Raw genomic sequence first — 57,671 nt, 5'->3', positions numbered from 1 at the left:
CACATTGCGGCGATGACGCAACCGCAAACCGCATTTGCGGTGTTGCTGGAAAACATTCGCCGGTTTGAGCGCGGGGAGCCAATGGCGGGCCGGATCGACCGCCGGCAGGGTTACTGAAAACATCAATAACCCAAGTGTGCGAGCCTGCCCGCGAATGCGCATCGTCAGTTGATCGTCTCCGGGCTGACACCGCTTTCGCGAGCAAGCTCGCCCCCCAAGCTGAATTGATATGGACTTAAAGAATGTCGGCGATAGCTTTACCGACGTCTTGCGTCGCGCCTTTTCCGCCGAGATCCGGGGTAATCGGCCCGTCGGCAATCACCTGCTCGATTGCCCGCAATATCCCGTCATGCGCGGCCCGATAACGCTCATCACCGTTGCCGAGAAAATCGAGCATCAACGCACCGGACCAGATCATCGCAATCGGATTGGCGATGTTCTGCCCGTAGATATCCGGCGCCGAACCATGCACCGGTTCGAACAACGAGGGAAAACGCCGCTCAGGATCAAGGTTGGCCGAAGGCGCAATGCCAATGGTTCCGGCACACGCCGGCCCCAGGTCGGACAGAATATCGCCAAACAGATTCGAGGCCACGACCACATCAAATCGATCCGGTTGCAAGACGAACCGTGCGCAGAGGATATCGATGTGTTGCTTGTCCCAGGTAACTTGCGGGTAGTTCGCCGCCATCAACGCGGTGCGCTCGTCCCAGTAGGGCATGCTGATGGAAATACCATTGGACTTGGTCGCCGCCGTCAGACGCTGGCGCGGGCGGGTCTGGGCCAGATCGAAGGCGAATTTCAGAATTCGGTCGACACCGCGACGGGTGAACACTGACTCTTGCAACACGAACTCATGCTCGGTGCCTTCGAACATTTTTCCGCCTACCGAGGAATACTCGCCCTCCGTGTTCTCGCGGATCACCACGAAGTCGATGTCGCCCGGTTCGCGCCCGGCCAGCGGGCACGGGACACCGGGAAACAGACGCACCGGACGGATATTCACGTATTGGTCGAAATCGCGGCGAAACTTCAGCAGTGATCCCCACAACGAAATGTGATCGGGCACCTTGTCTGGCCAGCCGACGGCGCCGAAATAAATCGCGTCGAAGCCCTTGAGCTGCTCAAACCAGTCATCGGGCATCATTTGCCCATGCTCCAGGTAATAATCGCAGTTGGCCCATTCAAGAACTTCAATGTTCAAGTCCAACTGCCATTTTTTCGCAGCCTTCTCCAGCACACGCAAACCTTCGGGCAACACTTCCTTGCCAATGCCGTCGCCGGCAATCGCGGCGATCTTGAATGCCTTGCTCATTGAACCTGCCTCCCCATGCACGTGAATTACAGCCCGCCGATGTGGAAGGCTTTGATTTCAAGGTATTCATCCAGGCCGTACTTGCTGCCCTCGCGGCCCAGCCCCGACTGCTTGATACCGCCGAACGGCGCGACATCCATGGAGATGATTCCGGTATTAAGGCCGACCATGCCGAACTCCAGCGCTTCGCCGAACCGCCAGGAGCGGCGCAGATCCTGGGTGAAATAGTAGGCACCCAAGCCATACGGCGTGGCATTGGCCAGGGCGAGGGCTTGAGCCTCATTGTCAAACCGCATCAACGGTGCCACCGGGCCGAAGGTTTCTTCGTTGGCCAGCAGCATGCCGGCATGGGCATCGCCCAGAACGGTGGGTTGCACGAACTGACTGCTGGCATCCGGCATGCCGCCACAGAGCAAGCGCGCGCCCTGGGTCAGCGCATCGTCGATGTGCCGCGCGACTTTGTTTACCGCGGCCGGGTTGATCAGCGGGCCAATCGTGACGTCAGCCTCCAGGCCATTACCGACCTTGAGCTTGCCGACCTCTTCCACCAGTCGCTGAGCGAAGCGTTCATAGATGCCGTTTTGCACAAGGATGCGGTTGGCACAGACGCAAGTCTGGCCGGCATTGCGAAATTTGCTGAGCATGACCCCGGCCACGGCCTGCTCCAGATCGGCGTCATCGAAGACAATGAAGGGCGCGTTACCGCCCAACTCCAGACTCAAGCGCTTGATGTGCTCGGCGCTCTGGCGCATCAGCAAACGGCCTACAGGGGTCGAGCCGGTAAAGGAAATCTTGCGAACTGTCGGGTTGCCGGTCAGCTCTTCGCCAATGCCGGCGGGCATTCCGGTCACCACATTGAACACACCAGCCGGAATACCGACACGCCCTGCCAATACCGCCAGCGCCAGCGCCGACAGCGGTGTCAGATCCGACGGTTTGACAATGATCGGGCAACCCGCCGCCAGCGCCGGCGCGCATTTTCGGGTGATCATCGCATTGGGGAAGTTCCAAGGGGTGATCGCCGCGCAGACGCCGACCGGTTGTTTCAAGGTCAGCAGCCGACGGTCGCCGCCAGGTGCCGGCATGGTTTCGCCGTAGACCCGGCGGGCCTCTTCAGCGAACCACTTGACGAACCCGGCACCGTAGCGGATTTCGCCTTTGGCCTCGTTCAGCGGCTTGCCCTGTTCGCAGGTCATGATCAGTGCCAGATCATCGAGGTTGTCGACCATGGCCTGATACCAACGCTCAAGCAAAGTGGCGCGTTCGGCGGCCGGGCGCGCACGCCAGGCTGGCCAGGCCTTGTCGGCGGCCTCGATGGCGCGGCGGGTCTCCGCGCCTTGCATGGCCGGCACCCGGGCAAGCAACTGACCGCTGGCCGGATCAATAACGTCAATGGTCGCGGCGTCATCGGCGCCGATCCACTGCCCGTCTACATAAGCGAGTTCTGCCAAAAGGCTGGAGTCTTTCAAACGATTCTTGAGCATGGTCGAGTCCTGATTCGAGACATGCTCCAGTCTAGGGAGGTACTACGGGGGAGGATGCTGAAAGCGCGTTGAAGACGGCGTCGGATGCTGAAATTTTCGCCGCAACAGCAGATCAACACAAAACCCTGTAGGCGCGAGCCGGCTCGCACCTACAGGCACCGTCATTGTTTCAGCGACCCCAGCAAACCCTGAAGAAAGCGTTCCCCGGCCTCCATCTGACTGACCTCGATAAACTCATCGGGCTTGTGCGCCTGCTCGATCGAACCCGGCCCGCACACCACCACCGGCACATCCAGACGCTGCTTGAACAAACCGCCTTCCGTGCCGAAAGACACCTTGGACACACCGGTATCCGGCGCGGCGAAGTTTTTCAGAAAGCGCACGGCTTCGACGCTCGGATGCGTGTCGAGCCCGGGATAGACGTTCAGCGTTTCGATCTCGATGGCGGCGACGCTCGACAGTAAACGCGCCTCGCGCACGATCAGCTCGGCGCGCTCCTGCATCTGCGCGAGAAACTGGTCCAGATCATCGGCCGGCAAGTTGCGCACCTCGAAGTCCAGAGTGCACAGATTGGGCACGATGTTCAGGGCGCGCCCGCCACCAATCTGACCGACATGCACCGTGGTGTAAGGCACGTCGTAATCCGTATCCTGGGCGCCCTGCTCCTGCAATTGGCGCTGACTGTCGCGCAGTGCGGCGATAAAGTCGCAAGCCACGTGAATCGCATTGACCGAGCGAGGCGCCAGTGAGGAATGCGCTTCCAGGCCACGACAGTAGGTGCGATAGGAGCCCTTGCCCTTGTGCCCGAGTACGAACTGCATGTTGGTCGGCTCACCAATCAGGCACAGAAACGGGCGCACCGGGGCCAGATGCAAAACATCAAGCAAGCGCCGCACACCGACGCAGCCGGTTTCTTCGTCGTGGGACAATGCCAGTTGCAAAGGCCGGTTCAGCGAATGGTCGGCAGCGTCGAGCATTGCGTCGATGGCCAAGGCAATGAACCCTTTCATATCGCAACTGCCGCGCCCGTAAATTCGCCCGTCCTGCAGCGTCGCCTGAAACGGCTCAAGCGTCCACGCCTGCCCTGCCGCCGGCACGACGTCGGTGTGCCCGGACAGCAGGATACCCGGCAAGGTTTGCGGACCGGTGCTGGCGAACAGGTTGGCTTTCTTGCCGGTTTCGTCTTTGACGATCAGCGAATCGATGCCCTTGCTCAGCAGCAATTCGCGGACGTAATCAATCAGGGCCATGTTCGACTCCGAAGAGACTGTGTCGAACGCCAACAAACGCTTGAGAATCTCCAGTACGCGCGGCTTCATGAGGCTTTGCTCCGTTGCTCGGTCAGAGTGGCGAACCGGCGGATGGAGAACGGTTCAATCGAAGTGCTGGTACTGCCGGTGCTGATCAGTTCGGCCATGACGTCACCCACGCCAGGGCCGAGCTGGAAGCCGTGGCCGCAGAACCCGAAGGCATAGAACAATCCGTCAACCGTGCCGCTCGGTCCCATGATAGGCAAGGAGTCCGGCAGATAACCTTCAATGCCACTCCAGACGCGGATGATGTTCAGATTGCCGACACCTGGCAGCAGGCGCCGCATCTGTGCCATCTGATTGAGCAGACTGCGCGGCTCGAAATAGGCGCGGCGATTGAGCATGTCCGGCTTGCTGCGGTAGCCGCCACCGATGACGATGTTGCCGCGCGGAATCTGCCGAAAATAGATCACTTCTTCGGCGATTTTGGTGTAAACGCCAATCACCGTCGGCAACGCGTACGGCACCGGCTCGGTCACGGCCATTTGCGGGCCGTGGGTGTCCAACGGCACCGGTTCGCCGAACTGTTGAGACAGCTTCTGCCCCCACGCACCGGCAGTAATCAACAACTGCGCCGCGCTGAACTGGCGGCCATCGGTGGTGCTGACGCGAAAATCACCAGCAACCTTTTGCACCTCGGCCACTTCAGTCTGTTCTTCGATCCGCGCCCCCAGACGCCGTGCTGCCCGGGCAAATGCCGGTGCCGCCAGGCGTGGATTGGCGTGACCATCGTGCGGAGCGTAAGAGCCCCCCTTGACGTCCGGGCCGAGGAAGGGAAAGCGCTCATGCAACGCTTGGCCACGATAGATTTGCAGATCCAGTTGCGCCGCTTCCGGCGCGCCAGCATACGCCTCGAGTTCGGCAATTTCGTCGTCGCGATAACACACGCGCATGTGCCCGCTGGCGATGAACTCCAGGTCGTCATCGATCAGTTCCGGCAAACGCTTCCACAATGCCCATGAACGGTTGGCCAGTTCCAGTTGCCCCAGATAGCGGCCCTGACGACGGACGTTGCCGAAGTTGACACCGCTGGCGTACTGGCCGATCTGGTCACGCTCAAGCAGGATCACCGAGTGCCCGCGACGACGCAGGAAAAACGCTGCCGCCGAGCCCATCAAGCCACCGCCGACAATCACCACATCAGCTTTTTCAACAGTCATGGCGACACCTCCTCGGTGAACATCGAAAGCGGTTTGACCGGCGCCTGGCCGCGTTGTCGACCAACCTGCTGCACGCTCACACCCGCCGCTGCCGCGATCACTTCGGCCCCGGCCTGGGAACAATAACGACCCTGACAGCGGCCCATGCCGACCCGGCTGAACGCTTTGGCACGGTTGACCTCACAGGCGCCCTTCTCGCTGACAGTGCGGCGCAGCTCACCGGCGCTGATCATTTCGCACCGACAGACAATGGCAGCGTCCGGCAACGCCGCGGCTTGCTGCGCAGGCCAGGGAAAGGCTTGCGCCAGGCCAAGACGAAACTGATCCATCACCATCAGCGCCTGCCGTTGTTGCTCACGCAGACCGGCGTTTACCGGTTGGTTCAAATCTTCCAGCAAGGCCATGGCCACCAGTCGCCCGGCGTGCTCAGCCGCATCGGCACCGCGAATTTTCGCGCCGTCGCCGGCAGCGTAGACACCGCTGACCGACGTGCGCCCTGCTTCGTCGACCGCCAGCCACCACTGGCCGGACGCCTGGTCAAACGCCATCCGGCATCCCGCCAGATCCGCCAGCTGAGTTTCCGGACGCAAGTGATAACCCAACGCCACGGCGTCGCAATCCAGACTCAGCGTTTCACCTTTACCGGTGCGTATCCGCACGCCGCTGACACCGCTGGCTGCATCACCCAGGACCTGCAACGGCTCGACGCCGAGATGCACCGGTATCTTTGCCCGATACAACTGCGCCAACAATTTCATCCCGGTCAACAGCACGCCGGGGCGCGCGAGCAATTTCGGCAGTGCGCCGATACGCTTGTGCAGCGGCGAGGTGTCCAGCACCGCGGCCACCGTCGCCCCGGCTTTCACATACTGACTGGCCACCAGATACAGCAACGGCCCGCTGCCCATGAACACAACGCTGTGACCAATCGACACCGCTTGCGACTTGAGCGCAATCTGCGCCCCACCAAGGCTGTAAGTGCCCGCCAGTTGCCAGCCTTCGATCGGCATCAGCCGGTCAGTGGCCCCCGTGCAGAGCAGCAACGCGTCGTAATCCAGCGTCGAGTGCCGGCTCTGACTGACGCAGCACAATTGTCCCGGCGTGAGATTCCACACCAGGGTGTCCGGGCGATAGTCGATCCGCTCGCGCAAGCGATCAAAGCTCTCATGCAGGTCTTGCGCCTTATGCGCTTCGCTGCCGTACAGCGTGGCGTAGTCGCGGGTGAAACCCTCGGGCTGGCGACGATAGATTTGTCCGCCGTCGCGGCGATTTTCATCGATCAGCGTCGGTTTGAAACCGGCCGCCACCAGCGTTTCGGCGCAACGAATGCCCGCCGGCCCGGCGCCGACAATGACTATGCGTGCAATGGCCATTTTGCCTCCGGTTGTGTGGTGACAATGTCCAGGCCTTCACGCACTTCATTGGAACAGGCGCGCAAACGCTCGCCGCTGCGCGTCCAGACCCAGCAATCCTGGCAGGCGCCCATCAGGCAAAACCCGGCGCGTCGACCTGAATCAAACTCCGATTGACGCAAGGCATTGCCGTGAGTCAGTAAGGCAACCATCAACGTGTCACCCTGCAACGCTTGCACCTGTGCACCATCCACCGTCAGGTTGACACTAGGTCGCCCCTGTTCGGCCAGCCTTACAAAACGCCCGCTCATGCATAGGCTCCCTGACTCAGATTGATGACATCGCGCTGGGTTTTCAGCAGTTCGACGCTGTCGTGGTGACAGAGAATTTCACTGCCGCCGTCAATGCTGTGACGCGGCGGCGCGCTGCGATTGCACAGGCCATCGACCCGCACCGGACAGCGGTTCAAGAACGTACACAGTTCCGGTTCGTCGGATCGGGCCCCCACCGGCGGCAGTTCGCCACACGTCGTGCCGCAGTTCTCCAGCCAGCCCTGGCGCAGTTCCGGGACAGAATGAATCAACAAGTCGGTGTAGGGGTGAAACGGCGGCTGGGCAAACGCCTGACGCGTTCCGGCCTGAACTTTGTGACCGCTGTACATCACCACAATGTCATCGCACAGCGCGCGCACGGTGGAGATGTCGTGACTGATAAACAGGTACGAAACGCCCAGTTCCTGACGCAGATCGCGCAACAGTTCGAGAATCGCCGCACCCACCACCGTGTCCAGTGCCGAGGTCACTTCATCGCACAGGATCAAGTCCGGTTTTGCCGCCAGCGCACGCGCCAGGTTGACCCGTTGTTTTTGCCCGCCGGACAGTTCATTCGGCCGACGTTCGGCCAGGGTTCGGGGCAAACGCACCAGATCGAGCAGTTCGCCGATTCGTTCGTGCAACGCCGCGCCCTTGAGGCCGAAATACATTTTCAGCGGCCGACCGAGGATGGTGCTGACACTGTGCATCGGGTTAAGCGCGGTATCGGCATTTTGAAAGACCATCTGTATCCGTCGGAACTGCTCATCGGTACGCTCGGACAGGCAGCCGCCGAGTGGCTGACCATCGAAGGTCAACCCGCCCAGCGCCGGACACAGCAACCCCGCCACCACCCGCGCCAGCGTCGACTTGCCGGAACCGGACTCACCGATCACGCCGATGGCCTGCCCGCGACGCACGGTCAGATCGATGTCTTCCAGTACGCGGATCGCCGGCATGCCGTGCGTGTTCTTGTTGCCGTAGCCTGCGGTCAGGCCTTTGATGGTCAGCAGCGGTTGTTCTTCAGCAATGCCGCAGGGTGGCCGGATCGAAGTGTCCGGGCGCGCGGCGGCCAACAGGCTGCGGGTGTATTCATGGGACGGCCCCTTCAACAACGGCGCGGTAGCGCTCTGTTCGAATATCTGGCCGCCATTGAGCACCACAATCTGATCAGCCATTTGCGCCACCACCGCCAGATCGTGGGACACGTAGACAGCGGTCGCACCACGTTCGCGAACCACCCGTTTAAAGGCACGCAACACGTCGATCTGGGTGGTCACATCGAGGGCGGTAGTCGGTTCATCGAGGACCACCAGCAGCGGATCGCTGATCAGCGCCATCGCCGCCATCACCCGTTGCAATTGCCCGCCCGACACCTGATGCGGATAACGTTGGCCGATGCGCTCAGGGTTCGGTAATGCGAGGTCGCGAAACAACGCGATGGCTTTGGCCTCGAGCACCGCACGGGTGCCCAAACCGTGAATCAGCGCGCCCTCCACCACTTGATCGAGCAACCTTTTTGCCGGATTGAACGCCGCCGCCGCGCTTTGCGCGATGTACGACACACGATTGCCGCGCAGTTTCTGCAGTTCTTTTTCGCTGAGGGCCCGCATGTCGTGCTCACCGACCTGCACCACCCCGCCGGACAACCGGCAGCCACGCCGGGCGTACCCGAGCAAGGCCAGGGCGATGGTGGTTTTGCCAGAGCCGGACTCACCGATCAGCGCCAATACTTCGCCTTTTTCCAGGGCGAAACTCACACCTTTGACGATTTCGCTTTCACCGCGCTCGCCACACGCGACCACCCGCAGGTCTTCGACTCGAATCAATTGGCTCATTTCAATGACCTCCCGAACGGCGACTGCGGCGAGACGACAGCCTGTCGATAAACAGATTCACGCCAATGGTCAGGGTGCCGATCGCCAGTGCCGGAATGACGATGGCCGGCGCGCCCTGATTGAGTCCGCCGATATTTTCGCGCACCAGCGAGCCAAGGTCGGCGTCGGGCGGCTGCACGCCCAGGCCCAGAAAGCTCATGCCACTGAGCAGCAACACAATAAAGCCGAAGCGCAGGCCCAGATCGGTCAGCACCGGGTTGAGCATGTTCGGCAGGATTTCCACACAGGCAATGTACAGGCGCCGCTCGCCACGGGTACGCGCTACTTGTACGTACTCCAAAGCCTCGATGTTCACTGCCATGCTGCGGGCAATGCGAAAGGCCCCAGGAGCGAAGCTCAGCACGGCGGTGCATACCAGCAACATCACCGACGAACCAAACGCCGAGACCATGATCAGCGCGAGCATCTTGCTCGGGATCGAGATGAACGCGTCCATCAGGCGACTGATCACTTCGTCCAGCCATTTTGGCGACACCACCGACAGCAGCGCGCAACTGGTGCCCAGGCCACTCGCCAATATCGCAGCAATCAACGCCAGGCCCACCGTGAAGCGGGCGCCGACGAGCACGCGGCTGAGCATGTCACGGCCCAGATAATCCGTGCCGAACGGGTACAGGGCACTGATGCTGTCAAAGACATTGTCCGACACCACTTCGCCCACCGGATGGGGTGCCAACCACGGGCCGAACATTGCCACCAGCAACCACAGAAGGCACATCGCAGCACCGATCAGACCCAGCCAGGCCGGGCCATGGGACACCTTGCCCACCGACAGGTCGGGCGCTGAAGGCGTCGATTTCACAATGAGATTGTTCATTGGTTTCTCAGCCTCGGGTTGGACAGAATGGCGCACAGGTCGGCGAGCAGCACCAGCCCCAGGTACGCGGTACAGAACAACATGGTGCAGGCCTGAACCAGTGCCATGTCACGGTTGGTCACGGCATCGACCATCAGGCTGGCGATACCGGGATAGTTGAAGATGGTCTCGACGATGACCACCCCGCCCAGCAGGTAGGAAAGGCTCAGGGCGATGGCGTTGGCAATCGGCCCGATCGCGTTGGGCAAGGCGTGCCGCAGTACGATACGGATCGGGCTGACCCCTTTGAGCCGAGCCATTTCCACGTAAGGACTGTCGAGTTGATCGATCACCGCTGCGCGGGTCATGCGGGCCATTTGCGCGACGATCACGCAACACAGGGTCATCACCGGCAACGCGTAAGTGCGCATGAATTGCCACGGTGAAGTGATGTCGCTGGCATAGGACAGCGCCGATAACCAACCCAGATTTACCGCGAAGATCAGCACCGCCAGGGTCGCCACCAGAAACTCCGGAACGGCGACCATGGCCAGGGTGAAAAAGCTCAGCAGGCTGTCGAGCCGCCCGCCCCTTCCCATCGCCGAACCGATGCCCAGAATCAGCGCCACCGGTACCGAAATTAATGCGGTAGCGCCGGCCAGCATCAAGGTGTTAGGGACGCGCCCGGCCATCAACTCACCCACCGGCATGGCGTTGGAAACCGACAGGCCCATGTCGCCGCTGAGCAAGTTCATCAGCCAGTGCAAGTAGCGCAACACGCCGGGCTGATCGAGTCCCAGTTTCAGGCGCAACGCCGCGACCTGCTCCGGCGTGGCGAACTGCCCGAGCGATTGTTGCGCGGCGTCGCCCGGCAATACCGCCGTGATCGCGAACACGACCATGGACACAATCAACAACGTCACGATCGCGGCGCCCATGCGCCTGCCGATCAACCACAAGGTGTTGCTGTTCATCGCCTGTCCTCCTGCACTGTTACTGCCGCTCAAACCGACGGCTTATCAAGCGTCCAGCCAGACCTGCTCGGCGAACATGTAACCCATGAAGCCGCCCAGCGGATTGCTGCTGTAGCCTTTGATGCGCTGGTCAACGCCATCGATGTTGCTGATGAACACCGGCACGCCGATGCCGCTGTGGTCGTGCACCAGCGTTTGCATATCGGCATACATCTTGCTGCGCTTGGCGTCGTCGGTTTCGGCGCGGGCGAGCATCAGCAATTGGTCGAACTGATCGTTCTGCCAACCGGACTCGTTCCACGGCGCTTTCGACTGGAAGAACTGCGAGAACATCACGTCGGCGTTCGGCCGCGGGTTGATGTTGCCGAAGCTCAGCGGGTGCTTCATCCAGTGGTTGGACCAATAGCCGTCGCTCGGCAGACGGTTGACGTCGAGTTTCAGCCCGGCCTGTTTCGCCGATTGCTGCAACAGCACCGCGATATCCACTGAACCGGTGGCGGCCGGCGATGCGACCAGCGGCATGCTGATGTTTTCCATCCCGGCTTTCTTCAGCAGGAACCGCGCTTTTTCCGGGTCATAGACGGTTTGTGGCAGGTCGGCGTTGTAATAGCGCGAACCCGGCGCAATCGGATGGTCGTTGCCGACCACGGCAAAGCCACGGAACACCGCCGATTTGACCTGCTCGCGGTCGAGCAGATACTTCATCGCCTGGGTGAATTCGGCGCTTTTGCCGGGCATCTGATCCTGACGAATGATCAAATCAGTGTAGTTGCCCGACGGCGCATCAACGACCCGATGCTTGGCACTGGCCTTGATCCGGGTAGTAGAACGCGGATTGACCTCATTGATCATGTGTACGTCGCCGGAAAGCAGCGCGTTGACCCGCGACGGTTCGTCACCAATGGCGATGAACTCGATTTCGTCGAGGTACGGCAGGCCTGGTTTCCAGTAACCGGTGTTGCGCGCAGCCACCGAACGCACGCCCGGTTTGAATTCCTTGACCTTGAACGGCCCGGTGCCGATGCCCTGATTGAAGTCGGTGGTGCCTTCGGGAACGATCAGCAAGTGCGACACCGCGAGAATCGACGGCAGCTCCGCGTTGGGTGCGCTCAGGCGGATCTGTACTTCGTTAGTGCCGGTAGCCTTGATCTCGACGAACTGCTCCATCAGCGGCATGACTTTCGAACCGGTGAGCGGGTCCTTGTGTCGCGACAACGAAAACACCACGTCGGCGGCGCTCAGGGTCTTGCCGTTGTGGAAGGTCACGTCTTTGCGCAGGGTGATGGTCCACACGGTGGCGTCGGTGTTGTCGATGCGCTCGGCCAGTTCCAGTTGCGGCACCAGATGCGAGTCGAATCGGGTCAGGCCGTTGTAGAACATGTAGTGGCGCACATAGTCGGTGGACAACGCGCCTTTGGCCGGGTCGAGGGTGTCCGCCGTGGAACTGGACATCCCGGCGACACGAATGCGCCCGCCCGGCTTGCCTGTGCCCGGTGTTGCCGCCTCATCGGCGAACAGCTTGCCGGCGGCGCCAAACAGGCTGCCGGCGCCCGCCGCGGCAACCCCCGCGACACCGAGCATTTGCAGGGCATGACGGCGTGACATGCCACGATTGAGGCCCTCGAAAACCCGCAGGCTTTCTTCGCCGGAGATCAGGGGTGAGTCGTTCTTGTTGTCAGTCATATCAGTGCTACCTGTCGAAGATGAGAAGGCTCGAGTGTTCCGGTTGACCGGAACGTCCTGAAACGCAAACGACGGTGACGCCACAACAGCAACTCAATGCAGATAATCCTGAAAGCGGTAATACGCGCCCACGAACGGCAAAAACCATGGCTTGCCGAAATGCCCGGGAATGGCTGGCCATTCAAGTTCGCGCCACGGATTGGCCTCGGCGTTACCCGCCATCACCTCGGCCATGACCTGGCCCATGTGTACCGACATCTGTACACCGTGGCCGCTGTAACCCATGGAGTGAAAAACCCCGCCATGCTGACCGGCCCGAGGTAGCCGATCGGAGGTCATGTCGACCAGTCCGCCCCAGCAGTAGTCGATCTTGACCTTGGCCAATTGCGGGAACATCTGCACCATGGCGGCTTGCAGAACCTTGCCGCTCTTGGCGTCGTTGACGCTGTCGGACATGGCGAACCGCGCGCGGCCGCCAAACAGCAGACGGTTGTCCGGGGTCAGGCGAAAGTAGTTACCGATCATGCGGCTGGTGACATAGGCACGACGACACGGCAGCAATTGGTCGATCAACGCGTCTGGCAATACCTCGGTAGCGATGACGAAACTGCCGACCGGAACGATGCGCCGCCGATACCAGCTCAAGCCGCCGTGTTGACAAGCGCCAGTGGCGAGCAGCACCTGCCCGGCGTGCAGCGAACCCTTGCTGGTATTGACCTGATAGCCGCCGGCCTTGGCCTTCCAGTCCAGCACCGAAGTGCCTTGATGGATCAGCGCACCGTGCCGCGCCGCCGCTTCGGCCAGACCGACGCCGAAGCGGCCGACGTGCATTTGCACGCCGTTGCGTTGCAGCAGAGCGCCGTGAAACTGTGCCGAATTCACTTCAGCGCGGGTCTGCTCGGCGGACAACAACTCGACATCGGCATCGACCTCACGACGAATCAGCTCACAAGTGCGTGCCAGGCCTTCGTAGTGCATGGGTTTGGCGGCCAGTTTCAGCTTGCCGTTGCGGATCAGGTCGCAGGCGATCTGCTCCTGCTCTACCAGCGAAACAACACTTTGCACTGCTCGCTCATACGCCTGGTAATAGGCGCGCGCCTTGTCCGCACCGAGGCTGGCACTGAGGCCGGCGTAATCCTGAGCCACTCCGGTGTTGCATTGCCCACCGTTACGCCCCGAGGCTTCGCCGATCACTCGCCCGGCTTCGAGCACCACCACACTGGCACCCTTTAGCGCCAAGGCGCGGGCCGCCGCCAACCCGGTGAAACCACCCCCCACGACGGCCACATCGACCTGCGCGGGCAATGCGCCGAGTTGCCCACCGGTGAAGGCCGGCGCGGTGTCGAGCCAGTAGGATTCACTGCCCATGTCTGATTCGCCTATGCCAGAAAAAATGCCGATGCCGATGCAACTCAGAGACCGACCAGCGCCGGCAGCCCGCCGATGTCAGTGATCTGCTGATAGCCGTAAAACGCATTGCCCGGGACTTCGTGACCACGGGCGACGAAGGCCTTGTTCTTGATCTTCATATCGTGTGCCGGCATCAAGTCGTAACGGAAGCTGGAGGACACATGCAAGATGTCTTCCGGACCGCAGCCAAGGTTGTCGAGCATGAACTCGAACGCCGCCAGGCGTGGCTTGTAGGCTTGTGCCTGTTCAGCGGTGAAGACCTTGTGAAACGGCGCGCCGAGTTTGTCGACGTTGGACATGATCTGACTGTCGCTGGCGTTGGAAAAAATCACCAGCGGGATCTTGTCGGCAATTTTCGACAGGCCGGCCGGCACATCCGCGTGTGGGCCCCAGGTTGGCACGGCGTCGTAGTACAGCTGACCTTCGTCGCGGTACTCGACGCCCCAACGCTTGCAGGTACGCGCCAGTGCTGTCTTGAGAATCTCGTCGTAAGGCATCCAGTCGCCCATGACCTGATCCAGGCGATAAGCCGAGAAATCCTTGACGAACTGGTCCATCTGCTCCGCTGGCACGCGATCGGCGAAGAGTTCGCGCGTCATGGTGCCCATGTGGAAATTGGTCAGCGTACCGTAGCAGTCGAACGTAATGAATTTGGGACGAAGAAAGCTCATTGGGTGCGATCCTGAAGTTCGTTGAGGTCATGGCGCGGCCAGCATTCGCTTGATTGGCAAGCGGTGATGCAACGCTGCAGCACACCGTCATTACAACACTGTGAATTCAGCAGATGGCGTTAAAAGCGACCTCTGCTCGATACAAACCACCGTTTTGGCCACCTGCCTCAGCAGACTTTGCGGCTCGCTCCAGCCTTGGGCAAACCCTGTATTTGTGCGCCCTTATGGACCTCTTTCGGCTGTTTGCGCGCTGATTTTCCGGCATACACCGCAGAAACTGCGCCGAGCAAAACGAAAACGGGCGCGTCCCTAAGGAAGCGCCCGTTTGGCGGTTGATTCAAGCGTTACTGATGCCACTGGCATGACCCGATCTCTGCGAGAGCGGACCTGCTCGCAAAGCGCTGTGTCAGGCAATATCAATGTCGCCTGAGACGCCCGCTTCGCGAGCAAACTCGCGCCCACCGTTTGATCGGCATTACTGAACAATATCGATCAGCACACTCTTGAAGCGCAGATTGGCCTCGAACGCCTCGCGCCCCAGGTCCTTGCCGATACCGGAACGTTTATAGCCACCGGTGGGCAGGATGTAGTCGTTACTGCGCCCGTAACGGTTGACCCACACCGTCCCCGCCTCGAGTTTGCGCACCAGGCGCAAGGCGCGATTGATATCAGCGGTGTGTACGCCCGCAGCCAGACCGTAAGTGGCGTGCGCAGCCAGACTGAGTGCTTGCTCCTCGTCATCGAACGCTTGCACCGTCAGCACTGGCCCGAAGATCTCTTCGCAGACCGCCGGATTCTGATTGTCGACCCCGGTCAGCAGCGTCGGTTGATAGTAAGCACCGCCCATTTCTTCAAACAGTCCGCCGCCGGTCAACACCTCGGCCCCGGCCTGGCGCGAACGTTGAACGATGCCATCGATGCGACTGGCCTGCAGGCGCGAAATGATCGGTGAGAGCGTGCTCTGCGACGACCAGGTAGGGCCGGGACGCAGGGTCTCGAAGTAAGCCTGCAAGTGCGCCAGGAAGGGTTCCATGATCGAGCGTTCAATCAACAGCCGTGAGCCGGAGACGCACACCTGGCCAGCGTTACCGGTAATTGCCAAGGCCACCGTGCGCGCGGTTTTGGCAATGTCGGGGATATCGGCGAAGACCAATTGTGGACTTTTGCCACCGAGCTCCAGTGTGACCGGTTTGGGCCCGACCAGTGCGCACGTCGACATGATGCTCGAACCGGTTGCCGTGGATCCGGTGAACGTCACTTTACCCACACGCGGATGCCGGCACAGTGCGTCGCCCGTCACACGGCCATCCCCCTGCACGACGTTGAAGATGCCCGCCGGCAGCCCCGCGAGCAACGCCAGTTCAGCAAAGCGCAGACTGGAGAACGGCGTCAGCTCTGAAGGTTTGAGCACTACGGCATTGCCCGCGGCCAAGGCTGGCGCGACCTTCCAGGACGCCATGCTCAGCGGAAAATTCCATGGTGCGATGGCGGCGATCACTCCGTAGGGTTCAGCAATCTGCATGCCCAGGCGATCGGTCTGGGTGGCGGCAACCTGACCGCCATGCTTGTCCGCCAGCTCGGCAAAAAAACGAATGCCTTCGGCCACATAGGGAATGTCCCAGGCGATCACATCTTTGTGCGGGCGGGTTGAGCCGACGGCTTCCAGAGGCGCAAGAATCTCCGCGTCCGCCTCAATCAGATCGGCCCAGCGCCGCATCACCCGCGCCCGCTCGCGCGGTGGACGGCTGGCCCAGTCGCTGCGATTGAAGGCCTGCCAGGCATTATTGACGGCTTCGTCCACCAGGTCGGCATCCGCCACCGGCAGTTCGGCATAGACCTGGCCGTCAGAGGGGCGAACCACTTCCAGCCCTGAATGCGCATCGCGGTATTGACCGTCAATGAAGTGGGCGCTGCGAACAGCGATAAGGCGGGGATCGAAGCTATTCATGGAGCACTCCAGAAGAGGGACCGGCGAGTCATTACTCAGGCCTCCATCGTAGAAAAAAAGCCCAAGCATTTGCTGCCGACCTTGCCGTGCAAATAAGTAGTAAGTGTGGTCTTGCGGGCATCGTCTCGCCGAATCTGCCGAATGCGCGTTCGCCCCTTGTCAGCGCTTCACCCAGATGGGATACAGGCACCATCGCGCCGCAAAACCGGGCGCTCGCGCACATTGTTCAACGGAGACTCGCCATGTCCGCCTCACACCCGTCCGCTTATGTTTATCGCCCGATGACCGCCGCCGATCTCCCCGCCGCCCATGCCTTGTCCGTGCAGCTGAAATGGCCGCATCGACTGGACGACTGGGCGATGCTGCAACGGGTCAGTGCCGGTTTCGTGGTGCTTGATGGCGAACGCTTGATCGGTACGGCATTCGCCTGCCCGCAAGGTGATTTCGCCACCATCGGGTTGGTCATCGTTAGCGACGACTACCAAGGCAAAGGCATCGGACGCCAGTTGATGGAGCAAGCCCTCGATGCCTGCCAGGCGCGAACGCCCATGTTGAATGCGACCCTCGCCGGTGCGCCACTGTATGCCAGTCAGGGTTTTGTCGAGTTTGGCAGGATCCAGCAACATCAGGGCCAGGCGCACGCACCGGCGCTGACCGCATTGGCCGAGGGCGAAGCATGTCGCGCGCTGACGGCTGCGGATCAGCAACAACTGTTGACCCTGGCGAACGTTGCCAGCGGTCTGGATCGGCGCGCGGTGCTGGACGACCTGGCGCCGGTGGTGGAACAGTCCGTCGGCATTCAACGCGACGGCCAGCTGCGCGCCTTCGCGCTGATGCGCCCGTTCGGACGCGGCCGCTGCATAGGCCCGGTGGTTGCTGAAAACCTCGAACAAGCAGAGTACTTGATCGGCACATTGTTGATCCAAGTGCCGGACGCCTTTGTGCGCATCGACATTCCGGCCGATTGTGGCCTCGCCGAATGGCTGGAAACCGCCGGACTCAAGCAGATCGACACCGTCGCGCAAATGGCCCGAGGCACGCCTCCTGCGGCCGCCAATGGGATGCGCCAGTTTGCTCTGGTTACCCAAGCCATCGGTTGATTGCGCTGTTGCAGTGCCTCAACGTTTTCTAATGGAGTGTTCTTCGTATGTCGCAACCTACTGTTCTGCTGTTGGCTCGCGCCGACGGTGGCCGCATCGCTACGTCTTTCGAACAGATGGCACTGAGCGCCAGAGATCCTTTTGCCGCCGGCCGACGCGTCGCCTGGCACGGTGCTGACGGCATCAGTGCAGGCATCGTTGAGGTTGGCGAGTCGATGGACATCGAGGATTTTCCGCACACCGAAACTGTTGTCGTGCATGCCGGGCACGTGCGGCTGAAAGCCGGCGAACAGACATTGGAATTGGCTGTCGGCGGCAGCGCTGTGATCGGCCGTGGCACCTCGCTGCGAATAGAGGCTCAGGTCGGAACGCAATGGGCTTTCTGTGCAATGACCACTGACACCCCGACACCCGGCCTCACCGGCCTCGATCCGTTGGCGATGCTATCGCCGTCGGCGGCACCGCAAGAGCAGATTCTGATTGGCGCGACACCACAATGCCGTTCCCGCAATGCCTTCGAAGATCCGGTAACTGATCTGCGTGTCGGTGTGTGGGATTCGACGCCCTACGAACGCCACGGCCGAGCACACACACTCAATGAGTTGATGCACCTGATCGAAGGCAGCGTCGCATTACTCGCGCCGGACGGATCGAGCGTTACAGTCGATACCGGCGACAGCGTGTTCGTACCGCGCGGCGCATTCTGCGCGTGGAAGAGCACGCGCTATGTGCGCAAGGTTTACGCGGTTCGCTAGTCGCCTGTTTTTTCAGAGCGATGAGGATCCACCATGACTGTGGCGAGGGAGCAAGCGCCCTCGCTACAGGTTTTTTTTGCTTGTGCTATCGCTTGGTTACGTCGGCTTGGAATTCAGAGGTTCAGCTACCCGCTTGATCAACCCGCGCCGTGCTGTCGCGCTTGGTCAATGCGAACGGCAATACCACATGCCGTTGCGGCAACGGCTGTTTCTCGATCAGCGCAATCAGCATTTCCACAGCTTTCTCGCCGAACATTTCGGCGGGTTGGGCAATGGTCGTCAGCGGTGGATCGCAGTACGCGGCCATTGGAATATCGTCGAATCCGGCGAGAGAAATATCCTCCGGCACGCGCAGCCCCTGCTCTTTGATGCGCTTGAGCGCGCCGATGGCCATTTCGTCATTTTCACAAAACAGCGCGCTCGGTCGGTTGTCGAGCGCGAGCAGTTTCCCGGCACCCGAATAGCCCGCGTCGAGCGTGAAATCGCCGTGACAGATAAGCGTGTGATCGAGCGCTAGACCTGCATCGCGCAGGGCCGCTTCATACCCCGCCAGACGATCACGCGTGAGCGGGCTGCCTTTGGGTCCTTTGATCAGTCCGATACGCTGATGCCCCATCGCGATCAGGTACTCGGTCATGGCTTTGGCCGCCGCAACGTTATCCAGACTGATCGTTGGATGCCGTCCGTGCCGGATGACTTCGCAGGCATTGACGATCGGGGTCAGTGCTGGCTCGGCGGCAGATTCTTCGAAGGGATCATAGGCGCGCAACTGAATGACGCCATCGGCTTGATGGGCGTGCACCAGATCAGCGAAATGGCGCTCAAGCGATGCCTGGCCCTGGGTGTCGCACAACAGCAACCGGTACCCGGCGGCCTGCGCGGCTTTCTGTGCGCCGCTGATCACCCTGGCGAAAAAGGTGTTGGCAATGGTCGGGACCAGAATCACCAGGTTTCCCGTTCTGCGCGAGCGAAACTGCACCGCCATCAAATTCGGTCGATAGCCGGTTTGCTGGACGGCGGCCATGACCCGCTCGCGGGTATCGGGCAGCACCCGCTCGGGGGACTTCAATGTTCTCGACACCGTTGCCACCGAGACACCCGCCAGCCGTGCCACTTCGCGGATATTGGACAAGACTGCCTCGCTCTTTCAATCAAATCGGCCGTCGAGCTTACCGCACAGCGTCACGCGCCGAAACGTTCGCATTCGTCAGACACGGTTTGACACCCGGTAAATTCAGGCCTAGATTTCGCCCACGATGTAACCGGTTACATCATCGATATTCCGCACGACTCCACTGAGACAATTGCCATGATTGCTGCAGGTCGAAAAATAAGAATGGGCTTCGTCGGCGGTGGTGAAGGTGCCTTCATCGCCCAGGCACACCGGCAAGCCGCCGGCCTCGATGGACGCTTCGAACTGGTCTGCGGTGCGTTCAGCCGCGACGCCCACAACAATCAACGCAGTGGTGCGGCGCTTGGGCTGCCTGCGCAACGCTGCTATGACACCTGGCAGAACATGCTGGCCGCCGAACACGCATTGCCGGCCGATCAGCGCATGGAACTGCTGGTGATCGTCACGCCCAATCATCTGCACGCCCCTATCGCCAGTGCAGCACTGAGTGCGGGTTTCCATGTGTTCAGTGAAAAGCCTGCTGCGCTCAATCTGGCGCAAGTGCAGGACTTGGCCCGTGAGGTCAACAACAGCCAGCGAATTTACGCCCTGGCGCACACCTACCTGGGGTATGCGATGGTCTGGCAGGCACGCGAGATGGTCGCCAGCGGTGAAATCGGGCGTCTGCGCAAAGTCTTCGTCGAATACCCGCAAGGCTGGCTCAGCAGCGATGTGGCTGGCCAAGGCAACAAACAGGCGGGCTGGCGCGACAATCCTGAACAATCCGGCATCGGTGGCTGCATCGGTGACATCGGCACGCACGCGTTTTCCCTCGCGGAGTTTGTCGCCGGTCAACCCATCCAGTTCATCAGCGCGATGCTCGGGTCGCATTTGAGCAGTCGCCAACTGGATGACGACGCCTCGATGCTGTTCAAAATGGCCGACGGCGCCAGCGGCGTATTGATCGCCAGCCAAGTGTGCGCCGGCGAAGAGAACCCGCTGAAGATTCGTCTGTATGGCGACAAGGGCGGGCTGGAATGGCGTCAGGAAGAGCCCGCCAGTCTGATCCATCGCCCCTTGAATGAACCGATGCGCGTGCTGCGCTCGGGCCTTGGTCAACCTTGGCTGTGCGCAAACGCCACGCGGCGCATGCGCTTGCCCGCCGGACACCCGGAAGGCTACCTCGAGGCCATGGCCAATCTCTACGGCGACCTCGCGCAGGCCATTTTCAACGGTGCGGGCGGTCCTGACGCACCGGGCGTTCCCGGCATAGCTACCGGGCTGCGCGGCATGGCATTCATTGAGACCGCCATCGCCAATCATTGTGGCGAAGCCAAATGGACTGCAATACCTGACCTTGCCAATGGAGCAACCGCCAATGAACGTTAATCAACAACGCCCGAGCGGGATGCGCGGCCCCGGCGTCTTTCTCGCCCAATTCATCACCGACGAAGCGCCTTTCGATACCTTGGCCAACATCGCGCAATGGGCCGCTTCCCAAGGCTACAAAGCCATTCAGTTGCCAACCCTCGGCACGCGCTTCATCGACCTTGAACGCGCCGCCGACAGTCAGGATTACTGTGACGAACTCATCGCCATATGCGCCAAGGCCGGTGTGGTGATCAGCGAGCTGTCGACACACCTGCAAGGCCAACTGGTCGCGGTGCATCCGGCGTTCGACGCACTTTTCGACGACTTTGCCCCAGCAGCGCTGCGTGGCAATCCGCAAGCACGCACCGAATGGGCGATCAATCAGTTGAAACTGGCGGCGCGCGCCAGTCAGCGCTTGGGGCTGACGGCCCACGCGACCTTTTCCGGCGCCCTGCTCTGGCCGTACGTCTACCCGTGGCCGCAACGTCCTGCCGGCCTTGTGGAACAGGGCTTTGCCGAATTGGCGAAACGCTGGTTGCCGATCCTCGAGTGCTTCGATGAGGCCGGTGTCGACCTCTGCTACGAGATCCACCCCGGCGAGGACCTGCACGATGGCGCCTCTTTCGAGCAATTCCTCGAAGCGGTGAATCATCATCCGCGCGCGGCGATTCTGTATGACCCAAGCCATCTGTTGCTGCAGCAAATGGACTACCTGGGTTTCATCGATCGCTACCACGCGCGCATCCGCATGTTCCACGTCAAGGACGCGGAGTTTCACGCCAGCGCGCGATCCGGCGTCTACGGCGGCTATCAGGGTTGGGTTGATCGCCCGGGCCGGTTTCGTTCACTGGGCGATGGCCAGATCGACTTCAAGGCGATCTTCAGCAAACTGACTCAATACGACTTCAACGGCTGGGCCGTGCTGGAGTGGGAATGCTGCCTGAAAGACGCGGCACAAGGCGCTGCCGAAGGGGCGGCCTTCATCGAACGACACATGATCACCCGAACCCTGAAGGCATTCGACGATTTCGCCGGTGTGAGCGCTGACGAGCTATCCAACCGGCGTCTGCTGGGCCTTGGCGAGCGCTGATGACAACGCTGTTACCGACATAAAAATAATACGGTGATTGAAATGAACGCAATGAATGCGCGACTCAGCGTCATGATGTTTCTGCAGTTTTTTATCTGGGGCGGCTGGTTCGTCACCCTCGGCACCTTTCTCACCACGACACTGGCAGCAAGCGGCGGCCAGGTGGGAATGGCGTTCTCCACGCAGTCGTGGGGGGCGATCATTGCGCCGTTTGTCGTTGGGCTTATTGCAGATCGATTTTTCAATGCCGAACGCATTCTGGCGGTGTTGCACCTGCTGGGCGCGGTGCTGCTCTTTCAGCTCTATCGGGCAACTGATTTCAGTGCGTTTTATCCCTATGTGCTCGCGTACATGCTGGTCTACATGCCAACGCTGGCCCTGGTAAACGCGGTAGCCTTCCGACAGATCAAAGACCCGGCCCGGGAGTTTTCCCGCATCCGCGTATGGGGCACCGTTGGCTGGATCGTCGCCGGCATCGTGATCAGCTTCGGCTTTGCCTGGGACGCTCAACAGGCGATCGCCGCCGGCGGTTTGCGCAACACGTTCCTGATGTCTGCCGTGGCCTCGCTGGTGTTGGGGCTCTACAGCTTCAGCCTGCCGAAAACCGCACCGTTGAAATCCACCGCCGATGCGCCTGGCATCAAACAGATGCTGGGGGCGGACGCGTTGAGCCTGCTCAAGGATCGCAGCTATCTGGTGTTCTTTCTTGCATCCATCCTGATCTGCATTCCTCTGGCGTTCTATTACCAGAATGCCAATCCGTTCCTGGCCGAAATCGGTGTCACCAACCCCACCGCGAAGATGGCCCTCGGTCAGGTCTCCGAAGTGCTGTTCATGCTTCTGCTCCCCCTGTTCATCCAGCGTTTCGGAATCAAGATTGCCTTGCTGGTCGGCATGCTGGCCTGGGCCTTGCGCTATGTGTTGTTCGCCTACGGCAACAATGGTGACCAAGCGTTCATGCTGCTGATCGGTATTGCGCTGCATGGCGTGTGTTATGACTTTTTCTTCGTCTGTGGGCAGATCTACACCGATGCCAAAGCGCCCGAGCGCTTCCGCAGCTCGGCTCAGGGCCTGATCACCTTGGCCACTTACGGTGTGGGCATGCTGATCGGATTCTGGGTGGCGGGTCAGATCACTGACCACTTCACCGCGCAAAATGGCCACGACTGGAGAAGTATATGGCTGTTCCCGGCAGGATTTTCGGTGGGGGTTCTGCTGTGTTTCGCACTGGCGTTCAAAAGCCGTGGCGGCGAAAAGGAGGGGATGCCGTCGACCGTCTAGAAACGCCGTTCTGATAGGCGCAGCGGCAGAAAACAGAAAAAGCCTGCTTTTCAGGGCAGGCTTTTCGTTTGCAGCGCGCAGGCCTACTTCTGCTGCGCGGTCAGCGCCGAGTAGCTGTTCATCAGGTTGCGGTAGTTCGGGATGCGCTGCGACAGCAAGTTACCCAGCCCTTCAATGTCGTTGCGCCAGTCGCGGTGCAGCTCACACGCCACCGAGAACCAGTTCATCATCTGCGCACCAGCCTGAGTCATGCGGCTCCACGCGGCTTGTTGCACGGTGGTGTTGAAAGTGCCGGACGCATCGGTCACCACAAACACCTCAAACCCTTCCGCCAGCGCCGACAAGGTCGGGAACGCTACGCACACATCCGTTACTACACCGGCAATGATGATCTGTTTACGGCCGGTAGCCTTGATCGCTTTCACAAAATCTTCGTTGTCCCACGCGTTGATCTGGCCTGGGCGAGCAATGTACGGCGCGTCCGGGAACATCTCCTTGAGCTCTGGCACCAGCGGGCCGTTCGGGCCTTGTTCGAAACTGGTGGTGAGGATGGTCGGCAGTTCGAAGAACTTCGCCAGATCAGCCAGGGCCAGCACGTTGTTCTTGAATTCGTTTGGCGAGAAGTCCTGCACCAGCGAAATCAGGCCGGTCTGGTGGTCGACCAGCAGCACGATGGCGTCATCTTTGTTCAGGCGGTTGTAGGTTGGAGTAGTCATGGTGTGCGTCCCTTTTGAGTTTTTGAAGTTGTTGTTGCGTTCAAGTTGGGTACAGATTACTGACGCAAAGGGACGGGATAAATCGGCTGAAAAGCGTTTCACCGTCAACTCAAAAAGGACAATACCGATCAGCCAGGCACTTCTGCACTGTCGGCGGACATCAGCAACGACGCGGTCATTTCAGCGTGGCATACCGCAAGGATTTCATCGGCCAGCGCGGAATCAGCCGGGCAGGCCCGCGACAGGATGATCGCGCCAACCGCACGCGCCAGCATGTCGATCATTTTCACTCGCCCCTCACCAGATGCCGCGTCGGGCCCTGTCGGGTACTTGTCGCCAAGCGTCTGCAGCGTGCGCTCGATGCCGTCGGCAAACGCGGTTTTCACATCGTCAGACTGACGCGCTGCGTCGCCGCACAAAGCGGCCATGGTGCAACCGCTGCCCCGCCCGTCGCGATGTTCTTTCGACACATAGGCGTCGATGAAGCCTTGAACATCGACCATTTCGGCACCGGCCAACGAGCGCGCAAGGCTGTTGGCCGAGGCTTCGGACATCAGGTCGGCCTTCGAGCCGAAGTGCTTGTAGAAACCGCCATGGGTGAATCCGGCCGCCGCCATCAGGTCCGCGACGCCAACACCGTCGAAACCGCGCTCACGAAACAACACCGAAGCGGTCTCGACGATGTGCTCGCGGTTTGCCTGCGCCTGGGCTTTGGTGACTCTCACGTGCAATACCTCCGCTGAAATTCATGCGCCGATGATACATAGATGTCAGCCATAATCAAAACCATTGACAGTTTAGATTTCGATCATCATCCTAATTGCAGAATTATCGCTGCTCACTCACAGGCACGGATCCAACCCCATGACCGATCAAAATCTGTTCACGCCGTACACGCTTGGCTCCCTGACGCTGGCGAATCGAATCGTTCTCGCGCCGCTGACCCGCAATCGGGCAGGTGAAGGCTTCGTGCCCAGTGAATTCGCAACCACCTATTACAGCCAGCGCGCGTCCGCCGGCCTGCTGATCTCCGAGGCCACACAGATCTCCCGACAGGGCCAGGGCTATCAGGACACCCCGGGGATTTACACGCAGGCGCAGATCGATGGCTGGCGCAAGGTGACCGCTGCCGTGCACGAAAAAGGCGCGAAGATCTTTCTGCAACTGTGGCATGTCGGCCGCGTTTCACACGTTGATCTTCAAGAAAACGGCGCCGCACCCGTAGCACCCTCGGCGCTGCGCCCGGCGACCAAAGTGTTCGTCAACAACCGCTTTGAAGACGTTTCTGCGCCGCGCGCGCTGGAGATCAGCGAACTTCCGGGGATCGTCAACGATTTCCGTCAGGCAGCGGTCAACGCTATCGCTGCCGGGTTTGATGGCGTGGAAATCCACGGTGCCAACGGCTATTTGCTCGATCAATTCATCAAGGACGGCGCCAACGTGCGCACCGATGCCTACGGCGGCTCGATTGAAAATCGTGCGCGCTTGTTGCTGGAAGTGACGGCCGCGGTCGTCGCCGAGATTGGCGCAGATCGCACCGGCATTCGCCTCTCGCCGGTGTCGCCGGCCAACGGGGTTTCGAGCAGCGACCCGCAAGGGCAATTCGATTACATCGTCGAGCAACTCGATGCGCTGGGCATCGTTTATCTGCACATGGTCGAAGGCGCAACGGGCGGGCCGCGCGATGTCGCACCGTTCGATTTCGCAGCTCTGCGCCAGCGTTTCAAAAACACCTACATCGCCAACAACGGCTACGACCTCGACCTGGCGAACACACGGATTGCCGAAGACCAGACCGATCTGATCGCCTTCGGTCGCCCGTTCATTGGCAATCCCGATCTGGTCGAGCGCCTGGCGGCCGGTGCGCCGTTGGCCGGATTCAACCCCGCTACCCTGTATGGCGGTGGCGCAGAAGGCTACATCGACTACCCGACCCTGGCTGAATGGAGCGCTGCTGCTCAGTAAGCCGCGCTTCAGCGCATTTACTGCCTCTCCTTAATCGATTTTTTTGAAAAGAGATGACCCTATGAACGCCCACCCTACTGTTCTGATCACCGGAGCCTCTACCGGCATCGGCGCGGTTTACGCCGAACGTTTCGCCCAACGCGGGCATGATCTGGTGCTGGTCGCACGCGATCTGGAGCGCCTGGAAACACTCGCCGCGAAACTGCGTAGCGAACACAGCGTTGCCGTCGATGTGCTTCAGGCCGACCTCACCCAACTCAGCGATCTGCACACCGTCGAAACGCGCCTGCGCGACGATGCGCGCATTGGCATCCTCGTCAATAACGCGGGCGCCGCGCAGTCCGGCAACTTCATCGAGCAGAGCACCGACAAAGTGGCCAATCTGGTCGCCCTCAACACCACGGCACTGGTGCGGCTCGCCAGTGCCATCGCTCCCCGTCTGGCGAAGGCCGGTGACGGCGCGATTATCAACATCGGCTCGGTGGTCGGTCTCGCTCCGGAGTTCGGCATGTCGGTGTACGGGGCCACCAAGGCGTTTGTCCTGTTCCTGTCTCAAGGCCTGAGCCTGGAACTGTCGCCGTTGGGCGTTTACGTGCAAGCCGTGCTGCCGGCCGCGACGCGTACCGAGATCTGGGATCGCGCGGGCATCGACATCAACACCTTGAGCGAGATCATGGAAGTCACCGATCTGGTCGATGCGGCGCTGGTCGGTTTCGATCGGCGCGAACCGGTGACCATTCCGCCGCTGCATGAAGGTGAGCGCTGGGATGCCTTGCAGACCGCGCGGCAGGGCCTGCTGGCACAGATCCGCCAGTCGGCAGTCGCGCAGCGCTATCTGGCGTGAGTGCAATGAAGCAGATGCCTTTCGTCAAAGCCGCCAACCAATCGATTTTGGTTGGCGGCACGGCGTTCGCCTATCGAGACCTCGGCCCGAAAAAGGCTGTGCCGCTGATCCTGCTCAATCATTGGGGCGCGGTACTGGACGACTTCGATCCGCGAATCGTCGATGGTCTGGCGCGGAACCGGCGCGTGCTCGCCATTGACTATCGCGGTGTCGGTAGCTCAGGCGGCACCGCGCCCCTCACCGTCGCGCAGATGGCCGACGACGTCATCAGCCTGATCGCAGCGCTGGAATTCAGCAGCGTCGATCTGCTGGGTTTCTCCCTCGGCGGATTCGTTGCTCAGGACATCGCGCTCAAAGATCCCGCCTTGGTTCGGCGGCTGATTCTGACCGGCACCGGACCTGCTGGTGGAGTCGGTATCGCCAAGGTCGGTGCGGTTTCCTGGCCACTGATGTTCAAGGGTTTGCTGACCCTGCGCGATCCCAAGTTCCACCTGTTTTTCACTACAACCGCCAACGGACGGCAGGCCGCGACAGACTTTCTGCAACGTTTGAAAGAACGCCGCAAAGATCGCGACAAGCGCCCGACACCCAGCGCTTTTCTGCGGCAGTTGAAAGCCATCAAGGCATGGGGAAAACAGCTGCCGCAGAACCTTGGCGGCCTGCAAATCCCGACGCTGGTGGTCAACGGTGACAGCGACATCATGGTGCCCACGGTCAACTCGATTGATCTGGCGAACCGTATTCCCCACGCGCAACTGATCATTTATGAGGACGCCGGACACGGCGCGATTTTCCAGAACTACGCTGACTTTGTCAGCAAGGCGCAGGCGTTTCTCGACAGCTGAGCCAATCTGCTCAGGCAACCCTGCCCTCCCCCAGAACCGTGAGAGCCGTCCCCAACATGAAAGCTTATTTTATCGATCGCTACGGCAAGCAGAACGGGCGTATGGGCGACGTGCCCGAGCCGCTGTCAGGCGCCCATGACGTGCTGATTGAAGTCCATGCGGCCAGCGTCAACGTACTCGACTCAAAGATTCGCAGCGGCGAATTCAAACTGATTCTGCCGTACTCATTCCCCTTGGTGCTGGGCAACGATTGTGCCGGTGTGGTGATTGCGGTTGGCGTAGCGGTCAAGGGTTTCAAGCCCGGCGACGCGGTGTATGCGCGCGTGCCCGAACAGCGAATCGGCACATTCGCCGAGCGAATCGCCGTCGAGCAAAACGCCGTGGCATTGAAACCCGCCAACCTCAGCATGGAGCAAGCCGCCGGCATTCCCTTGGTTGCCCTGACAGCCTGGCAAGCGCTGGTCGACATCGCCCGTTTGCAAAAGGGCCAGAAGGTCTTGATTCACGCCGGTTCCGGCGGTGTCGGAACCATCGCCATTCAACTGGCCAAGCACCTCGGCGCTGTTGTCGCGACCACCACCAGCACCGCGAATGTCGAGTGGGTTAAAGCGTTGGGCGCAGACGTGGTGATTGATTACAAGCAGCAGCACTTCGAGCAGGAACTGCGCGACTACGACGTGGTGCTGAACAGCCTCGGCACCGACGTGCTGGAAAACTCGCTGAAGGTACTCAAACCGGGTGGTCAGCTGATTTCCATTTCAGGCCCGCCAACTGCCGAGTTCGCCAAGGCGCAGGGCCTGACCTGGCCGCTGCGGCAAGCCATGCGCTTGTTGAGCCTGAGCATTCGGTGCAAGGCGCGCAAGCAGGATGTCCGTTACAGCTTCCTGTTCATGCGGGCCAACGGTGCACAACTGCAAGAAATCACCACGCTGATTGAAGCCGGCGAAATAAGTCCTGTGCTTGACCGCACCTTCGCCTTCGAGTCGACCGGCGAAGCACTGAACTACGTTGAGCAAGGTCGCGCAAAAGGCAAAGTGATCGTTCGGATCAAATAATCCTTATGTGTTCAACGGCGATTGCGGCGTATCCGGATTGAGTTGCCGGCGGCGAAACTGTCCCGGCGGCTGACCGTGAATCTGCCGAAAGCGTCGCGAGAAATACGCCTCGTCAGCAAAGCCGCACAACCGTGCGACCTCGCCCACCGAGCGCGTGCTGTTGAGCAGGAAATTGCGTGCCGCGTGCATCCTGCGTTCAAGCACCAGTTCGGTGAAGGTCTTGCCGATCTCCTTGCGTAGCCAGTGCGTCAGATAGGTCGGCGACAGGTACGTCGCCGCAGCCACCTTGATCAGATTGAGATCGGGATCGGCAATGTTCTTGCGCAAGTATTCGAACATGCGGCCCAGCGCATCCCGGCGGCTGACCTCCGCCGCATTCTCCTCGGCCAGACGCTTGAGTGGCTCGGCATAAAGGAAACACACGCTGCCAATCAGTTGCAGCAACAAGCCCTTGAGCATCTCGCGCGTCCCAAACTGACGGTTCTCGTCCAGCGTGCGCATCTGCTCGATCAAGGCACAGACCTTGGCGAAGTCCTCATCCCCAAGAATGAAATCCAGATGCTCCTGAAAGCGGAATGGCGATAACTCCGGCGCCAGCAGGATCGACACTTCTTCCAGATCCATCGGGTCGCACTGCAAATGCGGCAAGAGGAAGGTCTGGGAAAAATTGATCACCATGAAATTGCTGTCCGCTGGATGCGGGATTACGTGCACTCGGTGCGGCAGGATGAATGCCAGGGTATTGCGCGGAAACGGACGCTCGACGTTACCGATGTGCTGCACGGTGTCGCCACCGAGGTTGATCTGGATCTGGAAATACTCGTGCCGATGGGGACTGGTCTCGGCGCGCCGGCCCTTTTTGTCGCGAATGTAGAAGTCGGTCAATTCGCTGCGCTGCTGCATGACATAGGTGGGAATACGGCTGGGTAAAGACATCTGCGCAGAATCCTCGACAGGTATTTGCAGTGAACTGACGACCGTCATCTTGCAGACATGTACGCAGTGCACGCAAGCAGTCATACGACGACCTGTCTCTCCAAGGATTTTTCATCTTCGATATGGCGTTTAGCCTGTCCAAAACCATAGAAAACGAATTGCATATTTTTATTCATTAAAATCAATTAGATAGGGCATATATCTCAAATTTCTAATAAGAAATTAACGATTTTATTTCTTGGACAGGTTTAGTAGCGCCACATCCATAGAAAAAAAACGTTCTAACCCCTCCATTGCTTTACCAACGTTGTACGACCACTGTGAGCCGACGCAGCCAACCTCTTCCAAAAACAATCACAGGTGTGCACGTCATGATTCTGCTATTCCCCCTCGCCACCCCTCCCGACATTGTCCCGATCACGCCGACTGGAAGACGTTTCTGAACGTCTGACGCTGGCTGTTCGCACCGTTCGTTCAAGTATCGATTGGCATGCCCCGACCATCGCGGGCAACGCCTTCGGCTGGGCGAAAACATCTCGACTCTTCTAACAATAACGAGGTTTCTTCATGTCGAATTCACATGCATCCCAAGCCACCGTGCCGCCGGTGATAGACGGCAGCCGCGACGCCGTAATTCCGCAACGCCTGCCCTCGCGGCGACGCTGGTTCATGCTCTCGTTGCTGCTGATTGCGACGATCATCAACTACATCGACCGGGTCAATATCTCGATTGCCGCACCGTTCATGGCCAAGGATCTTGGCTTGGACAAGATCGAGATGGGCCTGATTTTTTCGGCATTTGCCTGGACTTACGCCTTGGCCCTGGTGCCGGCCGGGTTCATCGCCGATCGCTTCGGTTCGCGCTTCACTTACGGGGTTTCCCTGATCAGTTGGTCGACGGTAACCGTGTGCCAGGGCTTTGCCACAGGCTTCGCGTCATTGTTCGGTTTGCGTCTGGCGGTCGGTGCGATGGAAGCACCGGCGTTTCCGGCCAACAGCCGTGCGGTGACGGTGTGGTTCCCGGCGCGGGAACGCGGTCTGGCCAGCAGCATCTACGTCTGCGGGCAATACCTGGGGACGGCGTTGTTTACCGGTGCCCTGCTCTGGCTGGCGACCACCTTCGACTGGCGTCACGTGTTCTACAGCACCGGCGTACTCGGCATCGTCTTCGGGGTGTTGTGGCTGTACCTGTATCGCGACCCGCTGAACTGCAAGAAAGTCAGCAAAGAAGAACTGAAGTACATCGAAGCCGGCGGCGGCCTGGTCAAAAGCAGTCAGGAACGTACGCGTTTCAACTGGCGGCAAATCGCCGAGTTGTTCAGCTACCGGCAAATCTGGGCGATTTGCATCGGCAAGTTCGCCAGCACCTCGGCGCTGTACTTCTTCCTGACCTGGTTCCCCACCTACCTGATCGAAGAACGCAAGCTGACCATGATCAAGGCCGGGATCTTCGCAGTTCTGCCATTTGTAGGCGCGACGGTCGGCATCCTTCTCGCGGGCATCGTGTCGGACTTGTTGATCCGCCGTGGCTACTCGATGTCGTTCGCCCGCAAGTTGCCGCTGGTGATCGGCTCGATGCTGGGAATGTCCATCGTGCTGGTGAATTTCACCGACTCGAACACGATCTGCATCGCCGTGCTGACCATTGCCTTCTTCGCCCAAGGCATCGCGTCGTCTTCGTGGGCGGCGGTATCGGAAGTTGCGCCCAAGGAGCTGATCGGCTTGACCGGCGGGATCACCAGCCTCGCCGCCAACATTGGCGGCATCGTCACGCCGATCGTGATTGGCGCGATTGTGCATGCCACCGGTTCATTCGCCTGGGCCTTCTGGTTCATTGGCGGCGTGGCGCTGATTGGCACCCTCTCCTACTCGCTGCTGCTCGGCCGCTTGTACCGCATCGAATTGAAGGTGCGCTAAAGCCAACAGCACCGTTTTCTCCAACTGGAGGCGGCTTTCGTCCAACTTCACCAACGACTGCCGCCGTACGCTGAAGCTACCAACAGGACTATTACCAGGATGAACATGACTGAATACGTCTTCACGCCGGATCTGCCCGTGACCTTGCCCGTAGTCGGCAGTAAGCAGCGCTTTCCCGTTGGCCGGGTATTTTGTGTCGGGCGCAACTACCCGTGGCCAGATGCTGTCGGCCAGTCGCGCCAGCCACCGGTGTTTTTCATGAAACCGGCCAGCAATGTCGTCGACGCCATTGGTGAGGTGGCATTCCCTTCGCTGACCGATGATTTCGCCCACGAAATCGAACTGGTGGTGGCCATCGGTGAAGGTGGCGCGAATATCCCCGAAAGCGAGGCGCTGGCTTATGTCTGGGGTTACGCCGCCGGCCTCGACCTGACCCGCCGTGATGTTCAGCGCGCCGCCAAGAGCAATGGTTTGCCGTGGGAAGGCGCCAAGGTGTTTGACGGCGCCGCGCCGATGACCGCCATCGTGCCAGTGACCCGCGCTGGCCATCCCGAAGGCGAATTATGGTTGAACGTCAACGGCGAGGAGCGTCAGCGCGACAGCCTCGACAGCCAGATCTGGTCGGTGGCTGAAGTGATCAGCCGGATCTCCCGGTCAGTCGCGCTCAGGGCCGGCGACCTGATCATGACCGGCAGCCCGGCCGGCGTCGACGGCCTGCAACCGGGCGATGTGATCAACGCCGGAATCGACGGTATCGGCCAACTGGAAATGCGCGTCGGCCCGCGAGCCTGAACGCCGCAGTGATTTGAAGACAGGAGAACAACAAGATGTCCATCACTCAACCTTTGAAAGTCGCGCTGGTCACCGGCGCCGGTAGCGGCATTGGCCGCTCTGTGGCGCTTGGCCTGATGGCCGACGGTTACACCGTAGTGCTTGCCGGGCGCCGGCCGGAACCGTTGCAAGCGCTGGTCGAACTGGCGGCGAGCGAGGGCCACGCAGCCTTGGCCGTGCCGACCGATGTGCGCGACCCGGCGAGTGTCGATGCGCTGTTCGCAACCATTGCCGAGGTCTACGGACGGCTGGATGTGGTCTTCAACAATGCCGGAGTCAATGCCCCGGCCGTGCCGCTTGATGAGCTGACGTTCGAACAGTGGCGCAACGTGATCGACACCAACCTCAACGGGGTTTTCCTGTGTGCCCGTGGCGCCTTCGGACTGATGCGCCGTCAACAGCCTCAGGGCGGACGCATCATCAATAACGGTTCGATTTCGGCACACACTCCGCGCCCGTTCAGCAGCGCCTATACCGCCAGCAAACATGCGGTGCTGGGACTGACCAAATCGCTGGCACTGGACGGTCGCGAATTCAACATCGCCTGCAGCCAGATCGACATCGGCAACGCCCTCACCGAAATGTCGGTGCGCATGACCAAGGGTGTTCGCCAGGCCAACGGCAGCATCGCCGTCGAGCCGATGGTCGACATCAAGCATGTCGCTGATGCCGTGCGCTACATCGCCGGCCTGCCGCTATCGGCCAACGTTCTGAACATGACCGTCATGGCCACCGCCATGCCGTTTGCCGGTCGCGGTTGAACCGGCCTTTTTATTCGGTAAGAGAGGTTTACATGAAGCCAGAAGTCTTGCAGTTGAGCCCGATCCTGATTCCTGAAATCAACACGCGTCTCGATGAACTGTTTACGGTCCGACGCTATTTCCAGCAGGCGGACAAACAGGCGTATTTGCAGGAACACGGCGCGAATATTCGCGGAGTGATCACCGGTGGCCATACCGGCATCACCCAAGCCGTCATGGCGCAACTGCCGAAACTTGAAGTGGTGGCGGTCAACGGCGTCGGCACCGATGCGGTTGACCTGGCTTACGCTCGGGATCGCGGCATCCGCGTAACGGCGACCATTGGCGCGCTGACCGAAGACGTCGCCGACCTTGCCATCGGTTTGCTGATTTCCGTGTGTCGCGGGCTGTGCACCAGCGATCGTTACGTACGCTCCGGCCAATGGCCGCAAAGTCCGACGCCGCTGGCGCCACTGCCCCTCGCGCGTCAAGTGTCCGGCATGCGTATCGGCATCGTCGGCATGGGCCGGGTTGGCCGCGCGGTGGCCAGTCGTGCGGCGGCCTTCGGCTGCCCGATCAGTTACACCGACCTGCAACCGATGAGCGATGTCAGCCACACTTTCGTCGCCGACCTCAAGCAATTGGCCCGCGACAGCGATGCGCTGATTCTCGCCGCCGCTGCCGACAAGGCCGAAGCCATCATCAACGCCGAAGTACTACAGGCGTTGGGCAAGGATGGGTATCTGATCAACGTGGCAAGGGGCAAACTGGTCAACGAAGCTGATTTGCTGGCGGCACTGAATGCCGGTGAGATCGCCGGTGCCGGGCTGGATGTGTTTGTCGATGAGCCGAATGTGCCAGAAGCCTTGTTCGGCAACGAACAGGTGGTGCTTCAGCCGCACCGCGCCAGCGCAACCTTGCAGACGCGCACACGCATGGGTGAGATGGTGGTGGCGAGCCTGCTCGACAGCTTTGCCGGGAAAACCCCGCAAGGTTGTGTCACTGGCTAAGTGGCGCGTGCCGAAACAGCTGCCCTCACCCTAGCCCTCTCCCCCAGGAGAGGGGACCGATTGGGGGATATTGGCGATGAACGCCGATCTGAAATAACGCCTGTGAATCCAATGCCGCCAAGCACTGCCGATGGGCCCGCAATCGACGCGATCTGTCAGGTCGATGCATAACGCCAGACACCTCGGTCGGCTCCCTCTCCCCCGGGAGAGGGAACCGATTGGGGAATATTGGCGATAAACGCCGACGTGCAATAGCGTCTGTGAATCCAATGCCGCCAAGCACTGCGGATGGGCCCGCAATCGACGCGATCTTTCAGGTCGATGCATAACGCCAGACACCTCGGTCGGCTCCCTCTCCCCCGGGAGAGGGAACCGATTGGGGGATATTGGCGATGAACGCCGATCTGAAATAACGCCTGTGAATCCAATGCCGCCAAGCACTGCCGATGGGCCCGCAATCGACGCGATCTTTCAGGTCGATGTATAACGCCAGACACCTCGGTCGGCTCCCTCTCCCCCGGGAGAGGGCTGGGGTGAGGGGCCGCCGTTGCAGCGTCGAGCTCGGCTTACAACGTGTAGGAAATCCCCACCTGCACCGTTCGCGGCGCACCCGGATAGGCGTAGACATTGCCGAACGCGCCCTCTTCATAATCCCGATCAAACAGATTCTTCACGTCAAGATTGAGCCGCACTTTCTCGTTGACCTTATAGAAGCCGAGCAAATCGACGACGGTGTAGCTGTCCATCGAGAACGCAGTATTGGCGGTTTGCCCGGCGCGTTCGTCGACGTATTTGAGTCCGGTGCCCAGGCCCAGACCTTTGAGCGCTCCGTCCTGAAACTCATAGACATTGAGCAGGCTGAAGCTGTTCTGCGGAATGTTCATCAGCCGCGTGCCCGAGCGGATCACGTTGTCCTTGGTCACTTCGGCATCCACGTAGGCGTAGCCGCCGATGACGCGCCATTCGGGTGTCAGGTTGCCGGCGACGTTCAGGTCGAAACCACGGCTGCGCACTTCCCCGGCCGCCACACTGAAGGTCGAGTCCACCGGGTCGGTGGTCAGCACGTTGCGTTTTTCGATCTGATAGATCGCCGCGTCGACGCTCAACTGATGATCCAGCGCTTCCCACTTGATGCCCATTTCGTAAGACTTGCCTTTCTCCGGTGCAAAGCCTCCGCCCACGCGGCTCGCGCCGGTGTTGGGCTTGAACGAGCGCGCGGTGTCGGCGTAGACCGCCAGCGTGTCGGTCAGGTCGTAGGTCACGCCAAGGCGCGGGGTCACCGCGTTGTCACTGGCCTGCCAGTTTTTGCCGCCCGGCACGTAGGTTTCATAGTCGTGCTCGAATCGCTCGAACCGCGCCCCGGCCAGTACCTTCAGACGCTCGGTCAACGCCACCTGATCCTGCACGAACGCGGCATAGGTCTTGAGGTTTTCCTTGTCGTGGGTCGGCGTGCGGGTCAATGCCGGGCGCGGCTGGCCGTAAACCGGATCGAAGATGTCGATCGGGTAGGCGCCGACCGCGCCGCTGGAGCGCTGAATGATCGACTTGTAGTCGTAATCTTCATACTCGATACCGGTCAGCAAGGTGTGCTGCAAACCACCGGTGGCGAAGTGGCCGGTCAGATTGAGCTGGGTGTCCTTGTCGGTCCACTCCAGTTTGCGGTAGTTGAAGTTGCGCCCCAGGGTTCGACCGTCAGCGGCAATGCCGTTGGCTTCGATGGCATTGCCTTCAAGCGAGCCGTCGAGCCACTGGAAGCCACCGCCCAGCGTCCAGTCATCATTGAGCAGATGTTCGAAACGAAGCTGCGCCATGTTGTTGTCGTTGTGCAACTTGCCGGCGTCTTTTTCGCCGAAAAACGTGTCACGCGAGGCGGTGCCGATCTGCTTGGCGTAACGCGTCACGCCGCGATCCAGCGGATGATTGTTGCGCATGAAATCGCCTTCGAAGATCACCCGGGTGGCATCACTGGCCTGCCAGGTCAGCACCGGCGTCACGCCGTAGCGCTCGGTCTCGACGTGATCGCGAAAGGTATCACCGCCCTCGCCCACCACGTTCAGTCGATAGGCCAGACGCCCTTCCTCGTCCAGTGGGCCGGAGGCGTCCAGCGTGCCGCGCTTCATGCCTTGATCATTCAACTGACTACCGAGGGTCACCGTGCGCTCGGCCAACGGCTGCTTGGAAACCACATTGAAGGTGCCGCCGGGATCGCCACGGCCGTAGAGCATTGTCGCCGGCCCGCGCAGCACTTCCAGACGCTCGATGGTGTTGGCGTCGGGCATGTTCGGGTAGCCGCGATTGATCGGGAAACCGTTGCGGTAGAACTCGCCGGTGGTGAAGCCACGCACGGTGAATGTGGTCAGCCCCTGCCCGCCGAAATTGTTTGCCCGGCCTACGCCGCCGGCATAGTCCAGTGCATCTTGCAGACGCGTGGCGCCGAGGTCTTCGACAGCATCCTTAGTCACCACGCTGATCGATTGCGGGGTTTCATGGATCGAGGTGTCGGTACGGGTGGCACTGGCAGAACGCGTCGCGCGATAGCCCTGCACCGGGCCGTCGGCTCGTTCGTAATCCGCTGTACCGACCACATCGGTTGCGTCCAGCTCAAGCGCTGAGGTGGTTGAATCGGCCTGTTCGGCCCACGAGGAAGAAGACAACGCCTGCAGCACGCAAATGGAAAGCAGAGTACGACGCATGAAATGAAAACCTTGTGAATAGGCCAGAACGAAGGGTGAAACCGCCAGAACAGCGGCGCGGATGGTATACCAGAGATCGCGTAATTGAAACTTATTCTTATTTGTCATGTTGGTCAGGATTCGTGAGCCGGACTCATGACTCCATCCCGTCAACGAGCATTATCAGAGGCGGTTCAATGGCCTAGGCTCGTAGGCGATATGGCCTGCAACGCTGGTGCTGGTGCTGAGGCGCCCGGCGCTGGCCGTCAGCCCGCCTGAAGAGGAAATCAGCGATGAAATTCGACACACCGGCCGGCACTAATCCGATCGATCAATTGAACGTCATCGGCCAGCCCGCCGACCGCATCGATGGCAAGTTGAAAACCACCGGGACCGCGCCCTACGCGTATGAACAATATGCCGCAGTGCCCAACCCGGCCTATGGGTATATCGTCGGCGCCGGGATCGGCAAGGGACGAATTGCCTCGATCGACTCGACGCAAGCGAGCAACAGTTCCGGGGTGATTGCCATCGTCACCTACGAGAATGCCGGGCCTTTGGCCAAGGGCGAGTTCTATGTCGCGCACGCATTGGCCGGCCCGCAGGTGGACCACTATCACCAGGCTGTCGCGATTGTCGTCGCGCAGACATTTGAAGAGGCCCGCGCGGCTGCCAATCTCCTCGAGATCAGCTATGTCGCCGAACCCGGCGCGTTCGATCTGGCGGCCGCCAAGGATTCGGCTACTCCGCCCCCTCCCGCCGGCTTCGGCCCACCGCCGCAGACGCAGATCGGAGATTTCGAAGGTGCCTTCAGCGCCGCACCGATACAGATCGACCAGCACTACAGCACGCCGGATCAGGCGCACGCGATGATGGAACCCCACGCCACCATCGCCCAGTGGAACGGCAATTCGCTGACGTTGTGGACGTCGATACAGCAGATCAACTGGGGCGTGCGCGATCTGGCCAGGACACTCGGTATACGCAAAGAAGATATTCGTTTGATATCGCCCTACATTGGCGGCGGTTTCGGCGGCAAAGGTACGATCCTGTGTGACGCGGTGCTGGCGTCGCTGGCGGCACGACACGCCGGGCGTCCGGTGAAAGTCGCGCTGCCACGTCCGCTGATGTTCAACAATTTGACCCATCGCCCCGCGACGCTTCAACGCATTCGCATCGGTGCCAGCCGCGAGGGTTTGATCACTGCCATCGGCCATGAGAGTTGGTCAGGCAACCTGCCCGGGGGCCGGGCCGAAGCCGCGACGGCCTCGACGCGTTTGCTCTACGCTGGCGCCAACCGCATGACCCGCTTGAATCTTGCCGTGCTGGACCTGGCCGAAGGCTCGGCCATGCGCGCGCCGGGGGAAGCACCGGGCATGATGGCGCTGGAAATTGCCATGGATGAACTGGCGGAAAAACTCGGCATCGACCCACTGCAGTTGCGCCTGCTCAACGACACCCAGGTCGACCCCGAACAGCCATCGCGTCCGTTCTCGACACGGCAACTCATCGAGTGTTTACAAACCGGTGCCGAGCAATTCGGCTGGCACCAGCGCAACGCAAGCGCCGGCCAACGCCTGGAGAATGGCTGGCTGATCGGCATCGGTCTGGCGTCCGCCATACGTGGCGCGCCAACCACCGCATCGGCGGCCCGTGTGCGCCTTGATCGGCACGGCACAATCACCGTCGAAACCGACATGACGGATATCGGCACCGGCAGCTACACGATCATTGCGCAGACCGCCGCCGAGATGATGGGTGTGGAACTGGACCGGGTCGAAGTGCACCTTGGCGACTCGCGCTTTCCGGAGTCGTCGGGATCGGGTGGGCAATGGGGTGCGGCTTCGTCTACCGCCGGGGTCTATGCCGCTTGCGTCAAGTTGCGCGAAGCCGCTGCCCGTGCGGTCGGACTTGATCCGCAAACGGCCGAATTTGCCCACGGCGAGGTGCACGATGGCACGCGACATGTTCCTTTGGCTCAGGCGGCGGCCGCAGGGGATCTCGTTGGCGAAGACCGCATGGAATTCGGCGATCTGGCCCAGCGCTTTGCCCAGCAGACCTTTGGCGCACATTTCGCCGAAGTCGCGGTCAACGCGGCGACCGGCGAGATTCGCCTGCGTCGCCAATTGGCGGTCTGCGCAGCAGGGCGGATTCTCAATCCGAAGACCGCGCGCAGCCAGATCATCGGCGGCATGACCATGGGCGCCGGGGCCGCACTGATGGAAGAACTGCAGGTCGACAAGCGCCGTGGTTTTTTCGTCAACCATGACCTCGCCGGTTACGAAGTGCCGGTGCACGCCGACATTCCCCATCAGCAGGTGATTTTTCTCGATGAGGTCGACCCCTACGCCACGCCGCTCAAGGCCAAAGGTGTCGGCGAGTTGGGCATCAGTGGCGCCGCAGCGGCCATCGCCAATGCGATTTACAACGCCACCGGGGTGCGCGTGCGCGATTATCCGATCACGCTGGACAAACTTATCGCGCACTTGCCGGAGCAGATCTGACGCCCTGTTCAGTCAGCCCGGCGCGCGCTGGCTGAACACTTCCTTGAACACCGGCACGGCGGAAAACGCATTCGGCCATCCGGCATAGAACGCCAGTTGGGTAATCATTTCCGCCGCTTCGGTCTGGCTCAAACCGTTGTCCATCGCCCGACCCAGGTGATAGCCGACCTGGCCGGTCTGCCCGTTGGCCACCAACGAACTGACCGTGATCAGGCTACGATCACGGGGCGCCAGACCTGGCCGCAACCACAGATCGCGGAACAGCGCTTTGGTGGTGAACTCGACCAGCCCCGGCGCCACTGACCCCACCGCCGCATTCACGCGCTCCACGCGGTCAGCTTCGCGAGCCTGGTCCAGCGGCAGCAATGACGGCGCAACCGGTGCCAGTTTCTCAGCATCGATGTTGCGCGCGGAGAACACCTCGCCGGCGATAGGCAGAGCTGCTGACGCATTGCCCCAACCGGAATAAAACGCCAGGTGATTGAGCGTTTCGGACAGCTCAAGCGGCGTGACACCGTTGTCCAGCGCAAGGTTGAATTGCGCGGCCATCTCGGCGGTTTGCCCGCGTGCAATCAACACCGCAACCGTCACCAGACTGCGGTCACGCGGTGACAATCCCGGGCGTTTCCATACTTCGCCAAACAACATTGCATCGGTGTTATGAGCCAGTGCCGGGGACACGGCAGCCGCGGCATCGGAAGTCATTGCGGGTGAACGTTTCATGGAGGTCGAACCTTTTTCAGTTGAAGCACAGGCTGTCAGCATCAGTGCGATGGCCGTCAACAGAAGTCGGCTGGAGTGGGTCACGCTACGAACCGGGAGTGCTGCCATCGTTAAGCTCCTGCTGACGGGATAATCAGCCGCTACGGTAAACCGACGAGGATCTTGCGACTATCTGCGCTCAGCGTCATGAAGTCATGAACACCGTTCATCAATCTGCCTCCCCGATAGAAAGCGAATGGTGCCAAAAACTGGCACTGCCCCGTTATAGAGTCGGTGTCATGTCCACTCTCGGAAGGCGAACCCAACATGTCAGCAGGCTATAAACGTATTCAGTATTCGCGCTACGGCGGCCCGGACGTGATGCGCGTTGAAGCATTCCCGCTGCCGGCACCCGGCAAGGATGAAGTGCTCGTGCAGGTCAGATTTGCAGCGATCAACCCCATTGACTGGAAGTTGCGTCAGGGCCGGATGAAGCTGATCACCGGCAGAACATTTCCGCGCGCGATGGGTATGGATTTCTCTGGCGTGGTTCTTGCGGTTGGGGCGAGTGTCAGACGCTTCCAGGTCGGCGACGCGGTTTTCGGGCTATCCCGCTTCAAAGAAAGTGGCGCATTGGGCGAAGCCGTCGTGACCAGGGAGGACTTTCTGGCGAGCAAACCGGATACTCTTTCCTTCGCCGATGCGGCGTGCCTCGGCACACCGGGCATTACCGCGTGGAACGGGTTGATCGACAAGGCCAGACTGCAAGCCGGTCAGCAGGTTTTCATCAATGGTTGCGCGGGGGCAGTCGGCGAAGCGGCGGTGCAGATCGCCCTGATGTCGGGGGCCACGGTATCGGGCAGTTGCAGCGCGTCGGACGTTGCCCGGGCACAGGCGCTGGGGGTATCGACCGTCTACGACTACCGGTTAACGGACCTGAAGAGGCTGCCGGCGCGCTTCGATGTGGTGTATGACACGGCCGCGACGATGACGGTCTCGACCGGTATCGGATTGCTGCGTCCGGGCGGCTGTTTGCTTGATCTCAATCCTGGGCCGGGTAAATTCCTGCGTGGCTTGATTGATCGGCGACTGAAACTGGTCATTGGCACACCGCGACACGAAATCCTCGAAACACTGGCCAGTGCCGCCAGTGAGGCACGCTTGAAAATTCGGCTAGGAGAAGTGGTGCCGCTGGACGGCGCCATACAACTGATCCGCGAGCTCGAACAGGGCCGCAAACTCGGCGGCAAAGGTGTCGTCGCCATGGAGCGTTAATGGCCAGAAGTCATCGTCTGTTTGAGCTGATGCAAGCGCTGCGGCGTCATCGTCGTACGGTGTCCGGCAAAGCCTTGGCGGCTGAATTGGGCGTGTCGTTGCGCACGATTCGCCGCGACATCGTCACGCTGCAAGGCATGGGGGCCGAGATCGACGGCGAGCCGGGCCTTGGGTATGTGCTCAAGCCCGGTTTTGTCCTGCCGCCGCTATCGTTCAGCGCCGAGGAAATACAAGCCTTGGTCATCGGCGCGCAATGGGTCAGCCGGCAGACCGACAGCCAACTCGCGGGCGCCGTCAACAATGCCCTGGCGAAAATCAGTGCCGTGCTGCCCGCGCAGATGCGGCCGATCTTCGAAGACGAAACCTTTTACGTGGCCAAGCCGCAAAAGCCCGGCACAACCATCGACCTCAGCGAGATTCGTCGGGCGCTGCGCGAGCAGAACAAGCTGCGCATCGCGCTAGCGCTCGAACATGCGGAGGCCGCCGAACACATCATCTGGCCGATCATGTTGGGTTTTATCGAGGGCCAGCGCTGCATCGCAGCGTGGTGCGAAGGCGACAGCCGGTTTCGCGTGATCGATATGGCTGACCTTGCGACGGTGCAGGTGCTCGTCGAACACTACGCGCCTGACCGCCGGCGCTTGATCAAACAATGGCGTGCCGAGGATGTGCGGCCCTGCAACAGTCAGGGCGAGGTGTGTTGAGCCATGTAACCTGGGCCACAACGGCCCCGCCGCTCACACCGCCAGCAGTTGTCGGGTCATCGCCATCGAGGTCTGCAGCGACTGCCCGGTACGCTGTAATTTGTTCAGCAAACTCGCGCCCAACCACAGCTGATACAGGGTTTCCGCCAGATGCCGGGCATCGCCCTTGGGCAGGCTGTTCTCGGCCTGGCCCTGCTCGATGCACAGGCTGATGCGCGCCACCACTTGCTCGGCACCATCACGCAGGGTGAGGCGCATTGACTCCGACAAGTCGGCGACTTCGGCGCTGAGCTTGACCACCAGACACTCATCGCCATGCCCTTCGAGGGTGCAGCGGTTCTGCCAGCCCTGCCAGTAATCCATCAGCCGCTCATAGGCGCTCAGCCCTGGCAGCGTCAGGCGCCGCTCCATGTCGGCGAGGTAGCCGACGAAGTAATCCGCCAGCAACGCCTGACCGTACAACTCTTTGGATTTGAAGTAGTGATAGAACGAACCCTTGGGCACACCGGCGGTTTGCAGGATCTCGTTGAGGCCGACACTGGTGAAGCCCTTCTCGGCCATCATCCGGTGGCCGGTGTCGAGCAAATGTTGGCGGGTGTCGTCGTAGGTCGGTTTCATCGGGCGCACATTACCAGGCAATAGACCAGTCGTATATTTGGAGGAACGGAAGTTTGCCATACCTGTCGATGAAAAACCGCAGGATAAAAAATTACTAGACGACTGGTCTAATTGGAATCTATGCTGCGCCCCGACAAACGTTTTCTGACCGGTGTAGCCGATGTGCGAATCCTTCGCTCAATCGAAGACACCTGATCGACTCAAGGTGCTCTATGAAAATCCTGATGGTTTTGACTTCCCACGATCAACTCGGCGACACCGGCAAGAAAACCGGCTTCTGGCTGGAAGAGTTCGCCGCGCCCTACTACGCCTTCAAGGACGCCGGCGCCGACGTCACGCTGGTTTCGCCGGCTGGTGGCCAGCCGCCGCTGGACCCGAAAAGCGATGAGCCCGATGCCCAGACCGCCGAGACTGATCGCTTCCGCAAAGACTCCGCCGCGCAACAGGCACTGGCCAATACCGGGCGCTTGGCCGACGTCAGCGCCGATGATTTCGATGCCGTGTTTTACCCGGGCGGCCACGGCCCACTGTGGGACCTGGCCGAAGACAAGCAATCGATCGCGTTGATCGAAGCGTTTGACCGCGCCAACAAGCCCCACGGTTTTGTCTGCCATGCGCCGGGTGTATTGCGTCACGCCCTCACCGCTGACGGCAAACCGCTGGTCCAGCATCGCCAGGTCACCGGTTTCACCAATGCCGAAGAAGAGGCCGTTGGCCTGACGGACGTGGTGCCGTTCCTGATTGAGGACGAGTTCCAGCGTCTCGGCGGCCATTATTCGAAAGTGGCTGACTGGCAGGTTCATGTGGTCGCCGACGGGCAGCTGGTCACCGGCCAGAACCCTGCCAGCTCTGCCGCTGTCGCGAAAAAACTGCTGGAGATGCTGGGCTAAAACCTCGCTTCCAACCTTCCTAACGCCGGGTGTGTGTTACCCGGCGTTATTTTTTCACCTGATAAATAGTCGACTGGTCTAATAAACCCAAGACAAGGTAATCCATGAATAGCAGCCCGTTCTTCACCCCGGCCAAACTCGGTCATCACACCCTGAAAAACCGCATCGTTCTGCCGCCCCTCACCCGCCAGCGCAGCACCCAACCGGGCAACATCGCCAATGAGTTGATGGCCGAGTATTACCAACAGCGCGCCGGCGCCGGTTTGCTGGTCACCGAAGGCACGCAGATCGAACCCCGAGGTCAGGGCTATGCGTGGACGCCAGGGATTCATACGCCTGAGCAAATCGCTGGCTGGCGCAAAGTCACCGAGGCCGTACATGCCGTGGACGGGGTGATTTTCGCCCAGTTGTGGCACGTTGGCCGTGTCTCGCACACCGCGCTGCAACCCGACGGCGCAGCGCCGGTTTCGGCCTCCGCCGTGGCCACCGAGCGGGTCAGCGTGTTTATCGAAACCGCGCCTGGCGCCGGAGAACTGGTCACCCCGTCGGCACCGCGCGCACTGAGCACCGATGAAGTTCAGGAGTTGGTTCAGCTGTACATTCAGGCGGCGCGCAACGCCATGGACGCGGGTTTTGATGGTATCGAATTGCACTGCGCCAACGGTTATCTGGTCAACCAGTTCATCTCGGCTCACAGCAACCTGCGCGACGATCAGTACGGCGGTTCGCTGCACAATCGCCTGCGCTTTTTGAAGGAAGTGGTGGCTGGCGTCGCCGAGTGCATCGGCAAGGAAAAAGTCGGCGTGCGTTTTGCCCCGTTGTTCACCACCACCGATGAAGCGCGCACCTACCTGGGTATGGTCGAGGAAGATCCGCACGCCACTTACATCGAAGCGATCAAAATCCTGCAAGACGTCGGCATTGCTTATCTGTCCATCGCCGAAGCCGATTGGGACAACGCCCCGGCGATGCCACAAACGTTCCGTCAGGCGGTGCGCGAGACCTTCAGCGGCGCGATCATTTATGCCGGGCGCTACACCGCCGAATCCGGCGCGCAACTGCTCGATTCCGGGCTGGCAGACTTCGTCGCTTTCGGCCGCCCGTTCATGGCCAACCCCGATCTGCCGGCGCGAATTGCCAATGACTGGCCGTTGAATGCGTTGAATCCGGCGACGGTGTATGGCGGTAACGCCGAGGGCTATGTGGATTACCCCGTTTATCCCGGCTAAGCCTTTCAAGACACAGTAAACGCTCCCGCAACAGCGGGAACGTTCATCCGAGTCGGAGTGCAAACCCTTGTGGGAGCGAGCCTGCTCGCGAAAGCGGCGGGTCAGTCATTCACAATGTTGAATGTGACGACGCCTTCGCGAGCAGGCTCGCTCCCACAGGGGGGGATGTGAATATTCACCGCACAAAAACCTATACACAGACTACAATCTGTACAACTATCTGGACTAAACACTTAAACGTCCACTCGGCAGCCTGCTGCTCACTACGCTGAATCCGTGAAATGAACAAAACCCATCGGCTGTGCCTCGTTCTGGGCGACCAGTTGTCGTTTGATCTGGCTTCATTGGCAGGTCTGGATCGCGAACAAGACCGTGTGCTGCTGGTCGAGGTCATGGAAGAAGCCAGCCATGTTGCCCATCACCCGCAGAAGATCGCGCTGATTTTCAGCGCCATGCGTCATTTCGCTCAGGCGTTGGAGCAGCAGGGTTTCCAAGTGCATTACGTGACCCTCGACGATCCGCACAACAGCGGCTCGGTGCCCGGCGAGTTAAAGCGCTGGCAGGCGCTGCTACAAGCCAACGAATTGCACATGACCGAATGCGGCGACTGGCGTCTGGAGCAATCGCTCAAGGAATGTGGCTTGCCGATCCATTGGCATGCCGACAACCGTTTCCTGTGCAGCCGCGACGAATTCCGTGCGTGGGCCGCTGGCAAAAAGCAGCTGCGCATGGAGTTCTTCTATCGCGAGATGCGCCGCAAAAGTCGCCTGTTGCTCAACGGTGACGGCACGCCGGTCGGCGGCGCGTGGAACTTTGATGCCGACAATCGCAAAGCCCTGCCCAAAACCGTCAAGGCGCCCTACCCGGCGGGTTTTACCAACGATGCAATCACCCTCGAAGTTCTCGCACTGGTCAAGGAACGCTTCGCCAGTCACTACGGCAGCCTCGATGATTTCAACTATCCGGTGACGCATGCCGATGCCCAGGCATTGTGGGCGTACTTTCTCGATTACGGCCTGGCCGGATTCGGCGATTATCAGGACGCGATGGCCAGCAACGAACCGTTTCTGTTTCATGCCCGCATCAGCGCTGCACTGAACATTGGCTTGCTCGATCTGCGCCAACTCTGCGCCGATGTGGAGTCGGCCTATTGGTCCGGCAGCATCGCGCTGAATGCCGCCGAAGGCTTCATTCGCCAACTGATCGGCTGGCGCGAATATGTGCGGGGCGTTTATTGGCTGCACATGCCGGAATACGCCGAGGGCAATGCCTTCAGTAATACGCGGCGCCTGCCAGAGTTTTACTGGACCGGCGCAACGCAAATGAACTGCATGCGTCAGGCCATCGGCCAAAGCCTCAAACACGCCTACGCCCATCACATCCAGCGCCTGATGGTGACCGGCAATTTCGCCCTGCTCGCCGGCATCGCGCCGAGCCAGATATGTGAGTGGTATCTGGCGATCTACATGGACGCTTTCGATTGGGTCGAACTGCCCAACACCCTCGGCATGGTCATGCACGCCGACGGCGGCTACCTCGGTTCCAAGCCTTATTGCGCCAGCGGCCAGTACATCAACCGGATGTCCGACTACTGTCGCGACTGTGCGTACTCGGTGCGTGAAACCACGGCCGACAACGCCTGCCCGTTCAATGCCTTGTACTGGCATTTCCTGATGCGCCACGGCGACCTTCTGCGCAGCAATCAGCGCATGGGCATGATGTACAAAAACCTTGATCGCATGCCGTTGGAAAAACAGCAGGCTTTGTGGCAACGCGGGCAGAGTCTGCTCGACAAACTGGATCGCGGCGAATCGCTATGAAAACGCGTGTGCCTTTGGCCCGTGTGCAACTTAAACATGGGGCCCTGGGTCAATGGCTGACAAAGCTTGTGAGGCCGATGGTTTGAAACACGCCAATTGAACGCAAGCCAACCATCAACGCATGAAGGGTGAACATCCTGAAACAGCTTACTCGCGAGGAGCTTGAGTCTGAGGTCACGCGCCTGCGTCTGGCCGTCAAGGCGACCTGCGACGCCGTCTGGGACTGGGATCTGAAAACCAATCAGGTCATCTGGAACGACTCGCTGCAACAGGCGTATGGCTACGCGTCAGCAGCCATCGAGCCGACCTGTGACTGGCGATTTGCGCAGATTCACACGCAGGATCGCGCGCGCGTGACAACCTCGATTCGCTCGGCCATTGACGGCTCTGGCACGACCTGGAGCGCTGAGTACCGCTTCCTCTGCCACGATGGTTCATACGCCGAAGTCCTGGATCGCGGACATCTGATCCGCAATGCCGATGGCAAAGCCGAACGCATGATCGGTGCGATGCTCGACCTGACCCGTTCGCGCAGCGCCGAGACGGCATTGCGCCAGAGTGAAGAGCGCTTCAGCACCATTCTGGAAACCATCGAAGCAGCTTTCGCCATCGTCAAAGTCAAATTCGACGCCGACGACCAACCCATCGACTATTTCTTTGTCGAGGCCAACCCGGCGTTCGAGCGTCAGGCCGGGGTCAACCTGCGGGGCAAGTGGGTCACCGAGTTTGCGCCCAACCTGGAGAAATTCTGGTTCGAGACCTACGGCCATGTGGCCAAGTCCGGCGAACCGGCCAACTTCGAGAACTACGCCAATACCTTCGAACGCTGGTTCGATGTGCGCGCCGTGCGTGTCGGCGACCCGGCCGATCGGCAGATTGCGATCTTCTTCAGCGATGTCACCGAGCGCCGCGACGCGCAAGAGCGTTTACGCATCAGCGAAGCGGTCGCTCGGGAAAACGTCGAGCGTGTCCAGCTCGCTCTGGCCGCCGGCGCCATTATCGGCACCTGGCACTGGCACTTGCCCAGCGATCGCTTCAGCGTCGATGAGGCCTTCGCGCGGGTGTTCGACCTCGACCCGGCCTGGGGTCTCGACGGTCTGAGTCTGGAGCAAGTGGTGATGACCGTGCACCCGGACGACAGGGAAGGACTCACCACCGCGATCAACGAAGTCATTGCCCGTGGAGGTGCCTATTCCCACCAATACCGAGTGCGCGGCGCGGATGGCCAATACACCTGGATTGAAGCGAACGGCCGCGTCGAGTGCGCCGAAGACGGCACGCCTTTGCGCTTTCCCGGCGTGCTCATCGATGTCGAAGACCGGCGCAATGTCGAAGCCGAGCGCGACCGGGTCACCGCCGCATTAAAGGCGCTCAACGACACACTGGAACAGCGGGTCTCGGCGCGAACCGCAGAACTGATGCAGGCCGAAGAAAAATTGCGCCAATCGCAGAAAATGGAAGCGGTCGGGCAACTCACCGGCGGTCTGGCCCATGACTTCAACAACCTGTTGGCGGGTATCTGCGCATCCCTTGAGCTGATGGACAAACGCATCGCCCAGGGTCGTCTGAACGACATCGACAAATACATGCTGATCGCCCAGGACGCCGCCAAACGCGCCACCGCCCTGACCCATCGCCTGCTGGCCTTCTCCCGCCGGCAGACCCTCGATCCACGACCGACTGAAGTCAACGCGCTAATTGCCGGCATGAGCGAACTGATCCAGCGCACCGTCGGCCCGAGCATTCGCCTGAAGACGGTCGTTGCCGCCGATCTGTGGCCGGCGCTGGTCGATGCCAGCCAACTGGAAAACGCCCTGCTCAACCTGTGCATCAACGCCCGCGATGCGATGCCCGATGGCGGCAGCATCACCGTCGAAACCGCCAATCGAACCCTGGATGCTGAATCAGCGCGCGTACGGGAAATGCCCGAAGGGCAATACCTGTGCTTGTCGGTCGCCGACACCGGTACCGGTATGAGTGCGGAAGTGATCGCCAAGGCCTTCGACCCGTTTTTCACCACCAAACCGCTGGGCCAGGGCACGGGCCTGGGGCTGTCGATGATCTACGGTTTCACCAAGCAATCCGGCGGGCAGGTGCGGGTGCAATCGACCGTGGGGCAAGGCACCGTCATGTGCATTTACCTGCCGCGCTACCTCGGCGAAACGCAGCGCAATCAGGATGACACGCAAAGCTCAGCGACGCCTCATGCCAAGGCCGGTGAGACCATCCTGATTGTCGACGACGAACCCACCGTCCGCATGCTGCTCAAGGACGTGCTGAGCGACCTCGGCTACGACTTGCTCGAAGCGGGCGACAGCGTTGAAGGATTGGAAGTGTTGCGTTCCAGCGCGCACATTGATCTGCTCATCACCGATGTCGGCTTGCCGGGCGGCATGAACGGCCGGCAGATGGCCGATGCGGGCAGGCAAATCAGGCCGAAGCTGAAGACCTTGTTCATTACCGGATACGCGGAAAACTCGGTGATCGGTAACGGTCAACTCGGCCCGGGCATGCAGGTGCTGACCAAACCGTTTGCCGTCGACACGTTGGTGTCACGGGTTAGTGGCCTGCTGTCCATTGACGTCGAATGAGGGTTGCGCAGTGGATGTCATGAACCTGTTGCGCCCTGCCGTTTTCGCTTGATACAGCGCTTGATCGGCGCACTCGATCAGAGCGCTCACCGGATCCAGGCGCGGACCCCGCGCGGCGGCGATGCCGATGCTCAGGCTCACGCGGGTCTCGGGACTGGTGGGGTGGGCAATGTTGGCTTGCTGCAAGCGCTCGATTATCAGCTGCGCCACCACCTCGGCACCGTCAATATCGGTGTCGGGCATGATCACCGCGAACTCTTCACCACCATAGCGCGCCACCAGGTCCGACGGCCGCCGCACACACGCATCCAGCACGCTACCGACGGTTTGCAGACAGGCGTCGCCGGCAACGTGCCCGAGCGCATCATTGAACCGCTTGAAATAATCGATATCGATCATCAGCAACGCCAGCGACGAGTTGTTGCGCTGTGCCCGCCGCCCCTCTGTGGCCAGGGTCTGGTCAAAGCAGCGCCGATTCGCCAGACCGGTCAGCGCATCCTTCATGGCCAGCAGTTCCAGCTGTCGATTGGAACCGAGCAACTGCTGCTGAGCGATGCGCAGTTCGCCTTCAATCTGGGTCCGGCGACGGATGTCGAGGATCAAGAACCAGCCGATCAGACCGGTAAGCCCCAACAGCCCCGCCACCACCACCGCCGACAGCAGTGCCTCGGTTCGCCACGCGGTGAGCGCTTCACGCTTGCCGATGGCGACCGTGGTGATCAGCGGCAATTTCTCGCTTTTGCGGAAGGCGTAGAGGCGTTCGACGCCATCCAGGCTGGAGGTATACGACGCGGTACCGACCGATTGATCGACCAGGTATTTGGCGTAGATCGGCGACTTGGAAAAGTTGCGGCCCATGTCCTGCTCGCGGAACGGATAGCGCACCAGCAACGTGCCGTCGGTGTACGACAAACCGATAGCACCTTCCTGCCCGACGTCGAGTTTGCCGAACAGGCGCAGGAAGTTTTCCACGCCCAAGGTCACGGCCACCACCCCGGCAAACTCGCCACGATCATCGTTGAAACGGCGGCTGACGGTGATCACCCACTCCTGATTGGAGCGGCTGCGTATCGGTGGCCCGATAAAAGGTTCGCGGCTCGGGTCGTCGCGATGATGAATGAAATAGGCCCGATCACTGCTGTTGGCACCCGCCGGAATCGGTCGATTGGACGACATCAGCCAATGGCCCTGACGGTCATAGATGGTGATCCCGCTCATTTGTGGCATCAACGGCTGTTGGCGGTTGATCAGCGCACCCAAGCGCTGGATCTGCGCGGGGCCACTGCCTTCGGTTTCCAGGCGCTCGACCAGCCCGAGCAACAGCAGCGAACTTTGCCGGACAATGCCCTCGGAATAGGTCTCGAGTGCCTGGGTCAGGTTCAACCCGTGCACATTGACTTCCTCCAGCGCGCGATCGCGCGAGGACAGCACTTTCCAGATGGTCAGCGACGCCAGGGAGCAGCCGATGACCAGCAGCAAGAGGATGACGAGGTGGGTATCACGCTTCACGAAAGTACCTAATGGAAAGTCCGGTTTCCGGTTCCGGCCGTTACTGATTCAAGGCAATAACAGCGGTCGTATGTCCTCGACCGGCGCAAGGATACAAGTAGCGCGACGAACGCGCAGCAACCATGTGACGGAACGTCGTTTTCAACCCCTTGGCGTTGTTTCGCAACGACAAGGCAGCGGCCTGCAACTTATATTCACGGCCGCTGGTCATTAGGCTTGCTGAGGTTGAATCCATCCGCAGACCTCGAACATTGAAGACACCGCCGTGGCCGCTGACCTCGATCGCCGCAATAATCTGTCACTGGACAGCCTGAACTTCTTCCTCGCTGACGTGCGCGACGGCCTCGGCCCCTACCTGGCCATTTACCTGTTGGCGGTGCATCACTGGGAACCGGCGAGCATTGGCCTGGTGATGACCATCGCCGGGGTCGCCGCGCTGATCACCCAGACACCCGCCGGCGCCTGGGTCGACAACAGCCGGCGCAAACGTGCGCTGATTGCGATCGCCGCGCTGCTGGTGACCGGCAGTTGCCTGCTGCTGCCGTTCGTGACGTCGTTCACTTGGGTGGCGTTGACGCAAACCCTGAGTGCGATGGCCGCGTCGATATTCGCCCCGGCCATTTGTGCGATTACCCTGGGCATGACCGGGCCACGGGCGTTCACCCGGCGAACCGGGCGCAATGAAACCTTCAATCATGCCGGCAATGCCTGCGCCGCCCTCCTCGCCGGCGTATTCGCCTATCTGTTCGGCCCGGTGGCGGTGTTCTATCTGATGGCGGCCATGGCCCTGGCCAGTGTCATCGCCATTGCCTGCGTATCGCCAGAAGCGATCGACCATGATCAGGCCCGCGGACTGGACCCGGCCGACGCTGGGCATCGCCAGCCTTCCGGTTTGTCGGTGCTGTTGAGCAACCGGCCGCTGCTGCTGTTCGCCATTTGCTGTGCGCTGTTCCACCTCGCCAACGCAGCGATGTTGCCGTTGGTGAGCCAAAAACTGGCGCAAGCGAATTTGCAGATGGCCACCCCGCTGACCTCGGCCTGCATCGTCGCGGCGCAACTGGTGATGGTGCCGGCGGCATTACTGGTCGGGGCGAAAGCCGATGTGTGGGGACGCAAGCCGCTGCTGCTGGCCGGATTTCTGATCCTGCCATTGCGCGGTGTGCTCTATACGCTGTCGGACGATGCTTATTGGCTGGTCGCGGTGCAACTGCTCGACGGCGTCGGCGCGGGTCTGTTCGGCGCCTTGTTTCCGATCATGGTCAAAGACCTTACGCAAGGCACTGGCCACTTCAATGTCAGCCTCGGCGCACTGACAACGGCCTTCGGACTGGGCGCGGCATTGAGCAACGGCCTTGCCGGGTTCGTTGTGCAACAGGCTGGTTACAGCGCGGCGTTTCTGACCCTGGCCGCTATTGCGGCGGTGGCGGTTGTGTTGCTTGGGGTCGGGGTTCCGGAAACCCAGCGCAGCGGTCGTCAGGCTGAAAGCGGATTGGTCGAGGCCAGCACCGAATCCTCTGTGTAATCCCTATCCCTTCCCTGCCCTCTCATTGCCGCCATCTCGTGTCTGCGCGGCGTTGAAAATCCAGATTCAGTGGATCAGGCAAGCAATCCAGAGGAATGCACTTCGGCGCCGAGGCGCTGATCGAGAGAATGTTCGTGCACAGGCTCAGACGAATAAACCCTCAATCGCAAGGACATTCCAGTGAAAGGTTTTTGCTTGGCCTTCGGGCTGCTCTTCAGTACTTTTTCAGCCATGGGAGCCGATATGTCGAACGGCGCAGACAACTTCTACACCAGCGATAAAGTGACCGTGGAAAAGGTCACCTTCAAGAACCAGTACGGGATGAAGGTCGCAGGCAATCTGTTCAGCCTGAAAAACCTCGACCCACAGTCAAAAAATGCCGCAATCATCGTCGGCCACCCGATGGGCGCAGTGAAGGAGCAAAGTGCCAATCTCTACGCGACCAAAATGGCCGAACAAGGCTTCGTCACGCTGTCGTTCGACTTGTCCTTCTGGGGCGAAAGCGAGGGCCTGCCACGCCAGTCGGTTGCGCCGGACATTTACGCCGAAGACTTCAGCGCGGCGGTGGACTTTCTCGGCACTCGCCCACTGGTCGATCGCGAGCGTATCGGCGTGATCGGTATTTGCGGCAGCGGCAGCTTCGCCATCAGTGCCGCGAAGATCGACCCACGTTTGAAGGCGATTGCCACTGTCAGCATGTACGACATGGGCGCTGCCAACCGTAACGGCCTCAAACATTCGCTCACGCCAGCGCAACGCCAATCTATCATTGAACAGGCGGCGCAGCAGCGTAACGCGCAGTTCTGGGGCGGCCCGGTGCGCTACACCGGCGGCACACCGCTGAAACTCACCGGCAACGCCGTGGGTGACGAGTTCTACGACTTCTACCGCACACCGCGTGGTCAGGTCACGCCGGCCGGCGCTTCACCGCAGACCACGACCATGCCGACGTTGATCAGCAATGTGAAGTTCATGAACTTCTACCCGTTCAATGACATCGAGAGCATCTCCCCGCGCCCGCTGCTGTTCATTGCCGGCGCTCAGGCGCACTCCCGCGAATTCAGTGAAGACGCTTACCAGCGCGCGGCCGAGCCCAAAGAGCTGCTGATCATTCCAGGGGCCGGCCATGTCGACTTGTACGACCGGGTCAACCTGATTCCCTTCGCCAAATTGACCACGTTCTTCAGCCATAACCTGAAGTAACGCCATCGCAACGCTGCCAGCGCTTTAAAGCGCAGACACGACAAAAGCCTGCTTTGAGGGCAGGCTTTTGTCGGGTCGCGTTCGCTTACTTTTGCTGAGCGGTCAGCGCCGAGTAGCTGTTCATCAGGTTGCGGTAGTTGGGGATCCGCTGCGACAGCAGATTACCCAGGCCTTCAATGTCGTTGCGCCAGTCGCGATGCAGCTCACACGCCACCGAGAACCAGTTCATCATCTGTGCACCGGCTTGAGTCATGCGGCTCCACGCGGCTTGTTGCACGGTGGTATTGAAAGTGCCCGACGCATCGGTCACCACAAACACATCAAACCCTTCTGCCAGCGCCGACAAGGTCGGGAACGCTACGCAGACATCCGTGACCACACCGGCAATGATGATCTGCTTGCGACCGGTGGCTTTGATTGCCTTGACGAAGTCTTCGTTGTCCCAAGCGTTGATCTGGCCAGGGCGAGCGATGTATGGCGCGTCCGGGAACATCTCTTTCAGCTCCGGCACCAGCGGGCCGTTCGGGCCTTGTTCGAAACTGGTGGTGAGGATGGTCGGCAGTTCGAAGAACTTGGCCAGATCCGCCAGAGCCAGCACGTTGTTCTTGAATTCGTTGGGCGAGAAGTCCTGCACCAGGGAAATCAGGCCGGTCTGGTGGTCGACCAGCAGCACGATGGCGTCGTCTTTGTTCAGGCGGTTGTAGGTTGGAGTGGTCATGGTCTGCGTCCCTTTTGAGTTTTTGAATTTGTTGTGGCGTTCAAGTTGGGTACAGATTACTGACGCACGGGGACGGGATAAATCGGCTGAAAAGCGTTTCACCGTCCACTCAAACAGGACAATCAGGCAATAAAACATGCTCCGCTCCGAACTTCCTGGCGATCCTTGTCATACTGTTGCGATGCATTGCGTATGAATAAAGGAGATGTTCATGCTCGGACGCCGTCCGCCAGAGCCGAACACCGAAGATCCAAGCAGAGCCGCCTCTGCCCGCAACGCCGTGCGCGCCGGCTCGACATTCCGCCTTACGGTCAGTTTTATGCTGGTGGTGGTACTGGCCTTTCTGACGGTCGAGAGTTGGCGCACCTGGCGCGACTATCGCGCTGCATTCGCCTCCGCGCGCGATTCGGTGACCAACCTGGCCCGCGCCACCGCGCAGCATGCCGAAGACACCATTCGGCAAATGGATGTGCTGACCGCCGCCCTGAGTGAGCGGATCGAAGGCGACGGACTGCAGAACCTCGACGTGCCGCGTATTCACAAACTGCTGGTGCAGCAATCGAAAATCATGCCGCAGCTGCATGGCTTGTTTATCTACGGGGCGGATGGGCAGTGGATCGTTACCGACAAAGAGGTCACGCCCGAGACCGCCAACAACGCCGATCGCGATTACTTTCAATATCACCGCAGCCATGATGATCGGCAGGTGCGCATCGGTGATGTGGTGGAAAGCCGATCGACCCATGACCTGATCATTCCCGTCTCCCGCCGCCTGAACAATCCCGATGGCTCGTTCGCCGGGGTGCTGCTGGGCACGGTCAAGGTCAGCTACTTTGTCGACTATTACGGCGATTTCAGAATCGATGACAAAGGCGCACTGGTGCTGGCCAGGCGCGACGGCACCATCCTCGTACGCCGGCCGTTCATCGCCTCGGTGATCGGCAAAAGCCTGGCCAACAGCGAGATCTTCAAGGTCTACCTGCCCAACGCCAACGCCGGTATTGCGCAAGTCCGCGCGGTGGTCGATGACACTGAGCGGTTGTATGGCTATCGCGCGCTCACCACCTATCCGCTGGTGGTCGAGGCCGGGCTTTCACGGGACTCGATCATCGAACCGTGGCAGCAGGATTTGCTGAAAAACGGCTTCGTGCTGGTGTTTCTGATTTTGGTGCTCAGCGGTTTCGGCCTGGTGGTGCTGCATCAGTTGCGCCAGCGCATGGCCATGGAGCGGGAAATTCGCTACGCGCACCAGACCATGCGCGACATGGCGCTGACCGACAGCCTCACCGGGCTGGGCAACCGCCGACGCCTGGACAACGCGCTGGTGGACGAAATCCGTCTGGCGCGGCGACAGGGTTCGGCGCTGTCATTGATCATGCTCGATGTCGACCACTTCAAACGCTACAACGACCAGTATGGCCATGCGGCGGGCGATGATTGCCTGAGCGCTGTCGGGCAGGCGATCCAGCAAGCGGTCAAACGACCGAGCGACCTCGCGGTGCGCTACGGCGGCGAAGAATTCACAGTGCTGTTGCCCAACACCGACAATGCCGGCGCCATTCAGGTTACCGAAGACATACTGCAGGCCATCCGTGCACTGAAACTGGAGCACGCCGGGCATACATTGGGCTATGTCACCGCCAGCGCCGGGATTACCACTTGGCATCCAGTCGATGACACGGTAACCCCGGCGACCCTGTTGAAAGCGGCCGATACCTGTCTGTATCAAGCCAAGCAGCAAGGCCGCAACTGCTGGTGCTCACAGGGCAAGCAACCCGACGTCGCGGTTATGAGCTAATAACACCTTCATTAAACCGTCGCTCAAACGTTGTACTAGGATAGGATCCAATGCCTGAGGTTTTCCGTCGCTCAAGGAGATCGTCGACGGTACCGCCGGCATTTTTGTATTAACGCAACTCATGGACGACACGCATATGAATTCACACCTGTTCCCCCACATCGGCAAAGTCATCGCGAGCACCGGCAGCCGGCACTTTCCGCGCATGCTGCATGACCTGATCCTGACGCAACTGGCGGTAGACGCCACGCACATCCGGCAGATGCGTGTCGAACCGGTGGGCCGCGCGTCGAGCCGCAATGAGCCGGAGCCGCTGAAAGAGCCGGCCCTGCTCGCCGAAACGGTATTTTCCGAACACAGTGCGGCTGCCCATCATTTGCAAAGCCCGCCGGCCTCGGCCAGTGCGGAAGCCTCACAACTGCATCTGACCCGGCGCAAGGACGGTTACCGTTACGTGATTTCGGTCTACCGCAACGGCGAGTCGCAGCGCTTCTCCGCGCAGGAGCGCAGCCTGTTGCAGGACATTTCCCCGGTGCTGCTGCCGATGGTGGAAAAACACATCAACGCCCTGCAACCGGCCAGCCTCGAGCCAGAGACCCCATCCGACGCCGCCGAAGGCACCGGCCTGGAAACCTTGCGCCTGCGCTTCGATGAACGCTTGGTGCAACTGGGCCTGAGCCTGTCGAACCGCGAAACCGAAGTGTGTGTCGGCCTGCTCGCCGGGCGCACGGCGCCGGAACTGGCTGAACAACTGGCGTTGAAGGTCAACACCGTGGAGAGTTATCTGAAACGGGCGGCGATCAAGTTGGGCATCAGTGGGCGGCATTCGTTGATGCGCTGGATGTATTCGCCGTTGGAGACGTTGGCGTCGAGTGCGGCTTGATACGCAGGGATTGCGACGCCTTTGGTATTTGGGTGGGTCAGTTGGATCTACCCCCTCACCCCAGCCCTCTCCCCCAAGGGGGCGAGGGGGAGAGGGAGCCGATCTTTGTGCTGTTCAAACCCTGAGTTCGACTCGGTATCTCACGTCGGTGTAACTCGAAAGAACACCGCGATCAGTCCCCTCTCCCTCTGGGAGAGGGTTAGGGTGAGGGCAATCCCGCGACGTGCACCAATGCCTGATTCACCGCCAATTCCCCCAACATCACGACCTGAGCAATGCCCCTACAGGTTTGATGAGGGCCGCTTTTAATCCCGCGCCAACGCCTCGATCGGATCAAGCCGCGAAGCATTCCGCGCCGGCACAAAGCCAAACACAATCCCGATCAACGTCGAGCACACCACCGCCGTCAGCACCGACGCCAGCGAAAACACCATCTCCCACTCTTTGATAAACACCGAAAACAAATGCCCGATCGCATACGACAGGGAAATCCCGATCGCCCCGCCCAACAGGCACACCATCACCGCCTCCACCAAAAACTGCTGACGAATGTCCGACTGCCGCGCGCCCACCGCCATGCGAATACCGATTTCCCGCGTACGCTCGGTCACCGACACCAGCATGATATTCATCACCCCGATACCACCAACCACCAGGGAAATCACCGCAATCAGCGACAGCAACAACGCCAGCGAGCGGCTGGTTTTCTGCACGGTCTGCAAGACGCTGTCGAGGTTGTTGGTGAAGAAATCCTTGGTGCCGTGGCGTTGCAGCAGCAGTTGCGTGACGTGCTCTTCCACCACTTTGCTTGGTTGGCCGTCCTTCATGCGCACGCTGATGCTGTCCAGATAACGCTGGCCCAACACCCGCCCGGCGGCGGTTTCGTAGGGTACCCAGACGTTGAGGGTTTTGCCCGAAGCGAAGAGGCTTTTATCCTGCGCGGCCACACCGATCACCGTGCACGGCAGGTTGCCGATCAGGATCACCTGTCCCAACGGATCCACGTCTTGCCCGAACAGGCGCTGCCGGGTGTTGTGATCGATGACCACCACCTGCGCCTGGCGCCGCGCATCGTTTTCGCTGAACGGGATACCCGCCGCCATCTTGATCCCGCGCACCTTGAAGTACTGATCGCTGACGCCGTTGACCTGTGC

At 60.5% G+C, this 57,671-nt stretch carries 48 protein-coding genes (2 of these 48 running past the window's edge); 25 read left to right on the top strand and 23 right to left on the bottom strand.

Features of this window, described 5'->3' with window-relative positions:
* Positions 1-117 carry the 3' end of a 2-hydroxyacid dehydrogenase gene (locus GTU76_RS17170; protein WP_180699159.1) on the top strand. 810 nt of this gene lie to the left of the window's left edge, so only the last 117 of its 927 coding nucleotides appear in the window; the start codon falls outside the window, past its left edge; it ends in the stop codon at positions 115-117.
* Between the two features lie 118 nt (positions 118-235).
* Here GTU76_RS17170 and GTU76_RS17165 read toward each other — a convergent pair whose 3' ends face one another.
* The 13 genes from GTU76_RS17165 to GTU76_RS17105 all read right to left on the bottom strand — a co-directional run bounded on the left by GTU76_RS17165 (position 236) and on the right by GTU76_RS17105 (position 16,312).
* On the bottom strand, positions 236-1,315 hold the full coding sequence (locus GTU76_RS17165; protein ID WP_016987779.1) for a tartrate dehydrogenase: 1,080 nt from the start codon (positions 1,313-1,315) through the stop codon (positions 236-238).
* 26 nt (positions 1,316-1,341) lie between these two features.
* A complete protein-coding gene (locus tag GTU76_RS17160; protein WP_180699158.1) occupies positions 1,342-2,799 on the bottom strand; it encodes an NAD-dependent succinate-semialdehyde dehydrogenase in 1,458 nt (485 codons plus the stop codon).
* 161 nt (positions 2,800-2,960) lie between these two features.
* Complete coding sequence (gene argE / locus GTU76_RS17155; RefSeq protein ID WP_175554057.1) at positions 2,961-4,118, bottom strand: acetylornithine deacetylase; 1,158 nt, start codon at positions 4,116-4,118, stop codon at positions 2,961-2,963.
* On the bottom strand, positions 4,115-5,269 hold the full coding sequence (locus tag GTU76_RS17150) for an NAD(P)/FAD-dependent oxidoreductase (protein WP_180699157.1): 1,155 nt from the start codon (positions 5,267-5,269) through the stop codon (positions 4,115-4,117). The genes argE and GTU76_RS17150 overlap by 4 nt, the downstream gene beginning before the upstream one ends.
* Entirely contained in the window at positions 5,266-6,642 is a 1,377-nt protein-coding gene (locus GTU76_RS17145; RefSeq protein WP_180699156.1) for an FAD/NAD(P)-dependent oxidoreductase, read from the bottom strand. Before GTU76_RS17145 ends, GTU76_RS17150 begins: the two co-directional genes overlap by 4 nt.
* Positions 6,624-6,932, bottom strand: coding sequence for a (2Fe-2S)-binding protein (locus tag GTU76_RS17140; RefSeq protein WP_160057519.1), 309 nt, complete (start codon positions 6,930-6,932; stop codon positions 6,624-6,626). The genes GTU76_RS17145 and GTU76_RS17140 overlap by 19 nt, the downstream gene beginning before the upstream one ends.
* Positions 6,929-8,770 (bottom strand): ABC transporter ATP-binding protein, encoded by a 1,842-nt coding sequence (locus GTU76_RS17135; protein ID WP_180699155.1) that lies wholly within the window; start codon positions 8,768-8,770, stop codon positions 6,929-6,931. The genes GTU76_RS17140 and GTU76_RS17135 overlap by 4 nt, the downstream gene beginning before the upstream one ends.
* 1 nt (position 8,771) lies before the next feature.
* A complete protein-coding gene (locus GTU76_RS17130; protein WP_016987772.1) occupies positions 8,772-9,647 on the bottom strand; it encodes an ABC transporter permease in 876 nt (291 codons plus the stop codon).
* Positions 9,644-10,600, bottom strand: a complete 957-nt coding sequence (locus GTU76_RS17125; RefSeq protein ID WP_180699154.1) for an ABC transporter permease — start codon at positions 10,598-10,600, stop codon at positions 9,644-9,646. The genes GTU76_RS17130 and GTU76_RS17125 overlap by 4 nt, the downstream gene beginning before the upstream one ends.
* Positions 10,601-10,645: 45 nt before the next feature.
* Complete coding sequence (locus tag GTU76_RS17120; RefSeq protein ID WP_180699153.1) at positions 10,646-12,283, bottom strand: ABC transporter substrate-binding protein; 1,638 nt, start codon at positions 12,281-12,283, stop codon at positions 10,646-10,648.
* A 93-nt stretch (positions 12,284-12,376) separates the two neighbouring features.
* Positions 12,377-13,651, bottom strand: a complete 1,275-nt coding sequence (locus GTU76_RS17115) for an NAD(P)/FAD-dependent oxidoreductase (RefSeq protein WP_180699152.1) — start codon at positions 13,649-13,651, stop codon at positions 12,377-12,379.
* Between the two features lie 44 nt (positions 13,652-13,695).
* Positions 13,696-14,364, bottom strand: a complete 669-nt coding sequence (locus GTU76_RS17110) for a haloacid dehalogenase type II (protein WP_016987768.1) — start codon at positions 14,362-14,364, stop codon at positions 13,696-13,698.
* A 475-nt stretch (positions 14,365-14,839) separates the two neighbouring features.
* Complete coding sequence (locus GTU76_RS17105; protein WP_077572459.1) at positions 14,840-16,312, bottom strand: aldehyde dehydrogenase family protein; 1,473 nt, start codon at positions 16,310-16,312, stop codon at positions 14,840-14,842.
* 242 nt (positions 16,313-16,554) lie between these two features.
* On the opposite strand from GTU76_RS17105, the gene GTU76_RS17100 reads away from it, so the two are divergent.
* Both GTU76_RS17100 and GTU76_RS17095 read left to right on the top strand, forming a co-directional pair.
* On the top strand, positions 16,555-17,412 hold the full coding sequence (locus GTU76_RS17100) for a GNAT family N-acetyltransferase (RefSeq protein WP_180699151.1): 858 nt from the start codon (positions 16,555-16,557) through the stop codon (positions 17,410-17,412).
* Positions 17,413-17,459: 47 nt separating this feature from the next.
* A complete protein-coding gene (locus GTU76_RS17095) occupies positions 17,460-18,167 on the top strand; it encodes a cupin domain-containing protein (protein WP_180699150.1) in 708 nt (235 codons plus the stop codon).
* Between the two features lie 121 nt (positions 18,168-18,288).
* Here GTU76_RS17095 and GTU76_RS17090 read toward each other — a convergent pair whose 3' ends face one another.
* Positions 18,289-19,299: a LacI family DNA-binding transcriptional regulator gene (locus GTU76_RS17090; RefSeq protein WP_180699149.1), complete on the bottom strand. Its 1,011-nt coding sequence runs from the start codon at positions 19,297-19,299 to the stop codon at positions 18,289-18,291.
* Positions 19,300-19,476: 177 nt separating this feature from the next.
* Between GTU76_RS17090 and GTU76_RS17085 the strand changes: the two genes are divergently transcribed.
* The 3 genes from GTU76_RS17085 to GTU76_RS17075 are packed head-to-tail and all read left to right on the top strand — an operon-like array spanning position 19,477 to position 23,020.
* Positions 19,477-20,667: a Gfo/Idh/MocA family protein gene (locus GTU76_RS17085; protein ID WP_180699148.1), complete on the top strand. Its 1,191-nt coding sequence runs from the start codon at positions 19,477-19,479 to the stop codon at positions 20,665-20,667.
* A complete protein-coding gene (locus GTU76_RS17080; RefSeq protein ID WP_180699147.1) occupies positions 20,657-21,739 on the top strand; it encodes a sugar phosphate isomerase/epimerase family protein in 1,083 nt (360 codons plus the stop codon). The genes GTU76_RS17085 and GTU76_RS17080 overlap by 11 nt, the downstream gene beginning before the upstream one ends.
* 42 nt (positions 21,740-21,781) lie before the next feature.
* Positions 21,782-23,020, top strand: coding sequence for a nucleoside permease (locus GTU76_RS17075; RefSeq protein ID WP_180699146.1), 1,239 nt, complete (start codon positions 21,782-21,784; stop codon positions 23,018-23,020).
* 83 nt (positions 23,021-23,103) lie between these two features.
* Here GTU76_RS17075 and ycaC (GTU76_RS17070) read toward each other — a convergent pair whose 3' ends face one another.
* The gene (gene ycaC, locus GTU76_RS17070; RefSeq protein WP_007915995.1) at positions 23,104-23,736 is read right to left on the bottom strand and encodes an isochorismate family cysteine hydrolase YcaC; all 633 of its coding nucleotides are present in this window, start codon (positions 23,734-23,736) and stop codon (positions 23,104-23,106) included.
* A gap of 128 nt (positions 23,737-23,864) precedes the next feature.
* Positions 23,865-24,461: a TetR family transcriptional regulator gene (locus GTU76_RS17065; RefSeq protein WP_180699145.1), complete on the bottom strand. Its 597-nt coding sequence runs from the start codon at positions 24,459-24,461 to the stop codon at positions 23,865-23,867.
* Positions 24,462-24,600: 139 nt separating this feature from the next.
* On the opposite strand from GTU76_RS17065, the gene GTU76_RS17060 reads away from it, so the two are divergent.
* The 4 genes from GTU76_RS17060 (at position 24,601) to GTU76_RS17045 (ending at position 28,445) form a co-directional block, all read left to right on the top strand.
* Positions 24,601-25,701, top strand: a complete 1,101-nt coding sequence (locus GTU76_RS17060; protein WP_175554045.1) for an alkene reductase — start codon at positions 24,601-24,603, stop codon at positions 25,699-25,701.
* 61 nt (positions 25,702-25,762) lie between these two features.
* Positions 25,763-26,545, top strand: coding sequence for an SDR family NAD(P)-dependent oxidoreductase (locus tag GTU76_RS17055; protein WP_016987758.1), 783 nt, complete (start codon positions 25,763-25,765; stop codon positions 26,543-26,545).
* 5 nt (positions 26,546-26,550) lie between these two features.
* Positions 26,551-27,390: an alpha/beta fold hydrolase gene (locus tag GTU76_RS17050; RefSeq protein WP_180699144.1), complete on the top strand. Its 840-nt coding sequence runs from the start codon at positions 26,551-26,553 to the stop codon at positions 27,388-27,390.
* 56 nt (positions 27,391-27,446) lie between these two features.
* On the top strand, positions 27,447-28,445 hold the full coding sequence (locus GTU76_RS17045; protein ID WP_180699143.1) for an NADP-dependent oxidoreductase: 999 nt from the start codon (positions 27,447-27,449) through the stop codon (positions 28,443-28,445).
* A 3-nt stretch (positions 28,446-28,448) separates the two neighbouring features.
* Here GTU76_RS17045 and GTU76_RS17040 read toward each other — a convergent pair whose 3' ends face one another.
* On the bottom strand, positions 28,449-29,381 hold the full coding sequence (locus GTU76_RS17040) for a helix-turn-helix transcriptional regulator (protein ID WP_016987755.1): 933 nt from the start codon (positions 29,379-29,381) through the stop codon (positions 28,449-28,451).
* Between the two features lie 567 nt (positions 29,382-29,948).
* Here GTU76_RS17040 and GTU76_RS17035 point away from each other — a divergent pair.
* The 4 genes from GTU76_RS17035 (at position 29,949) to GTU76_RS17020 (ending at position 33,879) form a co-directional block, all read left to right on the top strand.
* Positions 29,949-31,298 (top strand): D-galactonate transporter, encoded by a 1,350-nt coding sequence (locus GTU76_RS17035; RefSeq protein WP_180699142.1) that lies wholly within the window; start codon positions 29,949-29,951, stop codon positions 31,296-31,298.
* 99 nt (positions 31,299-31,397) lie between these two features.
* On the top strand, positions 31,398-32,090 hold the full coding sequence (locus GTU76_RS17030) for a fumarylacetoacetate hydrolase family protein (protein ID WP_016987753.1): 693 nt from the start codon (positions 31,398-31,400) through the stop codon (positions 32,088-32,090).
* A 41-nt stretch (positions 32,091-32,131) separates the two neighbouring features.
* Positions 32,132-32,890 (top strand): SDR family NAD(P)-dependent oxidoreductase, encoded by a 759-nt coding sequence (locus GTU76_RS17025; RefSeq protein WP_180699164.1) that lies wholly within the window; start codon positions 32,132-32,134, stop codon positions 32,888-32,890.
* Between the two features lie 32 nt (positions 32,891-32,922).
* Positions 32,923-33,879, top strand: a complete 957-nt coding sequence (locus tag GTU76_RS17020) for a 2-hydroxyacid dehydrogenase (protein WP_180699141.1) — start codon at positions 32,923-32,925, stop codon at positions 33,877-33,879.
* Between the two features lie 566 nt (positions 33,880-34,445).
* Here the strand turns inward: GTU76_RS17020 and GTU76_RS17015 are convergent.
* Positions 34,446-36,572, bottom strand: a complete 2,127-nt coding sequence (locus GTU76_RS17015; RefSeq protein ID WP_026000808.1) for a TonB-dependent siderophore receptor — start codon at positions 36,570-36,572, stop codon at positions 34,446-34,448.
* A gap of 272 nt (positions 36,573-36,844) precedes the next feature.
* On the opposite strand from GTU76_RS17015, the gene paoC reads away from it, so the two are divergent.
* Positions 36,845-39,055 (top strand): aldehyde oxidoreductase molybdenum-binding subunit PaoC, encoded by a 2,211-nt coding sequence (paoC, locus tag GTU76_RS17010; protein ID WP_180699140.1) that lies wholly within the window; start codon positions 36,845-36,847, stop codon positions 39,053-39,055.
* A gap of 12 nt (positions 39,056-39,067) precedes the next feature.
* On the opposite strand, the gene GTU76_RS17005 is transcribed toward paoC, so the two are convergent.
* Positions 39,068-39,778, bottom strand: coding sequence for a carboxymuconolactone decarboxylase family protein (locus GTU76_RS17005; protein WP_246376061.1), 711 nt, complete (start codon positions 39,776-39,778; stop codon positions 39,068-39,070).
* 306 nt (positions 39,779-40,084) lie between these two features.
* Here GTU76_RS17005 and GTU76_RS17000 point away from each other — a divergent pair, with 306 nt between their 5' ends.
* Together GTU76_RS17000 and GTU76_RS16995 are read left to right on the top strand one after the other, a co-directional pair.
* Positions 40,085-41,032, top strand: a complete 948-nt coding sequence (locus GTU76_RS17000; RefSeq protein WP_016987747.1) for an NAD(P)-dependent alcohol dehydrogenase — start codon at positions 40,085-40,087, stop codon at positions 41,030-41,032.
* A complete protein-coding gene (locus tag GTU76_RS16995; protein WP_016987746.1) occupies positions 41,032-41,736 on the top strand; it encodes a helix-turn-helix transcriptional regulator in 705 nt (234 codons plus the stop codon). The genes GTU76_RS17000 and GTU76_RS16995 overlap by 1 nt, the downstream gene beginning before the upstream one ends.
* A gap of 33 nt (positions 41,737-41,769) precedes the next feature.
* Here the strand turns inward: GTU76_RS16995 and GTU76_RS16990 are convergent, their stop codons facing one another.
* Positions 41,770-42,354, bottom strand: a complete 585-nt coding sequence (locus GTU76_RS16990) for a TetR/AcrR family transcriptional regulator (RefSeq protein ID WP_016987745.1) — start codon at positions 42,352-42,354, stop codon at positions 41,770-41,772.
* 212 nt (positions 42,355-42,566) lie between these two features.
* On the opposite strand from GTU76_RS16990, the gene GTU76_RS16985 reads away from it, so the two are divergent.
* The 4 genes from GTU76_RS16985 (at position 42,567) to GTU76_RS16970 (ending at position 48,884) form a co-directional block, all read left to right on the top strand.
* On the top strand, positions 42,567-43,244 hold the full coding sequence (locus GTU76_RS16985; RefSeq protein WP_180699139.1) for a type 1 glutamine amidotransferase domain-containing protein: 678 nt from the start codon (positions 42,567-42,569) through the stop codon (positions 43,242-43,244).
* 104 nt (positions 43,245-43,348) lie between these two features.
* On the top strand, positions 43,349-44,473 hold the full coding sequence (locus GTU76_RS16980) for an alkene reductase (RefSeq protein ID WP_175554038.1): 1,125 nt from the start codon (positions 43,349-43,351) through the stop codon (positions 44,471-44,473).
* A gap of 281 nt (positions 44,474-44,754) precedes the next feature.
* A complete protein-coding gene (locus GTU76_RS16975) occupies positions 44,755-46,293 on the top strand; it encodes a cryptochrome/photolyase family protein (protein WP_180699138.1) in 1,539 nt (512 codons plus the stop codon).
* Positions 46,294-46,421: 128 nt separating this feature from the next.
* Positions 46,422-48,884 carry a PAS domain-containing protein gene (locus GTU76_RS16970; RefSeq protein ID WP_180699137.1) on the top strand — a complete coding sequence of 821 codons (2,463 nt, stop codon included), beginning with the start codon at positions 46,422-46,424 and terminating at the stop codon, positions 48,882-48,884.
* On the opposite strand, the gene GTU76_RS16965 is transcribed toward GTU76_RS16970, so the two are convergent.
* The gene (locus GTU76_RS16965) at positions 48,846-50,393 is read right to left on the bottom strand and encodes a diguanylate cyclase (RefSeq protein ID WP_180699136.1); all 1,548 of its coding nucleotides are present in this window, start codon (positions 50,391-50,393) and stop codon (positions 48,846-48,848) included. The genes GTU76_RS16970 and GTU76_RS16965 overlap by 39 nt on opposite strands.
* A 265-nt stretch (positions 50,394-50,658) precedes the next feature.
* Between GTU76_RS16965 and GTU76_RS16960 the strand changes: the two genes are divergently transcribed.
* Positions 50,659-51,915, top strand: a complete 1,257-nt coding sequence (locus tag GTU76_RS16960; RefSeq protein ID WP_175554034.1) for an MFS transporter — start codon at positions 50,659-50,661, stop codon at positions 51,913-51,915.
* A 231-nt stretch (positions 51,916-52,146) separates the two neighbouring features.
* A complete protein-coding gene (locus GTU76_RS16955; RefSeq protein WP_219342180.1) occupies positions 52,147-53,118 on the top strand; it encodes an alpha/beta hydrolase in 972 nt (323 codons plus the stop codon).
* An 85-nt stretch (positions 53,119-53,203) separates the two neighbouring features.
* On the opposite strand, the gene ycaC (GTU76_RS16950) is transcribed toward GTU76_RS16955, so the two are convergent.
* Positions 53,204-53,836 (bottom strand): isochorismate family cysteine hydrolase YcaC, encoded by a 633-nt coding sequence (gene ycaC, locus GTU76_RS16950; protein ID WP_007916011.1) that lies wholly within the window; start codon positions 53,834-53,836, stop codon positions 53,204-53,206.
* A gap of 211 nt (positions 53,837-54,047) precedes the next feature.
* Between ycaC (GTU76_RS16950) and GTU76_RS16945 the strand changes: the two genes are divergently transcribed.
* Entirely contained in the window at positions 54,048-55,634 is a 1,587-nt protein-coding gene (locus tag GTU76_RS16945; protein ID WP_180699134.1) for a sensor domain-containing diguanylate cyclase, read from the top strand.
* A 136-nt stretch (positions 55,635-55,770) separates the two neighbouring features.
* On the top strand, positions 55,771-56,517 hold the full coding sequence (locus GTU76_RS16940; protein WP_175554032.1) for a helix-turn-helix domain-containing protein: 747 nt from the start codon (positions 55,771-55,773) through the stop codon (positions 56,515-56,517).
* A 305-nt stretch (positions 56,518-56,822) separates the two neighbouring features.
* On the opposite strand, the gene GTU76_RS16935 is transcribed toward GTU76_RS16940, so the two are convergent.
* Positions 56,823-57,671, bottom strand: partial view of a MacB family efflux pump subunit gene (locus GTU76_RS16935; protein WP_175554031.1) — the 3' portion only. The gene runs 1,110 nt beyond the window's last position; only the last 849 of its 1,959 coding nucleotides appear in the window; its start codon lies off the right edge, out of view; the stop codon is at positions 56,823-56,825.

This window comes from Pseudomonas crudilactis, from assembly GCF_013433315.1.
Taxonomy (GTDB): Bacteria; Pseudomonadota; Gammaproteobacteria; order Pseudomonadales; family Pseudomonadaceae; genus Aquipseudomonas; species Aquipseudomonas crudilactis.
The sequence above is the reverse complement of the archived record's forward strand: the minus strand, read 5'-3'. Positions and strand labels throughout refer to the sequence as shown.

Bases quoted from the DNA above. Each gene is read 5' to 3' on its own strand.
- GTU76_RS17075 (WP_180699146.1), top strand. From the start codon at position 21,782: ATGAACGCAATGAATGCGCGACTCAGCGTCATGATGTTTCTGCAGTTT.
- GTU76_RS17130 (WP_016987772.1), bottom strand. From the start codon at position 9,647: ATGAACAATCTCATTGTGAAATCGACGCCTTCAGCGCCCGACCTGTCG.
- paoC (WP_180699140.1), top strand. From the start codon at position 36,845: ATGAAATTCGACACACCGGCCGGCACTAATCCGATCGATCAATTGAAC.
- GTU76_RS17140 (WP_160057519.1), bottom strand. From the start codon at position 6,932: ATGAGCGGGCGTTTTGTAAGGCTGGCCGAACAGGGGCGACCTAGTGTC.
- GTU76_RS17150 (WP_180699157.1), bottom strand. From the start codon at position 5,269: ATGACTGTTGAAAAAGCTGATGTGGTGATTGTCGGCGGTGGCTTGATG.
- GTU76_RS17050 (WP_180699144.1), top strand. From the start codon at position 26,551: ATGAAGCAGATGCCTTTCGTCAAAGCCGCCAACCAATCGATTTTGGTT.
- GTU76_RS17060 (WP_175554045.1), top strand. From the start codon at position 24,601: ATGACCGATCAAAATCTGTTCACGCCGTACACGCTTGGCTCCCTGACG.
- GTU76_RS16955 (WP_219342180.1), top strand. From the start codon at position 52,147: ATGGGAGCCGATATGTCGAACGGCGCAGACAACTTCTACACCAGCGAT.
- GTU76_RS17100 (WP_180699151.1), top strand. From the start codon at position 16,555: ATGTCCGCCTCACACCCGTCCGCTTATGTTTATCGCCCGATGACCGCC.
- GTU76_RS17135 (WP_180699155.1), bottom strand. From the start codon at position 8,770: ATGAGCCAATTGATTCGAGTCGAAGACCTGCGGGTGGTCGCGTGTGGC.
- ycaC (WP_007916011.1), bottom strand. From the start codon at position 53,836: ATGACCACTCCAACCTACAACCGCCTGAACAAAGACGACGCCATCGTG.
- GTU76_RS16980 (WP_175554038.1), top strand. From the start codon at position 43,349: ATGAATAGCAGCCCGTTCTTCACCCCGGCCAAACTCGGTCATCACACC.
- GTU76_RS16990 (WP_016987745.1), bottom strand. From the start codon at position 42,354: ATGAAACCGACCTACGACGACACCCGCCAACATTTGCTCGACACCGGC.
- GTU76_RS17080 (WP_180699147.1), top strand. From the start codon at position 20,657: ATGAACGTTAATCAACAACGCCCGAGCGGGATGCGCGGCCCCGGCGTC.
- GTU76_RS17125 (WP_180699154.1), bottom strand. From the start codon at position 10,600: ATGAACAGCAACACCTTGTGGTTGATCGGCAGGCGCATGGGCGCCGCG.
- GTU76_RS17120 (WP_180699153.1), bottom strand. From the start codon at position 12,283: ATGACTGACAACAAGAACGACTCACCCCTGATCTCCGGCGAAGAAAGC.
- GTU76_RS16985 (WP_180699139.1), top strand. From the start codon at position 42,567: ATGAAAATCCTGATGGTTTTGACTTCCCACGATCAACTCGGCGACACC.
- GTU76_RS16975 (WP_180699138.1), top strand. From the start codon at position 44,755: ATGAACAAAACCCATCGGCTGTGCCTCGTTCTGGGCGACCAGTTGTCG.
- GTU76_RS17095 (WP_180699150.1), top strand. From the start codon at position 17,460: ATGTCGCAACCTACTGTTCTGCTGTTGGCTCGCGCCGACGGTGGCCGC.
- GTU76_RS17055 (WP_016987758.1), top strand. From the start codon at position 25,763: ATGAACGCCCACCCTACTGTTCTGATCACCGGAGCCTCTACCGGCATC.
- GTU76_RS17000 (WP_016987747.1), top strand. From the start codon at position 40,085: ATGTCAGCAGGCTATAAACGTATTCAGTATTCGCGCTACGGCGGCCCG.
- GTU76_RS17045 (WP_180699143.1), top strand. From the start codon at position 27,447: ATGAAAGCTTATTTTATCGATCGCTACGGCAAGCAGAACGGGCGTATG.
- GTU76_RS16940 (WP_175554032.1), top strand. From the start codon at position 55,771: ATGAATTCACACCTGTTCCCCCACATCGGCAAAGTCATCGCGAGCACC.
- GTU76_RS16995 (WP_016987746.1), top strand. From the start codon at position 41,032: ATGGCCAGAAGTCATCGTCTGTTTGAGCTGATGCAAGCGCTGCGGCGT.
- GTU76_RS17160 (WP_180699158.1), bottom strand. From the start codon at position 2,799: ATGCTCAAGAATCGTTTGAAAGACTCCAGCCTTTTGGCAGAACTCGCT.
- GTU76_RS16945 (WP_180699134.1), top strand. From the start codon at position 54,048: ATGCTCGGACGCCGTCCGCCAGAGCCGAACACCGAAGATCCAAGCAGA.
- GTU76_RS17145 (WP_180699156.1), bottom strand. From the start codon at position 6,642: ATGGCCATTGCACGCATAGTCATTGTCGGCGCCGGGCCGGCGGGCATT.
- GTU76_RS17085 (WP_180699148.1), top strand. From the start codon at position 19,477: ATGATTGCTGCAGGTCGAAAAATAAGAATGGGCTTCGTCGGCGGTGGT.
- GTU76_RS17030 (WP_016987753.1), top strand. From the start codon at position 31,398: ATGAACATGACTGAATACGTCTTCACGCCGGATCTGCCCGTGACCTTG.
- GTU76_RS17035 (WP_180699142.1), top strand. From the start codon at position 29,949: ATGTCGAATTCACATGCATCCCAAGCCACCGTGCCGCCGGTGATAGAC.
- GTU76_RS17105 (WP_077572459.1), bottom strand. From the start codon at position 16,312: ATGAATAGCTTCGATCCCCGCCTTATCGCTGTTCGCAGCGCCCACTTC.
- argE (WP_175554057.1), bottom strand. From the start codon at position 4,118: ATGAAGCCGCGCGTACTGGAGATTCTCAAGCGTTTGTTGGCGTTCGAC.
- GTU76_RS17110 (WP_016987768.1), bottom strand. From the start codon at position 14,364: ATGAGCTTTCTTCGTCCCAAATTCATTACGTTCGACTGCTACGGTACG.
- GTU76_RS17040 (WP_016987755.1), bottom strand. From the start codon at position 29,381: ATGTCTTTACCCAGCCGTATTCCCACCTATGTCATGCAGCAGCGCAGC.
- GTU76_RS17020 (WP_180699141.1), top strand. From the start codon at position 32,923: ATGAAGCCAGAAGTCTTGCAGTTGAGCCCGATCCTGATTCCTGAAATC.
- ycaC (WP_007915995.1), bottom strand. From the start codon at position 23,736: ATGACTACTCCAACCTACAACCGCCTGAACAAAGATGACGCCATCGTG.
- GTU76_RS17165 (WP_016987779.1), bottom strand. From the start codon at position 1,315: ATGAGCAAGGCATTCAAGATCGCCGCGATTGCCGGCGACGGCATTGGC.
- GTU76_RS17015 (WP_026000808.1), bottom strand. From the start codon at position 36,572: ATGCGTCGTACTCTGCTTTCCATTTGCGTGCTGCAGGCGTTGTCTTCT.
- GTU76_RS17115 (WP_180699152.1), bottom strand. From the start codon at position 13,651: ATGGGCAGTGAATCCTACTGGCTCGACACCGCGCCGGCCTTCACCGGT.
- GTU76_RS17005 (WP_246376061.1), bottom strand. From the start codon at position 39,778: ATGAAACGTTCACCCGCAATGACTTCCGATGCCGCGGCTGCCGTGTCC.